The sequence below is a fragment of the Gelidibacter mesophilus DSM 14095 genome, from assembly GCF_000423005.1.
Lineage (GTDB): Bacteria > Bacteroidota > Bacteroidia > Flavobacteriales > Flavobacteriaceae > Gelidibacter > Gelidibacter mesophilus.
Window position 1 is genome coordinate 1 of sequence record NZ_AUHD01000015.1, and the last position, 57,671, is coordinate 57,671.

45 protein-coding genes (1 of these 45 running past the window's edge) are annotated in these 57,671 nt (G+C 38.3%); 34 read left to right on the forward strand and 11 right to left on the reverse strand.

The window, feature by feature from the left end:
* Together G525_RS0115210 and G525_RS21155 are read left to right on the forward strand one after the other, a co-directional pair.
* Window positions 1-319, forward strand: a 319-nt coding sequence (locus G525_RS0115210) for a transposase (RefSeq protein ID WP_027126103.1), incomplete at its 5' end; no start/stop codon positions are given.
* A gap of 33 nt (window positions 320-352) precedes the next feature.
* Window positions 353-1,384, forward strand: a complete 1,032-nt coding sequence (locus G525_RS21155; RefSeq protein WP_169514452.1) for a phage tail sheath family protein — start codon at window positions 353-355, stop codon at window positions 1,382-1,384.
* A 98-nt stretch (window positions 1,385-1,482) separates the two neighbouring features.
* Here the strand turns inward: G525_RS21155 and G525_RS22555 are convergent, their stop codons facing one another.
* Window positions 1,483-3,411 carry a CHRD domain-containing protein gene (locus G525_RS22555; RefSeq protein WP_211222940.1) on the reverse strand — a complete coding sequence of 643 codons (1,929 nt, stop codon included), beginning with the start codon at window positions 3,409-3,411 and terminating at the stop codon, window positions 1,483-1,485.
* A 335-nt stretch (window positions 3,412-3,746) separates the two neighbouring features.
* Between G525_RS22555 and G525_RS0115225 the strand changes: the two genes are divergently transcribed.
* The 4 genes from G525_RS0115225 (at window position 3,747) to G525_RS21175 (ending at window position 6,785) form a co-directional block, all read left to right on the forward strand.
* Complete coding sequence (locus tag G525_RS0115225; protein ID WP_027126928.1) at window positions 3,747-3,932, forward strand: hypothetical protein; 186 nt, start codon at window positions 3,747-3,749, stop codon at window positions 3,930-3,932.
* A 223-nt stretch (window positions 3,933-4,155) separates the two neighbouring features.
* On the forward strand, window positions 4,156-5,040 hold the full coding sequence (locus G525_RS22125) for a YqiA/YcfP family alpha/beta fold hydrolase (RefSeq protein WP_084647771.1): 885 nt from the start codon (window positions 4,156-4,158) through the stop codon (window positions 5,038-5,040).
* Between the two features lie 140 nt (window positions 5,041-5,180).
* On the forward strand, window positions 5,181-6,173 hold the full coding sequence (locus G525_RS21170) for a bile acid:sodium symporter family protein (protein ID WP_035479858.1): 993 nt from the start codon (window positions 5,181-5,183) through the stop codon (window positions 6,171-6,173).
* Window positions 6,174-6,404: 231 nt separating this feature from the next.
* Window positions 6,405-6,785, forward strand: a complete 381-nt coding sequence (locus G525_RS21175; RefSeq protein ID WP_051209965.1) for an outer membrane beta-barrel protein — start codon at window positions 6,405-6,407, stop codon at window positions 6,783-6,785.
* 177 nt (window positions 6,786-6,962) lie between these two features.
* On the opposite strand, the gene G525_RS0115250 is transcribed toward G525_RS21175, so the two are convergent.
* The gene (locus G525_RS0115250) at window positions 6,963-8,735 is read right to left on the reverse strand and encodes an ABC transporter ATP-binding protein (protein WP_027126929.1); all 1,773 of its coding nucleotides are present in this window, start codon (window positions 8,733-8,735) and stop codon (window positions 6,963-6,965) included.
* A gap of 378 nt (window positions 8,736-9,113) precedes the next feature.
* Here G525_RS0115250 and G525_RS0115255 point away from each other — a divergent pair, with 378 nt between their 5' ends.
* Complete coding sequence (locus G525_RS0115255; RefSeq protein ID WP_027126930.1) at window positions 9,114-10,076, forward strand: tRNA dihydrouridine synthase; 963 nt, start codon at window positions 9,114-9,116, stop codon at window positions 10,074-10,076.
* A gap of 59 nt (window positions 10,077-10,135) precedes the next feature.
* Here the strand turns inward: G525_RS0115255 and G525_RS0115260 are convergent, their stop codons facing one another.
* Window positions 10,136-11,230 (reverse strand): methyltransferase, encoded by a 1,095-nt coding sequence (locus G525_RS0115260; RefSeq protein ID WP_027126931.1) that lies wholly within the window; start codon window positions 11,228-11,230, stop codon window positions 10,136-10,138.
* 472 nt (window positions 11,231-11,702) lie between these two features.
* On the opposite strand from G525_RS0115260, the gene G525_RS0115265 reads away from it, so the two are divergent.
* The 3 genes from G525_RS0115265 (at window position 11,703) to G525_RS21880 (ending at window position 15,592) form a co-directional block, all read left to right on the forward strand.
* Window positions 11,703-13,187, forward strand: coding sequence for an FAD-dependent oxidoreductase (locus G525_RS0115265; protein WP_051209966.1), 1,485 nt, complete (start codon window positions 11,703-11,705; stop codon window positions 13,185-13,187).
* Window positions 13,188-13,405: 218 nt separating this feature from the next.
* Window positions 13,406-14,944 (forward strand): cytochrome c3 family protein, encoded by a 1,539-nt coding sequence (locus G525_RS21180; RefSeq protein ID WP_051209967.1) that lies wholly within the window; start codon window positions 13,406-13,408, stop codon window positions 14,942-14,944.
* Window positions 14,945-15,004: 60 nt separating this feature from the next.
* Entirely contained in the window at window positions 15,005-15,592 is a 588-nt protein-coding gene (locus G525_RS21880; RefSeq protein WP_051209968.1) for a tetratricopeptide repeat protein, read from the forward strand.
* 71 nt (window positions 15,593-15,663) lie between these two features.
* Here the strand turns inward: G525_RS21880 and G525_RS0115275 are convergent, their stop codons facing one another.
* Entirely contained in the window at window positions 15,664-16,305 is a 642-nt protein-coding gene (locus G525_RS0115275; protein WP_035479860.1) for a fasciclin domain-containing protein, read from the reverse strand.
* A gap of 205 nt (window positions 16,306-16,510) precedes the next feature.
* Between G525_RS0115275 and G525_RS0115280 the strand changes: the two genes are divergently transcribed.
* The 11 genes from G525_RS0115280 to G525_RS0115335 all read left to right on the forward strand — a co-directional run bounded on the left by G525_RS0115280 (window position 16,511) and on the right by G525_RS0115335 (window position 31,512).
* Window positions 16,511-21,601, forward strand: a complete 5,091-nt coding sequence (locus tag G525_RS0115280) for a translocation/assembly module TamB domain-containing protein (RefSeq protein WP_027126934.1) — start codon at window positions 16,511-16,513, stop codon at window positions 21,599-21,601.
* Between the two features lie 85 nt (window positions 21,602-21,686).
* A complete protein-coding gene (gene tamL, locus G525_RS0115285) occupies window positions 21,687-23,969 on the forward strand; it encodes a translocation and assembly module lipoprotein TamL (protein WP_027126935.1) in 2,283 nt (760 codons plus the stop codon).
* A gap of 89 nt (window positions 23,970-24,058) precedes the next feature.
* Complete coding sequence (locus G525_RS0115290) at window positions 24,059-24,538, forward strand: nucleoside deaminase (protein ID WP_027126936.1); 480 nt, start codon at window positions 24,059-24,061, stop codon at window positions 24,536-24,538.
* A gap of 112 nt (window positions 24,539-24,650) precedes the next feature.
* Entirely contained in the window at window positions 24,651-24,986 is a 336-nt protein-coding gene (locus tag G525_RS0115295; protein WP_027126937.1) for an arsenosugar biosynthesis-associated peroxidase-like protein, read from the forward strand.
* Window positions 24,987-25,107: 121 nt separating this feature from the next.
* Window positions 25,108-26,160, forward strand: coding sequence for an arsenosugar biosynthesis radical SAM (seleno)protein ArsS (gene arsS / locus G525_RS0115300; RefSeq protein ID WP_027126938.1), 1,053 nt, complete (start codon window positions 25,108-25,110; stop codon window positions 26,158-26,160).
* Window positions 26,161-26,286: 126 nt separating this feature from the next.
* Window positions 26,287-26,781, forward strand: a complete 495-nt coding sequence (locus tag G525_RS0115305; protein WP_027126939.1) for a rhodanese-like domain-containing protein — start codon at window positions 26,287-26,289, stop codon at window positions 26,779-26,781.
* A 260-nt stretch (window positions 26,782-27,041) separates the two neighbouring features.
* On the forward strand, window positions 27,042-27,716 hold the full coding sequence (locus G525_RS0115310) for a TIGR04282 family arsenosugar biosynthesis glycosyltransferase (RefSeq protein WP_027126940.1): 675 nt from the start codon (window positions 27,042-27,044) through the stop codon (window positions 27,714-27,716).
* A complete protein-coding gene (locus G525_RS0115315; protein WP_027126941.1) occupies window positions 27,713-28,525 on the forward strand; it encodes a purine-nucleoside phosphorylase in 813 nt (270 codons plus the stop codon). Before G525_RS0115310 ends, G525_RS0115315 begins: the two co-directional genes overlap by 4 nt.
* 382 nt (window positions 28,526-28,907) lie before the next feature.
* Complete coding sequence (locus G525_RS0115320) at window positions 28,908-29,795, forward strand: sterol desaturase family protein (RefSeq protein WP_027126942.1); 888 nt, start codon at window positions 28,908-28,910, stop codon at window positions 29,793-29,795.
* 40 nt (window positions 29,796-29,835) lie between these two features.
* Window positions 29,836-30,636 (forward strand): DUF547 domain-containing protein, encoded by an 801-nt coding sequence (locus tag G525_RS0115325; RefSeq protein WP_027126943.1) that lies wholly within the window; start codon window positions 29,836-29,838, stop codon window positions 30,634-30,636.
* A gap of 132 nt (window positions 30,637-30,768) precedes the next feature.
* Entirely contained in the window at window positions 30,769-31,512 is a 744-nt protein-coding gene (locus tag G525_RS0115335; protein WP_027126944.1) for a TIGR04283 family arsenosugar biosynthesis glycosyltransferase, read from the forward strand.
* Between the two features lie 6 nt (window positions 31,513-31,518).
* Here G525_RS0115335 and G525_RS0115340 read toward each other — a convergent pair whose 3' ends face one another.
* Both G525_RS0115340 and G525_RS0115345 read right to left on the reverse strand, forming a co-directional pair.
* Window positions 31,519-32,274, reverse strand: coding sequence for a metallophosphoesterase (locus tag G525_RS0115340; protein ID WP_211222941.1), 756 nt, complete (start codon window positions 32,272-32,274; stop codon window positions 31,519-31,521).
* Window positions 32,271-33,287 carry a glycoside hydrolase family 113 gene (locus tag G525_RS0115345; protein WP_245577807.1) on the reverse strand — a complete coding sequence of 339 codons (1,017 nt, stop codon included), beginning with the start codon at window positions 33,285-33,287 and terminating at the stop codon, window positions 32,271-32,273. Before G525_RS0115345 ends, G525_RS0115340 begins: the two co-directional genes overlap by 4 nt.
* Window positions 33,288-33,384: 97 nt before the next feature.
* On the opposite strand from G525_RS0115345, the gene G525_RS0115350 reads away from it, so the two are divergent.
* From G525_RS0115350 to G525_RS0115380, 6 genes are all read left to right on the forward strand, one after another.
* A complete protein-coding gene (locus G525_RS0115350) occupies window positions 33,385-34,683 on the forward strand; it encodes an NAD(P)/FAD-dependent oxidoreductase (protein ID WP_027126947.1) in 1,299 nt (432 codons plus the stop codon).
* A 58-nt stretch (window positions 34,684-34,741) separates the two neighbouring features.
* Entirely contained in the window at window positions 34,742-35,302 is a 561-nt protein-coding gene (locus G525_RS0115355) for a transposase (protein ID WP_027126948.1), read from the forward strand.
* A gap of 60 nt (window positions 35,303-35,362) precedes the next feature.
* Window positions 35,363-36,961: a 4Fe-4S binding protein gene (locus tag G525_RS0115360; protein ID WP_027126949.1), complete on the forward strand. Its 1,599-nt coding sequence runs from the start codon at window positions 35,363-35,365 to the stop codon at window positions 36,959-36,961.
* 244 nt (window positions 36,962-37,205) lie between these two features.
* A complete protein-coding gene (locus G525_RS0115365; RefSeq protein WP_027126950.1) occupies window positions 37,206-37,898 on the forward strand; it encodes a glycosyltransferase family 2 protein in 693 nt (230 codons plus the stop codon).
* Window positions 37,895-39,385 carry a cellulose synthase family protein gene (locus G525_RS0115370; RefSeq protein ID WP_027126951.1) on the forward strand — a complete coding sequence of 497 codons (1,491 nt, stop codon included), beginning with the start codon at window positions 37,895-37,897 and terminating at the stop codon, window positions 39,383-39,385. Before G525_RS0115365 ends, G525_RS0115370 begins: the two co-directional genes overlap by 4 nt.
* A gap of 285 nt (window positions 39,386-39,670) precedes the next feature.
* Entirely contained in the window at window positions 39,671-41,095 is a 1,425-nt protein-coding gene (locus G525_RS0115380) for an MptA/MptB family glycosyltransferase (protein ID WP_027126952.1), read from the forward strand.
* A 66-nt stretch (window positions 41,096-41,161) separates the two neighbouring features.
* Here the strand turns inward: G525_RS0115380 and G525_RS0115385 are convergent, their stop codons facing one another.
* Both G525_RS0115385 and G525_RS0115390 read right to left on the reverse strand, forming a co-directional pair.
* On the reverse strand, window positions 41,162-42,889 hold the full coding sequence (locus G525_RS0115385; RefSeq protein ID WP_027126953.1) for a thiamine pyrophosphate-binding protein: 1,728 nt from the start codon (window positions 42,887-42,889) through the stop codon (window positions 41,162-41,164).
* Window positions 42,890-42,903: 14 nt separating this feature from the next.
* Window positions 42,904-44,523, reverse strand: coding sequence for an FAD-binding protein (locus tag G525_RS0115390; protein WP_027126954.1), 1,620 nt, complete (start codon window positions 44,521-44,523; stop codon window positions 42,904-42,906).
* Between the two features lie 417 nt (window positions 44,524-44,940).
* Between G525_RS0115390 and G525_RS0115395 the strand changes: the two genes are divergently transcribed.
* From G525_RS0115395 to G525_RS0115415, 5 genes are all read left to right on the forward strand, one after another.
* Entirely contained in the window at window positions 44,941-45,843 is a 903-nt protein-coding gene (locus G525_RS0115395) for an EamA family transporter (RefSeq protein WP_027126955.1), read from the forward strand.
* 102 nt (window positions 45,844-45,945) lie between these two features.
* A complete protein-coding gene (locus G525_RS0115400; protein WP_051209969.1) occupies window positions 45,946-46,977 on the forward strand; it encodes a Fe(3+) ABC transporter substrate-binding protein in 1,032 nt (343 codons plus the stop codon).
* 53 nt (window positions 46,978-47,030) lie between these two features.
* On the forward strand, window positions 47,031-48,656 hold the full coding sequence (locus tag G525_RS0115405; protein WP_027126957.1) for an ABC transporter permease: 1,626 nt from the start codon (window positions 47,031-47,033) through the stop codon (window positions 48,654-48,656).
* A gap of 95 nt (window positions 48,657-48,751) precedes the next feature.
* Entirely contained in the window at window positions 48,752-49,849 is a 1,098-nt protein-coding gene (locus G525_RS21185) for an ABC transporter ATP-binding protein (protein ID WP_035479882.1), read from the forward strand.
* A 386-nt stretch (window positions 49,850-50,235) separates the two neighbouring features.
* Window positions 50,236-51,246 carry a DUF481 domain-containing protein gene (locus G525_RS0115415; RefSeq protein ID WP_027126958.1) on the forward strand — a complete coding sequence of 337 codons (1,011 nt, stop codon included), beginning with the start codon at window positions 50,236-50,238 and terminating at the stop codon, window positions 51,244-51,246.
* A 144-nt stretch (window positions 51,247-51,390) separates the two neighbouring features.
* Here G525_RS0115415 and G525_RS21190 read toward each other — a convergent pair whose 3' ends face one another.
* On the reverse strand, window positions 51,391-52,338 hold the full coding sequence (locus tag G525_RS21190; RefSeq protein WP_051209970.1) for a mechanosensitive ion channel family protein: 948 nt from the start codon (window positions 52,336-52,338) through the stop codon (window positions 51,391-51,393).
* Window positions 52,339-52,456: 118 nt separating this feature from the next.
* Window positions 52,457-52,858, reverse strand: a complete 402-nt coding sequence (locus G525_RS0115425) for a GNAT family N-acetyltransferase (RefSeq protein ID WP_027126959.1) — start codon at window positions 52,856-52,858, stop codon at window positions 52,457-52,459.
* Window positions 52,859-53,461: 603 nt separating this feature from the next.
* On the opposite strand from G525_RS0115425, the gene G525_RS0115435 reads away from it, so the two are divergent.
* On the forward strand, window positions 53,462-55,399 hold the full coding sequence (locus G525_RS0115435; RefSeq protein ID WP_027126960.1) for a M1 family metallopeptidase: 1,938 nt from the start codon (window positions 53,462-53,464) through the stop codon (window positions 55,397-55,399).
* A 149-nt stretch (window positions 55,400-55,548) separates the two neighbouring features.
* Window positions 55,549-56,961, forward strand: a complete 1,413-nt coding sequence (locus tag G525_RS0115440) for a Gfo/Idh/MocA family oxidoreductase (protein ID WP_035479867.1) — start codon at window positions 55,549-55,551, stop codon at window positions 56,959-56,961.
* A 106-nt stretch (window positions 56,962-57,067) separates the two neighbouring features.
* Here the strand turns inward: G525_RS0115440 and G525_RS0115445 are convergent, their stop codons facing one another.
* A protein-coding gene (locus G525_RS0115445; RefSeq protein WP_027126962.1) for a Gfo/Idh/MocA family protein crosses the window boundary here: on the reverse strand, window positions 57,068-57,671 show its 3' portion. Its footprint extends 542 nt past the window's final position; 604 of the gene's 1,146 nt are visible here — the last part of the coding sequence; its start codon lies off the right edge, out of view; the stop codon is at window positions 57,068-57,070.

Sequence of the window (57,671 nt, forward strand, 5' to 3'; positions counted from 1 at the left end):
CGACCATATAAGCCGGGAAGCCAATGTTACAACGGATAAATGGAGAGGTTACAGGCCCATTGCAAAAGCCTACAACATCAAACAAATAGAAAGTAACAAGGGATTAAATTTTAAAGCGCTCCATACAATGATACACCAGGTCAAATCTTGGATAAGAACAACCTATTCCTGGGTAAGTCCTGACAATCTAAACAGGTATTTTAATGAGTTTTGTTTTAGAATAAACCGCTCACAGAGCAAAGCCACAATATTCAACAATCTTATTGTGAAAATGGTGCAAAGAGACAAAATATATCAGACAGAATTAATAAGCAACTAACTACTGACCTCTAAAATAAGAAATAAAGACCTATTGGATGGTCTCGCATTGCTTAAAAATGAAGATCTACCTACTTTACTTCTTTTTCCAGATATTACCAGCCTTGAAAACACAAACGATCCGGCGGAAGTATATAAGGCAGCACTTGCGCAATGTGCCGACAGAAACGACCGTTTCCTGATCTGTGATGTCAAAGAATCGAACGGTGATATTACAGAATCGGTAGAAAATTTCCGATTCTCAATGGGAACCGAAAACCTCAAATATGGTGCTGCCTACTTTCCGTCCTTGCAAACGACACTTACTTACTACTATTCTGAAGAGAATATTCACGTAAAACTAAATAATAAAACAATGGTTTTGAGACATCCAGAAGCCCTAATTTCAGCCAACCCAAATAAAGCTGAGACCTCATTATATCACGCTGGGAATGGAAGATATAGAACGCAATATCAAGACATAAAACAGTTGATACATGCCAAACATCTCGCATTACCAACCAGTGCTGCCGTCGCAGGTGTTTTTGCCAAGATAGATGCCACTAGAGGTGTCTGGAAAGTCCCGGCCAATGTGTCCTTGAACAAGGTAACAGTACCAACAATGGAAATCGACAATAATGCACAAAACCATCTTAATGTTGATAGCTCTGGCAAATCCATTAATGCGATTCGAAGCTTTAAGGGAAAAGACGTCATGGTGTGGGGTGCCCGCACTTTGGCAGGCAATGATAACGAATGGCGATATATTCCGATGACACGATTGGCTATGACCATAGAAACCTCTGTAAAGAATGCTTTAGAGCGTTATGAAAACGCTCCAAACGATCCCGAGACTTGGAACAAGGTGAAGGCAATGACCACAAATTACCTCACTACCCTTTGGCGAGCGGGCGCGTTGAATGGTACTAATCCAGAAGAAGCCTATTTCGTAAAGGTCGGGGTGAATGAAACCATGACCGAACAGGATGTAAATAAGGGAGAGATGATTGTAGAAATAGGAATCGCTGCCTTAAAACCAGCAGAATTCTCTGTACTACGGATCTCTCAAAACATGAACCACAATTAATTAGAATGGATGGCGCCTTATTATAATTAAAACGTCGGAATTAAAAAAAAGACTGCCTTATAATAAGACAGCCTTTCAGCAAAAACAACGAACCAAAATTAGTTTGAGCCGATATTTCCTTGCGCCAACAACGTTCCTAAATCCGTAGCGCTTTTATGGACGTTGATATATCCATTGTAAGTTAAAACATCATCGTATCCAAAGACACTATCATCATCTTGTTTAGCAATGTTAGTCATTGACATGCCGCTATTTCCATCTACCGGATTAAGGCTTACCGTAATAGCACCAGGATTATTGATATCTCCAGTATGGATATGCGATGGATGACTGTTACCGTTCATCGTTCCTTTCACATCAATGATCAATAATGCTTCCCCATTCATTCTTTTATAAAAAGTAGCTTCACCATCAACACCTGAATTAGCTACAGTTGCTAAAGTGTAGACCTTTTTATCTCCAGTTAATTCATTTTGTCCAATATCTCCTTGAGCAATTAAGGTTCCTAAATCGGTCGCACTTTTGTGGATATTGATATAGCCATCAAACTCTAATAGTTGATCATAAGTAATTGCTGTCCCATCGTCTAACATCCCAACTTGCGTCATACTGATTCCGGTTGTACCATTTAAAGGCATAAAAGTTACTGCAATGTCTCCACCTTCTGCTGCTGTATTCATATGGATATGTCCTGGGTGCTCACCATTTGCAGGTGTTCCTTCCAACATCACTTCAATCAAGGTTGTTCCATTGACACGTTTAGTAAATTTGGCATCTCCCATAATTGCAGGGTTAGATTTGCTGCCCAAAGTATAAGTTTTAGATGTATTGGTCAATTCATTCTGTCCGATATCGCCTTGCGCAACTAAAGTCCCAAGGTCATCTGCACTTTTATGAAAATTGATATACCCATTAAAATCCAATAGTTCTTCATAAGTAATGGCTGTACCATCACCCAACATCGCTACTTGGGTTTTACTCATTCCCGTAGCGCCATCCAAAGGCGTAAACGTGATGGCAATATCTCCACCTTCAGCCGCAGTATTCATATGAATATGTCCTGGGTGTTCATCACCTGCTGAAGTACCTTCCAACATCACTTCTACCAAGGTAGTCCCATTTACACGTTTTGTGAATGTAGCATCCCCCATAATAGCCGGATTAGATTTACTGCCTAAAGCATAAGTTTTTGAAGCATTGGTCAATTCATTTTGTCCGATATCGCCTTGAGCTATTAAAATTCCAAGTTCGTCAGCACTTTTGTGAATATTGACATAACCGTTATAATCCAATAGTTCTTCATAGGTGATTTCTGAACCATCGTCTAACATTGCTACTTGGGTTTTACTAACCCCAGTGCCGCCATCTAAAGGTGTAAATGTAACTGCAATGTCTCCACCTTCTGCCGCCGTATTCATATGAATATGACCTGGGTGCATGTTACCAGCAGTGGTACCATTCAACATCACTTCTATCAAGGTTGTTCCGTTGACACGTTTGGTGAATTTGGCATCTCCCATATTACTTGGGTTTGATTGGCTGGCTAAAGCATAAGTTTTAGAAGTCTCGGTCAATTCATTTTGTCCAATATCGCCTTGCGCAATCAAGGTACCAAGGTCGTCGGCACTTTTATGCACATTCACATAGCCATTAAAATCCAAAAGCTCTTCGTAGCTAATTGGCGTGCCATCATCTTTTTTATTAAATGTAGTAGAACTCATACCTGATGCGCCATTTATTGGCTCTAAGCTAATGGCAATCGCACCACCTTCTGCTGCTGTATTAATATGGATGTGGGCTGGATGCATTCCCGACGTAGTTCCATTTAAATCTACTTTTACTGTGGTCGTGTTATTTGTGTTTTTAGAAAAGGTCACCATTCCTGAAATTGAAGGATTGGAAACCGACATTAAAGAATAGGTTTTACTATCACCCGTTTCTTGGATCATATCACCGTCGTCGTCGTTACTACAACTCGTGAAAATTAAAAAGGTTACTAATAATGAAGCTAAAATTTTGGTTTTCATGTTTCTTGGTTTTTTGTTAAACAATTTTGCTTTGAATTCTACTTACGAGTTTTTAAAGAGGTCGGTTTTAAAAATTCGGGGTTTTTGTATAAATCATTCACAAAAACATTTAAAACTATCTGATTAACAGGTTTTTAAAAACAAAAAAAAAACTTGATATTTTCATTAAAAAGCCTTTTTTAGATTCATTTCGTGACATTTTACCTCAACCAAAATTCTTATTTTTAAAATTTCAGCTTTTTAATGCCACTTATAATGATCAACAATGTGCATCTATAATTATTAAGACTACTATTATTTTCAGTAAATTAGAACCATTAACAAAATAGAAAGCAATGAGTTTTATAAAAAAAATTGGATTTTCTAACTTCTTTATGCTTGTACTCTGTGCGCTGATCATTGTGGTTGCCGAGTATTTATTTTTGAAAGGCTATCATATGCATGCCATTTTTATAGGCTTATGGGCACCAACGCTTTTAGGAATTGTCATCTTTATAAAACAAATTAAAAATGGACGCTAACGCTATCGTATTTTGGTTTTCTGGATTTGTTGCCGTGTGCGTAGTGATATGGGCTGTTATTGTTATTAGGGCGTATGATAAAGTTGATCGAGACAACAAGTAAAATCGTCTATAAAAACATCCAATTCATCCTTTAAATTAATATGCATCCGCGGAGCATTTAAATGTCCATCTCAACAAACTTTATCACAAAATCAAACTATTCAAAATAATTTATAAACCTATGACCATTCTATATATTCATGGCCTTAATGGCAGCTTGAGCCCAGAAAAACGAGCCATTTTAGAACGCTACGGTGCTATTGAATCGCCAAAAATCGATTATGAAAACAATTCAGATAGTATTATTTGGCTGTATAACCAATTCAAGGATGGCAATATTGATGTCATTATGGGGAGCAGCATGGGTGGTTTTGCGGGGTATCATCTCGCTAAGTTACTTCAATTGCCTGCATTGCTGTTTAACCCTGCGTTGGCGGAGAGAAGTGTGAACCAAAATATCCCTGACATTCCAAAAACCAATAACAGCAAGATACATATTGTATTAGGTTCAAAAGATCATGTTGTAGACCCTAAAGGAACGCTTCATTTTATAGGTGAGTTATTAAGACAGGAACAGGATTACAACATCAGTATCAGACATGATTTAGAACATCGTATTCCTCTAAATGTTTTTGAAAAGGAAGTCATTCTGTATTTAGAGCAATTGTCAATAGGTAATCTAAAAACAAAAAAGAGACTCTTTCTAGATGATATTAGAACCGTTGCCATGGTTTATGACCAAACCTTTGCTTCTGAATTCGATATTGTAAGAAGTTACGACGACTTTGTTGCCTATATCAAAAAAAACGGTATTCCGGAATTCATCAGTTTTGATAATGACTTAGGGCTTGACGATAACGGTAACGTAGCGCCAGATGGTTTAGCGGCTGCCAAATGGCTGGTCTATGAATCAGGATTTGATTTACAATCTTTGCAGTTTAGAGTCCATTCGGCAAATCCTGTAGCTGCGGAACAAATACGCGGACTTTTGTGGAATTATATACGATTTTTGAATAAGCAAAATCCTAATAGAAATCTTAGAATTCCAACCCAATTAAAGCATTGAATCAAATAAAGATCTCTGCATTTGGCATTGATGCCAGAAGTCCTTTTTCACATAACTACTTCTCTTAGTCAAATGTTCCTAAATTTATATAGCAATGACACCGATGCTTCCTATATTTGTAAGGAAATTAGATATCTCCTATGCTCAATAAACTACGAATAGATACGTTTGTCATTGCTATTGTCATCAGTATTATCCTTGCTTATTTTTTCCCTCAACTTGGTGCATCTGACAGTCCGGTTCCAATGAGCTTAATCAGTAGTTTAGGGATTTCGTTTATTTTCTTTTTCTATGGATTGAGCTTAAGTTCTGAAGCGATTAGAAACGGTCTTAAAAACTGGAAACTCCACGTCTCCGTACAAGCCTCAACTTTTGTCCTGTTCCCATTGCTAATTTTGCCCTTTTTCCCTTTAATAGAAGATACGTCTTATGAATTACTTTGGTTGGCATTTTTGTTCATGGCCGCTTTACCCTCAACGGTTTCCTCCTCAGTAGTGATGGTTTCTATGGCCAAAGGCAATTTACCGGGAGCCATCTTTAATGCCAGTATTTCTGGAATTATCGGTATTGTCCTGACGCCGCTTTGGATGTTGCCTTTTGTAAAACAGACGGATGTAGCTTTCGACTTCTCCTCAATTTATCTGCAGTTAATTACCGAGATTGTCATTCCGCTGGTTTTGGGATTATTTTTAAGACGATTCTTTGGAACTTGGGCACAAAAAAATAAACGCACCCTGAATAAGTTCGATAAGTTTATCATTCTACTAATTATTTATAAAAGTTTTGTCCAATCTTTTGAAGACGACATTTTTAGCAGTGTCAGCCTTCTTGAGATGATAGCCATGGTAGTCTTAGTTTTAATTTTATTTTTCGTGGTATATTCCCTCACGGGCTGGATCGGAAAACTCTTAAAATTCAATCATGCCGACCAGATCACCAATCAATTTTGTGGCACTAAAAAGTCATTGGTTCACGGTACGGTTTTTTCCGAAGCTTTATTTGGGCAAACGAATATTGTTGGCATCATGCTCTTACCACTGATGTTTTATCATGCGCTTCAGATTCTGATTATTAGTGTGATTGCTACAAAGAAGGGAAAAGAGATGGGTGATAGTGGGAATAGTGATCAGTAATAAATAAAAAGTCATGTCAAATCCTACAGGAGCGGGCCCATCCGTCTTCCGTCTTTAAATGACAACTGCCTTTATGAAACTTCTCCCCTATTCTGGTATTCTAAACCGTTTGAGCAAAAATATTAAACCCATAAGCCAACAGTCCGACGAAATGGAGTCGTTTTAATACGTTCAATCGACTTTTAGTCTTTTCTTCCTCCTCGAAGTGCGCCAATCCCAAGGCGCTATAGGATGAGCATCCTGCCAGAGTCCGACTTTTGCTTTATCGTTCCGGCACTCGCCAAATACAAATTAGATAATCACATCTATTTTGAGGCCGGACCACAATTTGGGTTGATGCACAAAGCTTGGGTGGAGTACAATTCTGATGTGGATGGAAAGGATGCACGAATTCGTCAGTACAATAAAGATATGATCAACAAACTTGACGTTGGCGCAGTTGGCGGATTAGGCTACCAATTCATGAACGGGAAAGGCATCAGCATCGGAGTCAAGTATTACTATGGTTTTGTAAATGTCTATAAAGATAAATCCGGCACTAAAAACAACTCTTGGTTTTTAAAGGCAAATATCCCCATTGGCGCTGGCAAGAAAGAAACAGCTGCAAATTGAGCTATCAAGAGGAAATTAAGCTTAGTTACAAGAGCATTATTCTTGCAAAATAAAACGAGTTTCCATTACCACCTAAAATTTTGATTGACCCACACCATAGCTAAGATTGCGATGAGGATTGGTTAACCATATATTTCTTGCCCAATTGCTTCTAAAGAAACTACATATTTTTAGGACCTAAATCTTCGCTTGATACGTGTACAATTCAAAATAGCGACCTTCTTTTGCAATCAATTGATCATGGGTGCCACGCTCAACAATATGCCCAGCCTCAATGACCAAAATCTGGTCTGCTTTTCTAATGGTGCTTAAACGGTGCGCAATCACAATAGTGGTTCTGTCTTTAATTAATTCAGCCAAACTTTTTTGGATCAACGCCTCACTTTGGGTGTCCAAACTTGAGGTCGCTTCATCTAGAATAATGATCTTCGGATTCGCTAAAATAGCACGAGCTATAGCCAAACGTTGCCGTTGTCCCCCTGAAAGCTTGACGCCTCTCTCACCAATTAATGTATTTAACCCGTCATCAAATCTATCGGTAAATTCATTGACGTAAGCAGCTTTTATTGCATTTTGTACCTCCGCTTCCGTAGCATTTGGTCTTGGGAACATGATGTTTTCGCGAATAGTACCTTCAAATAAAAATTCGTCCTGTAAAACCACTCCCAAATATTGTCGGTAACTACTTAATTTAACTAACGATAAATCCTGATTATCAATAGTAACTTTGCCTGATTGCGGATTTAGGAATGTTGCTGAAAGTCCGGCAATCGTAGATTTTCCAGATCCTGAACTGCCCACTAAAGCAGTAACAGAACCTGCTGGTGCTTTAAAATTAATGTTGTGCAATATCTGCTTGCCTTCTTCATAGGAAAATGAAACATCATTAAACTCAATGTCACCTTTGATGCTGTTCAATTGAATGGTTCTGTCCTGATTATCTTCTTCAGCAGTCATACTCATAAGTTCCTCTGTTCTATCCAAACCTGCTAATGCCTCAGTTAATTGACTCCCTATATTACTCATTTGAACAATGGGAGCAATCATAAATCCAAGGATCAAGGTGAAAAATAAAAAATCACCAGTGGACATGTCGCCAATCATCATATAATAACCACCCATCCCCATGATTCCTGTGGTGGCAACGCCAATTAAAAAGGTGGAAGAGCTGGTCATTAAGGCGGTTGCCGTTAAACTCTTTTTGACATTCTGATATAAGCGTTCCACCCCTTTTTCAAACACAACATTTTCCTGCTCTTCGGCATTAAAAGCTTTAATAACCCGTACGCCCGCGAGTGTCTCCGTTAATCTTCCAGTTACTTCGGCATTAATTTTACCGCGTTTTCTAAAAATGGGACGGATATATTTAAAGGCTTTCAAGGCTATAAATCCAAATATGGACAATGGCACAAACACGAAAAGTGTCATCCAGGCATTTAATTTTATTAAAATAACCAAAGACACAATGGCCGTAAAAGAACCACCGACCAATTGCACCAAACCTGTACCTATAAGGTTTCTTACGCCTTCAACATCTGTCATGATTCTTGATACCAGTGCGCCCGACTTGGTGTTATCAAAAAAACGGATGGGCAATGACAATACTTTTTTCTGTACTTGAGATCGCAACTCACTGATGAGATATTGCGCTTGCACGCTCAGTATTCTCGTCAGTAAAAAGGAAGTTAGCGCCTGTACTGTAATGGCACTTATCACGATAGCAATTAAAGTATAAAGTTGAGACATATCCTTATTTGGCACCACATCGTCAAGTAATACTTTACTCTGCCAAGGCAACACCAAACCCGACAAACTTCTAAGAACGATGAGGATCAAACCAATAAAAACCAAATTCCGTCGCGGCCAAATGATTGTTTTAAAAGCTTGTACCATAGTGACATTTGGCTGTGATTTCTTCTTGTCTTTTGTGGTTTCTTTTAGATGCTGCATAAATCTTTATAAATAAAATAGATAGCAAAAATACGCATTAAAGCAGGGTTAAATGAAACATTCAACTAAAAGTATTAGCCCTAAAATACGCTCTTCGCTGGAATAGAAATTCGTCCTTGTAACTGCTATAATTAACATTTCAAAACTCACAGGCTCCAGAAACCTTTGAGGTCATTCATTAGTGCAGAGAATATAAAAACAAGTCGTGCATTCGTGCCAAAAAATCTCCAGCTGTCGCTCATTCCGCCAGTGTTCTTCAAATAAATTCCGAAAAGAAATAGCCGTGGTTAAAGTTGTCTTTCATAAGATGCAGTTAACTGCAATCAGTATATAAAAACTAGTAAGCAATGTTCTATCTTTGCCTCACTAAATAATACGATGGTTCCCACGCTCCTTTCATCCCCTTTACAGGGTTTTACAGATTTTAGATTTCGCAATGCCTTCAATCATTACTTTGGCGGGATTGACACCTTCTATTCACCATATATCAGATTGAATGGTAAGCTCAAGATTAAGCAATCCTATCAAAACGATATAGAACCAGAAAATAATACTGGCCTTGAGGTCATTCCGCAAATTATAACCAATGATCCTGACGAGTTTATCTATGTTGCCAAATACGTACAAAGTTTAGGCTATAAAGAACTGAATTGGAATTTAGGCTGCCCCTATCCTATGGTTGCCAAGTCTGGGATGGGTTCTGGCTTGATCTGCAATCCACCAAAAATCAATGAGATTTTGCATAGGGCTCACAACGAAACTGATATTTTGGTGTCCATGAAAATGAGGATGGGGTATGAGAACGCGGAAGAAATTTTGGAAGTTTTTCCTATTCTAGAGCACTATCCGCTTAAAAACATTGCAATTCATGCCAGAATAGGAAAGCAACTCTATAAAGGTCCCGTGGATTTAGATGCTTTTGAGAAATGTATGGGCAACACTACACATAAGTTGTATTACAACGGCGATATCACCAGTGTTTCCGCTTTTAAAGCTCTTGAAGAGCGCTTCCCTACTCTTGATCATTTTATGATTGGCCGTGGCTTAATTGCCGACCCTTTCTTACCCAATATGATCAAGAATAACACGACGGCATATCCTGAAAATAGATGGGCTATTTTTTCAGAATTCCACGATACCATTTATGCGCAGTATGATGCTTACTTATCTGGACCAACACCTATCAAGTTAAAAATGCTAGGGTTTTGGGAGTACTTTTCTCAAGCCACATCAAATCCACAAAAAACATATAAAGCGATAAAAAAAGCTACAAATCCTATAAAATACAAGCAAGCTGTTGCTAAAGTTTTAGAGACTGAAATGGCAATTGCACGTCGCTAGTCAAATCGTATTCCACAGTATTAAAAAAAAACTTAAATATCCATTATTAGGAACCTGAATCAATTTTCGCTCTGAAGTAAGGTGATTTTGTTGTGGATGAGGACCCAAAGCTCAACTTCTTCCGAGGCTCGCCAACGTTGGTCACGTTTTGTTTTTTCAGAAGCTCCTTTCACCTTTTTTTTATAACATTTTTCCAAAAGAAATCTGCCACCTTCGGCAAGTTCCTTTTCTATTGGGTGCCCCTTCGTCACATTTGTTATTTGTGCCAAATTAGAAAAAATAAGCACTAATTTTCCATTAGGCAAAAGACGTTGCTTTGCCGCTTCAAAAAAATCAGGAAATAGATTTTCGTTGTAATAGATGGCTTGATCCATGTTGTCTAAGAGATGAGATTCCGGCAGCCATGGTGGATTAAAAACAATGAGCTCAGTCTGTTTGTCAAACTTCCCAAAAAGAGATCCAATGTCCAATTCCAGCTTTCGAGACAATTTGGTAGCACCCATAAACTCATTTAATCCCACAACTGCGTTCGGATTTGTATCGGTACCAAATACTTTTTGAAAACCCTGTGCAATCATTTGAAAAGAAAGCACACCACTTCCCACGCCAACATCTATAGCTGTTTTTTTAGGCCCATTATAGCGTTTTAACCATTGGTCAAAAAGCTCCAAATGATCAAAACGTGTTGGGAAATAGGTGCCGTAATAGGGATGGATTTTATTTCGTAATAGCGGAATGGAAATCCCGTTTTTGTACCACTGCCAAGCGCTATTGAGTCCTTGTATTTGAGGAAAAGTCAGAAAGAAATCAGCAGTTTCTGGGTAGAGTTTTTCTAACCACCCAATGGCAGGTGCTTTTTTTACGTGCAATCTATGTGCTACAATTTCAATTAAAACAAGATTTGACATTTTGTGATATGCTCCCCGATACGCACGTTGTTCCTTAAAAGTGGTGTTGGGCAATTTATTATTAAGATGCCTTTTCAAGGCGCTCAACAGTAACAGACCGTCAATATAAAACCTTGTTATCAATACAGGCCCATTGGCTTCAAGGGTTTTAATATTAATTCCAATAGATGACGTACCATCAAACACGCCAGCATCATTAATAGAAACCATAGGTTTAGGTTTGTGGATTTGAATTTCTGTAATCATGTTCTAGTTTTGTGTTTGGATGAAAAGAGGAACAGTTTTTACAGATTCCACAGGCATTGATTATCGATAATAGAAAAAGGCTTAAAGAAGAAAGCCTTAAAAATCCGTGGAAGTTATGCAAAGTTGGGAATTAGAGCTAAAGTCAAAAAAGACTTTCCAAAGGTACTTTATTAAAACTCAATACACTATATTAAAACTTAATATATGATTAATACTGAAGCAATTATAAGAAAAGAAAGTTTCTGTAAGAACATAAACGTGAGTTTTTGCAACCGGCGATTGACCCATTTCTATAAATTACACGGACAAACGAAAAAAATAGGACATTAAATCTAGCTTTGTATCTTTGTCAAAATTAGAAATCATATGTGCTTCTGTTCAACAACTAACCACATCAAAAAACATAAAAGCCAGATTACTAGACTTAAATTGATTTATGAGGATGAATTTTTTCTTATAAAAGGACATCCAAATGAGTGAAAATAAGGACTCAGTGAAAGTGGAAGAAGAAACAGTTGCAAGTTGGACTATTTGTACCGATTGCCAAGGACAAGGTAAAAAACGGCGAAAACTTCGGAAGAAAGCCAAACGTCGTTACCAAAGAGCTTGTGAACAATTTGAAAAATCAAAGAGTGAAGAGACTCTTCCTGCTAAACCAACAGGCCACCTAGAGTTGTGCTCAACCTGCTCCGGATCTGGATTGGCCCCGACAACTAACCCTCCTATTGCCGATGAAGAAAACTACCCTCATATTGCCATTATTGGTGGTGGCATAGGAGGCGTGGCGCTGGCAGTGGCCTGTTTGCATCGTGGAATTCCTTTTACCCTTTTTGAACGTGATAACAATTTTGAGTCAAGATCTCAAGGCTATGGCCTCACGCTTCAGCAAGCTAGCAAAGCAATTGAAGGATTGGGAATTTTCAACTTGAAAGATGGAGTGACTTCAACCAGGCATGTGGTTCATACCACAGATGGAAAAGTGATTGGCGAATGGGGAATGCGCAAGTGGTTGCAGACAACAGATACAGAAAATTCTTCAAAACGGAGAAATGTCCACATTTCGCGACAGTCTTTGCGCTTAGCGCTGCTTGAGCAATTGGCAGGACATAATGAGATAAAGTGGGGCCATCAATTGGTGGATTATAAGGAATGTGAAAATAAACGTCTGGCCCTCAGTTTTCAAGTGGACGGAAAAATTGAGCATATTGAGACAGACCTTGTAGTTGGAGCCGATGGTATCCGCAGTTCAGTACGAAATTTAGCTATCACTGAAGACCGAATGCCTTTACGGTACCTAGGTTGTATTGTGATTTTGGGTATTTGTCCCTTGAAAGATCTTGAAGGTCTGGATAATTGCCCATTATTAGACTCAGCCACAGTATTTCAAACGGCCAATGGCAATGAACGAATTTACGTGATGCCATATACGTCAGACACGGTGATGTGGCAACTAAGCTTCCCCATACCAGAAAAAGAAGCAAAAGCCTTGAGTCTCCTAGGTCCTCAAGCACTTAAAAAAGAAGCTTGTAGAAGAACACCGTGGCACGACCCCATACCTCAAATTCTAACAGCAACTCAGGAAACTCAAGTTTCTGGCTATCCGGTTTACGATAGAGAATTGTTAGATACAGAATTGCTGGAAAAAATTGGGCAAGTTACTTTAATTGGTGATGCGGCCCACCCTATGAGTCCATTTAAAGGACAGGGTGCCAACCAGGCGCTATTGGATGCACTCGCATTAGCCCGCGAAATATCAAAAAGATGCAGACTCTCAACACAATGGAGAGACGCCGGATTAAGAAAAAGCGTATTGACTGAATTTGAATCCGAAATGCTAAAACGTAGTGCTTCCAAAGTAAAGGATTCAGCTGCCGCCGCACAGTTCCTTCATTCCGAAATTGCACTACATGAGAGAAATGAGCCCAGAGGCAGGTGTTTAAAGAGAAAAGAAGTATGACCATTGGCCCCACTCCTCTCGCTGAAAGTTGAATCTCCAGAATCAGTGTACTGAAAATGTAGCAGTTTCGAATGCCGAATAGAATTTTGCTGAAGGTGAAAGCAGACTTATACTGATGATAGCGAGATCATCAAATTCATTTTATTTTACTGCGCCACATCCAAACAGAATGGCAATAAAATTTTATCTTAGCCATATAAAAGCGATATCCTTTTTTAATGCGAACCATTGTTTATCTCCTATTTCTTGTTCTGATCTTTTCAGCTTGTAAAAACGACAGCGGAAAAGATTCTTACACTGATATTGCTGATTTCAAATCGGTCCATGAAGATGGCTATGTAGGCGATGTGCAATGCATGCAATGTCATAAAACGGCTTTTAAAGAATGGAAGAAATCTGACCATGATTTGGCGATGAAGATTGCAAATGATTCCACTGTTCTAGGCGATTTTAACGATTTGAGAACAACTTTAGATGGTGTTTCTTATTTTTTCTCCAAAAAGAACTCTAATTTTTCGGTTCATATTAAAGAAATTGATGGATCGGAGCAAGAATATATCATAAGCTACACCTTTGGTGTCCATCCATTGCAACAATATTTAATAGATTTTGAGAACGGCAAGAAACAGTTGTTGCGAGTCACTTGGGATGCCGTAGAAAAAAAATGGTACCACCAATATGCCGGTGATAAAATGGACCCACACGATTGGATGCATTGGACAGAAAGTTCCCAAAACTGGAACACCATGTATGCCGAATGCCACTCGACCAACTTAAAGAAAAACTACAACCATCAGGACGATTCTTTCAAAACCACCTACTCTTCCATAAATGTGAGCTGTGAAAGCTGTCACGGTCCTGGCGAAAAGCATGTGTTGTGGGCAACTAACAGCAATGAAGAAGATGGTGTGGCAAATGCCTACATTTTAAAGGGCAACTCGCAGTTTAACCAACTAAATATGTGTGCGGCCTGTCATTCCCGTCGTGCTAAGTTGACTGAGAACTATGCGCCTGGTCAATATTTTGAAGATCAGTATTTATTACAAGTTTTGGACACCGTCAATTACCACGGAGATGGCCAAATTAAAAATGAAGATTATGTATACGGTTCCTTTATACAAAGCAAGATGTTCCATAATGATGTCAAATGTACCGACTGCCACAATCCACACACCTTAAAACTCAAAATGCAAGGCAACAATCTATGTATGCAGTGTCATGAACCAAAGTATAACGAACCTTCACATCATTTTCATTCTGTAGATCCGAAGAGCTCACTGTGCATAAACTGCCACATGACGGGAGAAACTTATATGGGTATTGACTTTAGAAGAGACCATAGTTTTCGTGTGCCAAGACCAGACCAAAGCGTGGTTTATGGCACGCCAAATGCCTGCATTGGATGTCATATGGATAAAAGTGATACTTGGGCCGCAAATCAGGTGAAACAATGGTACGGCGAGAAAAGACAGGAACATTTTTCTGACGGCATGTTACTAAGCACAAAAAGCGGAATGACTCCAAACGAACGTAAAATGTTGGACGATTATATCAACAATTTAAAATATCCAGCCATTGCCCGTGCTACCGTAATTGACAATTTAAATATCACATCGACGGCGCAATTCTTACCAATATTAAATTCGTTAAAGGATCAATCACCATTGGTACGCTATAATGCGTTAATGAAATTTATGATTTTGAATCCTGCGGAACGCATCTCAATTGCCTCTGAACATATCAAAGATACCTCGTGAGTTGTCCGGATTGCCGCAGCCGAATTACTCAATGGCATTCCACAGGAACAACTGCAAAACTTGGATCAATATGCCTTGAGTATCGCGCAGGACGAATTAAGAACCATGCTTTACGCCAATGCCGATTTCTCTACAGGGAGATTGCGTTTGGGTGATTATTTATTCCAAAACAATGATATTCCCGGCGCTATCAAACAATATGAAACTGCCATAAAGATGGATAGTTTACTGTTGATTGTTTACTCCAATCTTGCCACTGCCTATAGTATGAATGGCGATACAGCGTCGGCCTTCAAAACACTCAACACACTTATTAAAAAGGATCCTAAATCTGGCCGAGCCTATTACCTAAGAGGGCTGCTAAATTTTGAAATCAAACAAGAGGCTTTAGGAATTTCAGACATGAACAAATCAATACAACTGGATCCTGCAAATACGCGAGCTAGTTATAATTTAGCCACCCTATATTATCAAAACAAGGAATGGAACAAAGCCGAAAGCGCCATTAAAGTTGCTCTAAAAACCGAACCTCAAAATGGCGATTATAGATATTTGCTCGCCTTGATTTATCAGGAACAGGGAAAAACCATTCAAAGTACGACGCTCATGCAGCAGTTGCAGAAAGAGCAAGCGCAAGGCAGGAGTTAAGTTTTTGATTTTAAAAACAAAAAAAGACCCAACATCACATTGGGTCTTCTAAAATTAAAATATATTGGTATTTATTTTTTAGACATCAATACGGTATCAATAATATAAATGATTCCATTTGAAGCTTCCACATTCCCTAAAATAACCTGTGCTTTCTTACCAGATCCGTCTTTGATCACATACTGATCGCCATTCATCATCGCCGTTAATTCTTCACCTTTTACAGTTTTAAAAGTATAAGATCCATTGGCACCTTTTATTGCGGCAGCCAATTTATCAGAGGTTATCACTCCAGGAACCACATGATAAGTTAACACTTCAGCCAACATTTCCTTATTCTCCGGCAACATTAATTCGTCACGTTTCTTTTGAGGCAATTTCTCAAAAGCTTGATTTGAAGGCGCGAACACTGTATAATTTCCAGGTTCAGATAACATAGCAGACAAATCAGCGGCTTGCAAAGCTCCCGCCAAAGTAGATAAATCCTTATTCATCATTGCTTGTCCCGCAATACTATTGGCTCTTGCCTGCTCTTTCATTTCAGCTTCTTTGGCCTGCGTTTCCATTTTAGCCTTTTCTGCAGCTTCCATTTCTACACGTTCCGTTTCTATTCTTAATTGTTCCTCCTTCTTTTTTCCGTCTTCACAAGAAGAGACAAAAACAAAGGCTGTTAAGGCAGCAGCAAACAAAATATTCGATTTCTTAAATGTCATAATTAAATTATTTATTGGTTTATAATTATATATACGTATGAAACGCGTTAAGGTAAGGGAATTGATACAACTTTAACATAAAACAGTCAAACCCATGAAAAGTTGTTAAATTTTCTTAATATTAAGGTTAGAGTTATTAATATTCGCATTTAGCGACGTTTGACGTCAGCTAATATGATAAATTTGCAACCCTAGATCATACTTATTGGAAGATAGCATAAACGATAATGAAAAGCCTGCAAAACGAAAGTATAGGGCGCTCAGAATAATTGGAAGAATTATACTAGGCATTCTCATATTCTTGTTTCTATTGGTTTTATTTATCAGAAGCCCTTGGGGACAAGGTATTATTGTTGACAAAGCAACGTCCTATGTTTCCAATAAGACCAATACCAAAGTTGAAATTGATCGTTTGTTCCTCACTTTTGATGGTAATCTTCAAGTTGAGGGTTTATTTCTGGAAGATACCAAAGGTGATACTTTAGTCTATTCAAAATCATTGGAAGCCGATGTTCCACTTTGGGCAATGATTCGAGGCGAAGGCGTTGGTGTGGATGCGTTGTACTGGGACGGTCTTCGCGCCAATATTATTCGTAAAGATTCTGTGACAGGCTATAACTTCCAATTTCTGATTGATGCTTTTGTCACGCAAGACCCTAAACCTGTCGCCACAGACACTACCGCACCTCCGCTCAATATTGTTTTAGGAAAACTTAATTTTAAGAACTTTGATATTGTATTTGATGATGCCGTAGCTGGAATTGATAGCCGATTCAAAATCGGCACCTTGAATGCCAAAATGGAAACTACGGATTTGGAACACATGAACTTCGAAGCCTCTGCTTTGGAACTTTCTGATGCCCGCATCAAATTCATCCAAAGCCCCGTCCCCATCATTCCTGAGGAAGATCCAGCGCCGCTACCTACCCTCTCCGTTGAAAATTTAACTTTGAGCAACGTGTTCGCAAATTACCAATCATATGGTGATCGCATTGCCGCAGAAGTTGATATTGAAGACTTATTCGCAAAAATTCCGAAAGTCGATTTGGTCAATAGCGATTTTGAAGTCGCTACTTTTCGTCTTAAAAACTCGTCCATACTCCTTAATACCGAGACTGAAACGAATGCCGTAACCCAAAAGGTAGTCGAAGTTACCCAAGATATCAAACAAGATATCCAATCATTTGAATGGCCAGAACTAAGACTTGCTATTGGTTCTGTTGATCTGGAAAATAATAAATTCAGTTATTTTGTCGCTTCCGCAGAAGCAAAAACAGGAAGCTTCAATCCGAATGCCATCGTTTTGAATGATTTGAATCTGCAAGCCCATACGATCCAATTAAAAGACAAAAAAGCCGAGCTTCATATTGACAACTCCACTTTTAAAGAGATTTCTGGATTTAATTTGAAAGAATTAAGTTTAAAATTTACTGCTGATGATAATACTTTAAAAGTAACTGACTTAAGAACTGCGCTTAATAACAATAGTTTAAGTGCCAGTATACGCCTGGATTATCCGAAGTTATCGGCGTTGATCGAGTCTCCTGAAAAATCAAAGATCGACCTTAATATTCCGACATTTAAAGTCGCTTTAAAAGACGTCTTCCTCATTCAACCTGAACTTAAAAAAAACCAATACCTCGATACCTTAAGCCAACATTTGTTCACAGGAAACACCAAGGCGAACGGCTATCTGTCTGATATCAAAATTGAGCGTTTGAATGCCAATTGGGCAAACACACGCCTATCTGCAAATGGCAAGATCCAGAACATCACAGATCCGGGGAATATTCAGTTCGACATTCCTAATTTTTCCGCCATTTCTACCCGTTCTGATATCGTTCAGTTTGTTGACGAAACAGAACTTGGTATGAATTTGCCTGAAGATGTGAAATTAGGTGGAACCTTGAAAGGAAACCCTAATGCTATTTATGCCAATGCAACTTTAACAACTACGCAAGGTTTCGCTTCTGTGGATGGACATTTCATAAATGGGAACACCTTAGAATTTGATGCTGATCTTTCAATCGAAGATTACAAATTGAATGAATTGCTCCAAAATGAGCAATTGGGTTCTTTAAGTCTAAACGTAAAAGCTACCGGAAAAGGGAAAACCATTAATGATCTTGACGCCCATGTAGAAGCCACAGTGTCCAGCTTTAAATATAATAATTATAATATCAAAGACCTAAACCTTATTGGGGATATTAAAAATGGACGTGGAAAGGTGACTTCAAAATATAAAGATCACAACTTAGATATGGACCTCTATGCCACTGTGGTTCTAGACTCCGTCTCACCCGAAGCTAACGTAGAGCTTAATATCATTGGTGCAGACCTGAATGCTTTAGGAATTATGCAGCAGGAAGTCAAAACGGGGATGAAAATTTATGCTGATTTTAAGGGAGATGCCACCAATTATGACGTGGCCGCCATTATTGACCAGGGCGTAGTGGTTTATGATAACAAAACCTACTTGATGGGAGACCTTAACGCCCTTGCGCATGTGAGGAAAGATACCACCTCAGTTTCAATTAAGAATAAATTGGTGGATATTTTGGTGCAATCCAACGCAGACCCCCAAACGTTTAGCAACTCCTTAAGACGTCATGTTTTAAGCTATTTCTATAGTGATGAACAAGTTCCGGATAGCATTACCAATCCGGTCAATTTAAAATTACGAGGCAAGATCATCCAAGCACCTATATTGAACGAGGTCTTTCTAGTTAATGTAAAAAAATTGGATACGGTTAAAATTGACGTCGATTACAACGAAAGAGCCCGAGAATTAAAAGCCAATATTACAGCGCCACATATCAATTATAGTGGTTATGAATTGGACAGTCTGGTATTTGCTATGGATACCGATAAAGAAAAATTTGATTTTGACCTTGGCTTCAACAGAATTAAAGCAGGACCATTTCATATCCAGAAAACAAAACTTACAGGAATTCAAGAGAATGGTGAACTCTTTTTGGCATTTACAGCATATCACAAAGAGGATATATTAACGCAGATTACGAGTAAAATTACAGGAGACAGAGAGCTTTTACGTTTTCATGTCAATCCAGATGATTTAATTTTAAATGCAACACCGTGGAATACACCTCAAAACAACGAAATCTTGATCAGTGACAAGAATATGGAATTCAATGACTTCATTTTCAGTCATGATAACCAATCTTTTGAGATTACTGATGACCTGTCTACCATTTCTGAGAAACATATTGCAGTTGATTTTAAAAATTTCAAAATAAGCGAATTCCTAAATTATCTAAATCCTGAGCAGCAATTGGCAGCGGGTAATATCAATGGCGATTTTGTTTTGGTTGAACCTTTTACAAACACTGGGATTATTGCAGATTTAGATATTTCAGATTTGAGTTTTATGCAGGTTGATCTGGGCACTATGAATTTGGATGCCAAATCGCTTGGAAGCAATAGCTATGATTTTAACATAGATATGAAAGATGGTGAGATTGACCTCGATTTAAATGGCGATTATGTGGCAGTTCCGGGCGGGGCCAACCTCGATTTGAATTTGGACATCAATAAATTCAACATGAACGCACTTACAGGGTTTTCTCAAGGGGAAATTACTGAAACAGACGGTAGCTTTTCGGGGAACTTTAAGTTGAACGGTACCCTTGACCAACCGAAATATGAAGGCTCCTTGAAATTCAATGATGCCGACTTTAAGATTAAGATGTTTAACACGGCATTCACCCTTGCCAATGAAACCCTAAACGTCAACAACACGGCGTTTTCAATGGATCATTTTACTATTACCGATGAAAACAATAACACGCTTGTGGCTTCTGGAAAGATAGGAACAGAATCCTTTATCAACCCCACTTTTGATTTACAGATAGTGGCCAATAATTTTCAAGTCCTCAATGCGACCAAAGAAGATAATGATTTTCTGTATGGAAAGGTAACTTTTGATGCGGATGCCAAAATTACCGGTGATTTACAGATTCCTAAAATTGATTTAAAAGCAACCGTAGGTTCAGCGACCGACGTTACTTATGTCTTACCATCTGCGAGCGTCAATGTTGAAGAACGTGATGGAGTTGTCGTTTTCGTCAATCGCGAAAACCCTGATGCCATCTTAACCAGAACCGAAGAAAAAACTGCCACTATTACTGGTTTTGACATGAATGCCTTGTTAAAGATTGGAAAAGATGCCGCAGTGACCATTGTTATTGATGAATCAACTGGCGACAACTTTAAAGTATCAGGTGAAGGTGATTTAAACTTCAACATGAAACCCAATGGAAACATTACTCTTTCTGGAGTTTACGAGGTTCAGAGCGGGCATTACGAATTAAATCTTTACAGTTTGGTGAACCGCAAATTCAACCTTGTTTCAGGCAGCCGCGTGACGTGGTCCGGAGATCCATTTGACGCGAAATTGGACGTTAAGGCACTCTACGAGGTCAAAACCTCTGCATCAGCCTTAATGGCCCCAACATCCTCCAACTTGGATGAATCTGCCAAAGGAAAATACCGACAAGTCCTTCCTTTCTATGTCTATCTCAATATAGATGGACAATTAATGGAGCCCCAAATTAATTTTAATTTGGACATGCCCAAAGATGAACAAGGCGCGGTTGGAGGTCAAGTGTACGGCAGAGTGCAACAACTCAATCAACAGGAAGATGAGCTGAACAGGCAAGTCTTCTCCTTATTGGTCTTAAACCGCTTTTATCCCGACCCTGGAAGTGATGGAAGCACGGGTGGGGTGGCTTCAATTGCCAGAGACAACTTAAATGACGCCGTCTCTGACCAACTCAATATGTTCTCTGATAAATTGTTCGGCAACTCTGGTTTTGAACTTAATTTTGGATTGGATAGTTATACCGATTATCAAGGAAGCACGCCGCAAGACAGAACCCAATTGGATATAGCAGCACAGAAAAAACTATTTAATGACCGATTGATTGTAAGTGTTGGTAGTGAAGTTGATGTTCAGGGCAGTAGTTCTACTGGTGAAGAAACACCAATTATTGGAAATGTCAGTATTGAATATATTTTAACTGAAAATGGCCGTTATAGACTGAAAGGGTTCCACAGGAATGAATATGAAAATGTCATTGACGGACAGATTATAATAAGTGGTATTGCATTGATCTTTACCCAAGAATTCAATAAGTTCGGTGAACTTTGGGATGCCATGGTAAAATCAACAACCAAAACTGAAAAAGAACAGAAGGCTAAGTTGAAGGCGGCTGAAGAAGCCCAGGAAGCCAAAGAAGAAGCCACTGATAACAGTATTGAAAAGAAACAAAATTAAAAAACAGGGTTCGGAATAAATGATTGCAGAAGCTGTTAGAACAGTTTTGAATAATCATTGAGCCCAAGAAACAAATAAAAACAACTTGAAATCCTATCTAAAATACATCTTAATTCTCCTTTTCATATTTGGAAGCTTTTATTCGTGCAGTATTGCAAAGTACATTCCCGAAAATGAGCGCTTATACACAGGTGCAGAATTGACCATTGTTTCGGACTCTATTATCAAAAATGAAGACGGCTTAAGAACTGAACTGGAATCTGTCATGCTCCCTGAGCCCAATTCAAAAATATTGGGCATGTATCTTGGCCTCCGCTATTATTATAAAAATCAAAAGGAACATCCTGGTTTCATCAACCGCTGGTTATATAAAAAGCTTGGAGAAAAACCTATCTATCAATCAGACGTTAAAACATTTGATGTTGAAGAGTTATTATTAAACCGACTTGAAAATCGAGGTTTTTTCTATAGCAGGGCCTCTTCACAATTTGAGGAGTCAGAAAAAAAAGCTTCGGTAAACTATACAGTAAAAGTGCCTGCACCTTATAAGATGGAAAGTTATCAATTGGACGCGATGCCCACTCCAATTTATGGAGAAATAAAGGAATTGGTCAAAGAATCTCCTTTTGAAAAAGGCATGCGTTTCGATTTGAACAGCATGAAATTGGAGCGTCTGCGCATTGACTCAAACCTCAAAAAAAAAGGCTATTATAATTTCAATGATAGTTTCTTAATTTTTGAAGCAGACACCAATAGATATGATAATAAAAGTTTCGATCTGTTCCTGAAATTAAAAAATGCAGTTCCTGAAAAATCCACGGTTCCGTATAAAATTGCCAAGGTCAATGTCTATCCAAATTATGAAACGGCCGATTCCCTAAACACAGAAACTATTCGGTATAATGAGAGAAATTTCATTCAAAAGGAGGTGTTTTTTAAACCAAAATATTTGGATCCTTTTATAAAATTGACAGAAGGTGAACGCTACAGTCCTGAAAAGTCACGTAATACTGCCAGAAGACTGTCAACTATTGGCGCCTACAAATATGTCAATATCCAGTATACGGAAGTTGACTCTCTGGCAACAGACAGTTTAGGACTATTGGAAGCCAATATTTATTTATCGCCACTCAACAAGCGCGCTTTTATGGCCGAGTTGCAAGTGGTCACTAAATCCAATAGTTTTACGGGGCCAGCATTGGCTCTAACCTACAGTAACCGGAATGTTTTTGGTGGTGGAGAAACGTTTAACACGACTGCTAAAATTGGATATGAAGCTCAGATTGGCGGTGGTAAAAAATCAGGGGATAGCAGTTTGGAACTTGGACTGAAAAATGAATTAATTTTTCCAAGAGTTATATTTCCGATTAAAATAAACGATGATTTTTTCGAATATTCCATCCCTAAAACAAAAACATCCTTGAGTATTGATTACCAAGACCGCAAGAAACTATACAGTCTGATTTCTGGAACGGCCCTATTTGGATACCTCTGGGACGCCAATAGATATGTGACCCATCAAATCAATCCAATTTCGGTAAGTTATACGGATCTTCGAAAAACAACACCGGAATTCGAAGAGATTTTAGATGAAAATCCATTTTTAAAGCGCAGTTTTGAACAGCAGTTTATTTCAGGTCTTATCTATACCTTTACCTATAATGAGATGATTGATAAACAAAAAACACATCAAAAATTTCTCAATTTTAATTTTGACATTGCAGGTAATCTTATTAGTTTATTTGGAAAAGAACAAACCCCTGGGGCTCCAAAAACCTTTTTTGGTCTAGAATATGCCCAATACGCCAAAGCGGATGTGGATATACGTTACCATTTCAATTTTTCAAAAGAACAAACCATTGCCGCACGTATTTTTGCAGGATACGGATTAGCTTATGGAAATTCCGACGTCATTCCTTTCGTGAAACAATATTATGCCGGTGGGCCGTATAGTGTTCGTGCTTTTAGAATTCGTTCTTTAGGTCCTGGAACCTATAATGCCGAAGACGACCCTATCAATACAAGTGAAAGTTTTTTCGATAAAACTGGAAACGTCAGATTGGAAGCCAACATAGAGTATCGGTTTCCTCTTATTTCTTTTCTAAAAGGCGCCGTTTTTGTAGATGCTGGAAATATCTGGAATACCAAAGAAAATCCGGTTTTTGGTGGTAAAGATAAATTCTCTAGCGATTTCTTGAGCGAATTGGGGATGGGTGCTGGTGTTGGACTTCGTGTCGACATCCAAAGCTTTGTGATCCGATTTGATTTAGCAGCGCCATTTCATGATCCCTCGCGTCCAAAAGGAGAACGCTATAATTTTGACGTGAGTAAGCCAATTTTGAATTTCGCCATTGGGTACCCGTTTTAACCGCCACCAAAATTTCCTATCTTAGCATGTTGGTTCCTCTTGTATGATATAAATAGAGGACATCGCTTATATTTTAAAATAAAACAAAAATGAACAAAGAAAATACCAATAAATTTATGCTCGAGGCTGTTACAGCAGCACTCAAAGGCATGGAAAATAATGAAGGTGGTCCTTTTGGATGTGTGATCGTAAAAGATGGAAAAATCGTGGGACGTGGTAACAATAAAGTCACTTCCAACAATGACCCGACCGCACATGCAGAAGTCATGGCTATTAGGGATGCCTGTAAAAATTTGAATACATTTCAGCTGGAAGGTTGCGAAATTTATACCTCATGCGAGCCATGTCCTATGTGTTTTGGTGCCATTTACTGGGCTAGACCAGATAAAGTATTTTATGGTTGTAGCCAACAAGATGCCGCTGAAATTGATTTTGATGACGCGTTCATCTATAAAGAAATTGAACTACCCTACGACCAGCGCAGCATCCCTTTTGAACAATTAGACCGAGATATCGCCTTGGAACCTTTCCAAAAATGGAGTAAAAAAGAGGACAAAACGGTCTACTAATTTCCTACACCCTATTTTTAATTTAAAAGTTGGAAGATGTAATTTAATTAATTTTCTTCGACTTAAAACTGTACCTCTACTTTAATCGTAGGTACAACTAATAACCATACTCATGCAGAAAACTTATTACGATCCCGCAGATTTGAAGAAATTTGGAAAAATTACGGAATGGAACGAAGAACTTGGCAACAAATTTTTCGATTATTATGCCAAGGTTTTTGAAGAAGGAAAACTTACCGCCCGTGAAAAATCGTTAATTGCCTTAGCAGTAGCACATACCGAGCAATGCCCGTATTGTATTGATGCCTATACGCAAGACGGCTTGCAACGGGGCATCACTAAAGAAGAAATGATGGAGGCCCTGCATGTGGGCGCTGCAATTAAAGGTGGCGCCACCTTGGTGCACGGTGTGCAGATGATGAATAAAGTGAATAAACTGGAGATGTGAACCGATAACAACTCTTGTACTATATGAGCACGGGGTGAATCGCGCAAAATAAAAAGCACAAAGTTGAAAGGTTTCGAAGTTTTAAACTTTGAACTTACAATTAAGAATTTAGAACTTACGAATGATTAAATCCTTACACCAAAGAAATAGCGAATTAGCGAAAAGCAATAGACAACTCGAAATCTTATCAAACGGTATTTTTCAAAATGGTGATTTGCCAAAATTCAAAGATAAGATTGCCGAAACGGGTCAATTTCCCTTAAAGGCTAAGAAACTAGAAATTCTTCAAATCAATGTTGGTTATATGTGCAACCAAGTGTGTGAACATTGCCACGTGGATGCCGGACCGGACCGTAAGGAAATCATGACGCGTGACACGATGAGACAATGCTTGGAAGTTATAAAAAACACAGGTGCTCATACTTTGGATTTGACGGGAGGGGCGCCTGAAATGAATCCAGATTTCAGATGGTTTGTTGAGGAAGCTGCTAAGGCTGGGATCAAGGATTTTATCGTACGCTCCAATCTTACCATAATTAGAGCTAATAAAAAATATTACGATCTACCCGATTTTTTCAAGAAGCACAATGTCCATGTCATCTCCTCTATGCCGCATTGGACCAAAGGAAAAACCGATAAGCAACGGGGCAATGGTGTCTTTGATAAATCTATTAAAGCTTTACAAGAATTGAATGCAGTGGGATACGGGATGCCGGATAGCGACTTGCGATTGGATTTAGTTTATAACCCGTCGGGTGCATTTCTACCCGGAAATCAAGCCAGTATGGAAAAAGACTTTAAAAAGGCCCTATTGGATGATTTCGATATCAATTTTCACAATTTATTTACCATCACTAATCTGCCTATCGCTCGATTTTTGGACTATTTGATCGCTTCTGAAAATTACGAGGATTATATGTATGCCCTGGTAGAGGCATACAATCCGGCTGCTGTGAAAAACGTGATGTGCACCAATACGCTTTCTATTTCTTGGGATGGTTTTTTATATGACTGCGATTTTAATCAAATGTTAGATCTTCCAGTCAATAGCAAAGTCAAACATATTTCCGAGTATAACGAAGAACTTTTGGAAGGAAGAACAATTATGATTTCGCAACATTGTTACGGCTGTACGGCTGGCGCAGGAAGCAGTTGTCAGGGCAGTGTGACTTAGATGGCAGTCTTCAGTTCATTGCAAATATTCATAATACGATATGGTCGCATTAAAATTAGGATTGTTTAATTCCAAAATCAACAGCTTTTGAATAGGTCCGATAAAAATTCAGAATGCTTTTTTAAAATGAACTCCATTTTCTTCGTCCTATTCCTGTGCGTGAATTTTCAAGTGAATGCACAAAATTCAATTGAAGATCTTCTAAAACAATATAACACCCACGAAATTCCATACATCTCGGTACACGAATTGGCCATGCCAAAAATCCAAGCCATAATCCTTGATGCTCGAGAACTTGAAGAGTATAACATAAGCCATATCGAAAATGCGGTTTTAGTGGGCTATAAAAATTTCAATCTTGAACAAACAACAAAGCATCTCACAGACAAAAAAAAGACCATAGTTGTGTATTGCTCCCTAGGTATTCGCTCAGAAAACATTGCCAAAAAGTTAAAAAAAGTCGGTTATACCAACGTGTATAATTTATATGGCGGTATTTTTGAATGGAAGAATAAAGATTTTAAAGTAATGGACTCTGAAGGGCATGAAACGGAAAACATCCATGCCTTTTCCGAAACTTGGAGCAAATGGCTATTAAAAGGCCAGAAAGTTTATCAATAAAAACAGTTGACAACAGGCAATCATGGTCACACAGTTAACGAAAAGAAGTAATGAAATGCGAAGTATTGATAAAAGACTTTTCGGATGAAGGTATTATCTATGCTACAGATTGATCGCTAAATTCATTTTCAACTCTATTTCTCTTCCTTTTCGCTCATTTTTTCCGAACTTTGCACGCAAGCCCACAGATCATAAAATTTCGGGCCTGCCCGCACGCAATGAGGCGGGAACTTAAACCCTTAAATCTCGAACTTTCCAGCATGGCCTTACTTTCCAAAAAAGAGACGGATGGCGACAACGACATGGCCACTGATTTCCATTTCCCCACCTCCAAAAAAGCACTGATCATCTTCACCCGCAATCCTGAATTAGGAAAATGCAAAACCCGTTTGGCAAAAACGATTGGTGATGAAAACGCATTGGAGGTCTATAAATTTCTTTTAAATCACACCGCTTCTATTGCAAAAGAGGTCAAAGCTGATCGCTATCTTTTCTATTCTGAAAAAATAATTAGAGAAGATCTTTGGGAGCCTGGTGTTTTCAGAAAAAAATTGCAAAAAGGTGACGATTTGGGCCAACGGATGCAAAATGCATTCGCCGAATTATTTGAAATGGGCTATGAAAAAATCGCCATTATCGGTAGTGATCTTTTAGACCTGAATGCCGAATTAGTGAACGATGCTTTTACTAATCTTGATTTCAACGATGTGGTCATCGGTCCAGCAATGGATGGTGGCTACTACCTATTAGGCATGAAAAACCTATATCACCAACCATTTGAAAATAAAGATTGGGGCACTTCTAATGTTCTAAACGACACCTTGAAAGATTTCCAGAACACCAAGCTCCATTTATTAAAAGAGTTGAATGATATCGATACCTTTGAAGACATGCAACATTATGAACAGTTAAAAAAATATCACAAAATAAAATGATAAAATTCATCACTGAAACCACAGAATATCTACAAAATAAAGGTTTTGACAACCCAGAAATAGGCATCATCCTCGGCACTGGATTGGGCCAATTGATTAATGATGTTGACATCCTTCATGAAGTCAGTTATAACCGCATTCCTAATTTTCCAACCGCAACGGTAGAGTTTCATAAAGGCAAACTCATTTACGGTATTTTAGAAGACAAAAAAGTGATCATTATGCAAGGGCGTTTCCATATTTATGAAGGCTACTCGCTTCAAGATGTCACCTACCCTGTTCGTGTGATGGAGAAATTGGGCATCCATACGCTTTTGGTTTCTAACGCATCAGGCGCCATCAACCTCAATTTCAAAAAAGGAGAATTGATGCTGATTGATGATCACATTAATTTACAAGGCAGTTCGCCATTGGCCTTTAAAGGTGTCGAACATTTGGGCGAACGTTTTACGGACATGAGTGCACCCTATAATTCGGACATAAATTCAAAATTCCTAGCCATCGCAAAAAACAAAAATATAATGCTTCATAAAGGTGTTTACGCTTCTGTTGTTGGTCCGCAGTTGGAAACAAGATCTGAATATCGCATGCTAAAAATACTTGGTGCTGATGCCGTTGGGATGAGCACGGTACCTGAGGTTATTGTTGCCAATCATTTGAATTTAAAAGCTGCAGCAGTGTCCGTTTTGACGGATGAATGCGATCCAGACAATTTAAAACCTGTCGATATTTCAGAAATTATTGCCATGGCGGAAAAAGCGGAACCTAATATGATTGTTTTGTTTAGGGAATTGATAAAATCATTATAGCCGTTTTTGGGCGTTACCCTTCCCGATCCATCGGGAGGGTCAGGCTTTAGGCTATATCTTTTGCAATAAGTAAAAGGATGCCGCCTCAATCCTTAACGCAACCCCGTTAATAGGTAAAGATCTTGGACATTAAAATTACAACTAGCAAAATGGGCTGTTACTGAATAGTACTTACATTTAAATTCAATTCAACAACGTGACAGTATTCCAAGCAGAAATTTCAATCTAGGCGAGCTGATCTTTATAATTTAAGGCAGCGCCCAATGCGTAAGCAATTATTAAAAATACGACTATATAATATATTTTAAAGGGTTTACTTTTTAGACGAAAGTTGTTTTTAACGTTTAAATTATGAGATTCCTGCCTGCGCAGGAATTTAGTTATGGAAAAATACATCGACATCATTTTAAAATCCTATTCCGGATACTGGAATTATCTCAAGTATGAGCTAATGGATGTTTATCATTGGGACAACTATTTTTACGGATTAATTGGGATTTCCTTAGCCGTTTGGTTATTGGAAATTATGTTTCCATGGCGAAAAAATCAATCTATTTTCAGAAAGGACTTTTGGTTGGACACTTTTTATATGTTCTTCAATTTTTTCTTGTTGAATTTAATTGTTCTCATTGCCTTATCAAATACGGCCGCAGAATTTTTTAATGATATCCTCGGTCTTGCAGGTTGGCATGTAGACAGTTTACAAGTGTTTAGTGTGAGTGAACTACCAAAATGGTTAGGCTTGCTCATCTTCTTTTTAATCATTGACTTTGTGCAGTGGACCACTCATATTTTATTGCACCGCGTACCTTGGCTTTGGAATTTCCATAAAGTGCATCATAGCGTGAAAGAAATGGGGTTTGCCGCACACTTGCGCTACCATTGGATGGAGCCTGTGGTCTATAATTCGTTATTATATATCCCTGTGGCCATCATTGGCGGCTTTAATGTTCAGGATGTTTCCATTGTGTACTTTTTTTCCATTGTAATTGGGCATTTAAACCATGCCAATTTAGGTTGGGATTACGGTCCGTTTAAATACATTTTCAACAATCCAAAGATGCATATTTGGCATCATGTCAAAGAATTGCCTGAACATAAAAAGTACGGCATGAACTACGGACTGACACTCAGCATCTGGGATTATATTTTTAACACCCATCATTTGCCACATGATGGCAGAGATATTGAACTTGGATTTCACGACGAAGACGATTTTCCAAAAACATTTGTCCAACAGACTATTTACCCCTTAAAAACTAAAAAATGATTTTTTTCGTAGATACTGTAGAGCACCAAAAATCAACATCATGACAACGCTTACAAAATTTACATTTCTGGCGATAATGGCCATCACTTTGAACAGCTGCAATCTCATGGCAGCAGCAGGAATTGGTAGCAGCGGCCAACCTACAAAAAAAGTTGGCGAGCAATTAACGTCTTCCTCTGAAAATTCCGTTGTCAATATAGATCATAGTGCCTGGGATAAAATGCTAAAGAAATATGTTAATGATGCTGGCTTTGTAGATTATAAAGGTTTTACATCAGAACAAGCCCATCTTCAAGGGTATTTGACCATGCTTTCTAAAATGGAACCAAATGAAGATTGGAGCGTTCAAGAACTATTGGCCTATTATATCAATTTATACAATGCTGCAACGGTGGAATTGATTTTAGAAAATTATCCCATAAAAAGCATCAAGGACATTAAAGGTGCCTGGTCGAAAGATTTTGTTAAAATTGGAGATAAAGAAATATCCCTCGGAGCCATAGAACATGGTGTTTTGCGAAAAATGAATGAACCTAGAATTCATTTTGCCATTAATTGTGCGTCCTATTCCTGTCCCAAATTGATGAATGAAGCTTTCACCGCCTCAAAAATCAATGAACAATTAGATAAAGCAACTAAAGAATTTATCAACGGTGATAAAAATGAGATTTCTGCCAACCATCCGAAACTGTCTAAAATCTTCGATTTTTATACTGGCGATTTCAAAGTTGATGGCAAAAAGGATGTGATTGCCTATATCAATCAATACAGTAAAATCAAAATTAATCCGAATTCGCGATATACTTTTAAAGCGTATGATTGGAATTTGAACGCGCAGTAAAAGAGGATGTCAAATTCCTTTCACCTTGTTGGTACATTGGTTTCAAAAAGATGCACAAAAAAAAGCGGATTTTTACGAAGGTTCAACCAAACTAATTAAGCAATTGCTCTTAATTTCTCGCTATAAAACGATATGATCAGCATTGTAATTCCTATCCTCAACGAAGCCAACAACATCATTAAGTTGATCCAACATTTATTGGACACTTCAACTGCCGATCATGTTGTTGAGATTATCATTGTGGATGGCGGAAGTACGGATGGCTCTCAAGAAATGGTTGAGACTTTTATTTTAAATCGAACCGCGGCAAAACCTCAACCTAACTTTTCAAAGAAACTTAAAACGACAGAAGTCTTATTTCTAAATTCAGAAAAAGGTCGTGCTAAACAAATGAATGCTGGTGCAAAAATCGTCAAAGGCAACCTTCTTTATTTTCTACACGCTGATTCATTTCCTCCCAAATATTTTGATCAGTACATAGTTAGGGAGGTAGAAAAAGGAAATGCCGCTGGTTGCTTTCGCATGCAATTTGACAGTACACATTGGTGGCTGCAATTAGCTGGTTGGCTGACCCAATTCCAATGGCGCGCCTGTAGAGGTGGCGATCAAAGCCAGTTTATTACGAAAAAGTTATTTGAGGACATTGGCGGTTTTGATGAAAACTATATCATTTACGAAGATAATATGTTGATCAACGAACTCTTCGCCAGAAAACAATTTGTCGTGATCAATAAAAAACTAAAAACCTCAGCACGATTATATCAGAAACATGGGATTTGGAAAGTCCAATACCACTTTTGGATCATCTATATCAAAAAATGGGTGGGATCAGATTGTCGTGCATTACATCATTATTATAAAAAGCATCTGGGTTAAAACAAGCTATTTCCCCAATATTTGATTTAAAGAACGTTCGTTTCTTCCTTTTTCATTTGGATACAATTCCATGAGATTATCACTTTGGAAAAATTCCTTTGAATTAATGTCCATTGCGGTCAATTTCCCATAAAACGCGGCACCAGTATCTACATTCCAAACATTAATGGCCTGCATGGGCAATTCGGAATTGAAATTAAGGGTTGGCGTATGTCCAATATAGATCTCATGGTAATGTCTGAGACGTTCAGGAAACCACTCAGAGTTTTCATCCACCTTTTTATCAAGGAACAAAGCGCGTTCCCACAAGGTTCGATCAAAATAAAAAGTGCTATCGAGATTTTCATGTTCCACACCTCGCTTGGACGTAAATCCCGCATGCACAAATAAACGGTTCATCTCATCCAAATGATATAACTTCATCTGCTCAAAAAATTTTAAATGTGCTTTTTTTTCCTCATTGGAAATACCTCCATAACTTTCAATGGCACCTTGGCCTCCATGATCTAACCAAATTTTATCAGGTTTACCGGTTTTCAACCATTTCTCACACCACACATCATGATTTCCCTTTATAAAAACACAGTCCTTCAGTTGCATCAACACCCTCAAATATTGGATAACTTGTGCTGATTCGCTCCACCCATCCACATAATCTCCCATAAAAATCAACCGGTCGCCATTAGTGACTTTTGCCCGATCCATTAATTGTTTCAGACCTTTTAATCCGCCGTGTATATCTCCTATAACCAATGTTCTCATAATGCATATTTCTTATAAAACGTTCGGATAACCTTTTCCGCAGGTTTATTCTGAGGTGTAAATCGGTTATCGTCCTTGCCACCTGCGGCGTCATGTCTATGAAACCATTTCCATACAAATCCGCCAGCAAACCATTCCTCATGCCAAAATTCTTCAAATAATGCTTGGGTCAAAACGGACTGTGCTTCAAGATTGACCTGCTTATCCACCCGATCAACCGTCCACGGTGCTCTACCCGCAAAATCAATACTTCGATACCCAAATTCAGTAAATAAAATGGGTTTATTGTGTTTGACAGCATAGGCTTTAATTCCAGATTTGTGTTTTTGCCACCCTTCTTTCGCATCCTCCAAAGTTGGTGACTGTTTTGAATCCACTGGAAAATAGGCATCAATTCCAATGAAATCGAGCGCATCCCAAAATGGCGTGCGTTCATATTCATTCCAATTGGCTGCGTAGGTCAATTTGCCTTTGTATATTTCACGAATCTCCACAATCAAGAGCTTCCAATAGGTAGGTCTTTCACCAATAAAATTCTCCAGTTCTGTGCCAATACAAAAGATTTCAACTTTTGCTTCTTGAGCAACTTTTGCATAGGTAAGTATAAAATCGGAATAAGAGTTTTCTAAAATCTTCCAATCGTCTTCATGGTCCATTTTAATAAAACCCGTAAACTCTCCGCGCCAGACCCAAATTTGTGGTTTCAACATGACCTTGACATGGTTTTTATGTAAGATTTCGACGTATTGCTTCACCCCTTTTTCGGTTTCACCAAACCATTGTCTATCGGTATTAAAGGTAATTTCCGGATGCGCCAGCTCCTTAATAAACCCAAAAGGCATCACCGAGGCATAATTAGCACCGAGATTGACGACGGGATCAATATGTTTCTGATCAATGCTATCTCTTGAAGCAACATAACTGACGCCATTTATTTTTTCTGGTTTCTCAATGGTTGCACTACATGACAGCATGCAACAAAGGGATACAAAACATAAAAACCGAAAAATCATTCTCATACCATTTAATTATTCCTAAATTTAAACAAACTGAAATTAAAATATTAAGTTTTACAAAAAACCTACGACAAACCACTTCTAAGGGCTCAAAATGGAACATATCGTTATCATCGGAAATGGTATTGCTGGCGTTACTGCGGCAAGACATATTCGAAAACTATCCAATCATAAAATCACCATAATTTCTTCTGAAACCGAATATTTTTTCTCACGCACTGCCCTCATGTATATTTATATGGGCCATATGAAATATGAGCACACCAAACCTTATGAGGACTGGTTTTGGAAAAAAAACAGGATCGATCTAAAATTCGGATATGTCAAAAATATTGAAACAGATCATAAGACCTTGTTTTTTGAAGATGGCGACACGCTGCAATATGATAAACTAATAATTTCTACAGGTAGTAAATCCAATAAATTTAGCTGGAAAGGTCAAGATTTAGAAGGCGTTTTAGGATTGTACAGCAAACAGGATGTCGATCAATTAGAAGTATTAGCCCCCAATAAAGAGGTTTGCAAGCACGCAGTGATTGTTGGTGGTGGTTTGATTGGGATTGAATTGGCTGAAATGTTGCACACCCGAAAAATTCCGGTTACTTTTTTGGTACGTGAAACCCACTTTTGGGACAACATGTTGCCAGCAGGAGATGCGGCCATGATTTCTCGACATATTAGGAGCCATGGAATTGATTTGCGTTTAAATGCAAATCTTAAAGAAATTCAATCGGATGAGCACGGACGCGTGAATGCCGTTGTGGTTGAAGAAACTGGTGATATTATCACATGTAATTTGGTCGGATTGACACCTGGCGTTTCCCCAAATATTGATATGGTCAAAACAACGGCTATCGAAGTGGACAAAGGTGTTTTGGTCAATCGGTTTTTGGAAACCAATATAGAGAACGTTTATGCTATTGGCGATTGCGCTCAACAACGCGAACCCATTGGCCAGAGAAAAGCCATTGAGGCGGTTTGGTACACCGGTAGAATGATGGGTGAAACTGTTGCTCAGACCATTTGTGGCAATAAAATGAAATATAATCCTGGACACTGGTTCAATTCTGCTAAGTTTTTTGATATCGAATATCAAACCTATGGTTGGGTTTTTTCAAAGCCAGCAGAAGGCAATGCACATTTTCATTGGAAACATGAAGATGACAACAAATGCATTACCATAGAATATGAGAAGGATTCCAATCAGTTTTTAGGCATTAACACCTTTGGTATCCGAATGAAGCATGAGGTTTTTGACCGATGGTTGACCGAAAAACGTTCAGCAGATTATGTGATGGAACATTTGAAAGAAGCCAATTTCGATCCTGAATTTTATAAAACTTTTGAACCAGAGATTTTGAACAGCTATTCTGAACAATTTAAAATGGCCTAATCATCAGACCTCACAGGTTTTGGAAACCTGTGAGGTCTCTGCACAACTTAAATGAAAAATGAACGACGAACCACTCATAGAAGGCAATTACTATCATATCTATAATTGTGGAAACAATAAAGAGAATATTTTTCTTGAAGAAAGAAATTATGAATATTTTTTAATTTTATTAAAGAAACACGTTCTACCATGTTCAGATATTTTAAGTTTTTGTTTGATGCAAAACCATTTCCATTTATTAGTTTATATAAAAGAAAATCTTGAATCAAAGGTAATTTCACAATGCTATTCAAATTTATTTAATGCTTACGCTAAAGCTATTAACAAGACTTATAATCGAACTGGAAGTTTATTTAGAGATAGATTTTCAAGAATTAAAATTACCAATGAAGGTTATTTAAGGTCTTTAATTATTTACATAAATACAAATCCGTCACATCATCAATTTGTCGATGATTTTAAAACCTATAAATATTCTTCCTATAAATCGACCATGTCAAGACAACCTACTTTATTGAATAGGGATTTTGTGCTTAATTTATTTGATAATAGGGAAAATTTTCAATTTGCACACAACACCAAACAATTAAGAATCAAAGAAGAATTACTTTTAGAATGATAAGAATAAGACCTCACAGGTTTTGGAAACCTGTGAGGTCTGATAAATAAAAAATCAATCATGAGCAATAAATCAAACCCCAGCATGTCTCTTGCCAAACCCGATTCGCAAGCACTTTCCAAAACACAAAAAATTGGAACTGCCATTGGCGTAATTGGGCTTTTCATCATGATATTGGCTTTTTTCAATGTCGATTTCCCTAATAAAACCTTGTTTCTATCCTTATCGTTAGGCATGATCACTGTGGGGACCATCATATTTTCCAACAACGCCTATTTAACAAAACAAGCCGGGATTAAAAATGATGGCGTGTGGTTTAAATCCATTGCATCAAGAGGGTTGTGGGGATGGATATTGGGCATTGTACTTACGCTTTTTTATATCGTTCTTTATTTTAAAGCCGAATGGCTCGGATTGGCTGCCAAAGGTGAAGCAAACAGCGGATTGGTTGCGTTATTTGATCCTTTAAGCCGTTTGTTGAATGGCGGACCAGCGAGCCAATGGTTCGTTTATGGAACACTCTATACGGTTGCTATTTTGGTTTTTGGCTATAAATTCATGTTGAAATACCGCGGCAATAGATATGAGCAGTTAAGAACCGTATCTGTGATGTTCTTTCAATTGGCATTCGCTTTTTTGATTCCCGAGTTTATGGCACGATTGAATTCAGAAACCTTTAGCCTTCCCTATTATGATTTAAAGAATATTTGGCCACTTAACTATTATAATTTCGATAAATACCGTGTGGATTCGATGATTGAAGCAGGAGATATCGGATTGGCATTTCTAATTTTTGGTGTTGTTTCGATATTCGTTATCACACCAATTTTGACTTACAAATATGGGAAACGGTGGTACTGCTCATGGGTTTGTGGTTGTGGCGGACTTGCAGAAACTGCAGGAGATCCTTTCAGACATTTGAGTGACAAAACACAAGTAGCTTGGAAAATAGAACGTTGGGTAGTGCACAGTGTTGTTGTTTTTGTAACCCTAATGACTACCGCGGTGATTTATTCCTATTTAGGTAACGACTCTAGTAAATATTGGTTAACAAAAGATGTTTTTCTACTTGGCGTAGCCAGTTTACTAACAATCGTATTGGCATTGGTCATGATTTTCAAACGCAAAGAATTGGCAAAGGATGCACAATATGGCGCGATTGGTTATTTCGTCATCATCATGGTTCTCATTGGCATGCATTATTTTAGCGGGACCAAAGATGTCTTTTTAATAAAGGCGTATACACTTCAATCCTCATACGGGTTTTTAATCGGTGCGATTTTCTCAGGTGTGATAGGCGTCGGCTTTTATCCTATTTTCGGGAATCGGGTGTGGTGCCGTTTTGGTTGTCCAATGGCTGCTGTTTTAGGATTCCAACAGCGTCTATTTTCGAAATTTAGAATTACCACTAACGGCGGCCAATGTATTTCTTGTGGCAATTGTTCTACCTATTGTGAAATGGGAATTGATGTACGTGCCTATGCTCAAAAAGGTGAAAACATCGTCCGAAGCAGTTGTGTAGGTTGTGGTATCTGTGCGGCGGTTTGCCCTAGAGGCGTTCTGAAATTAGAAAATGATTCTATGAACGGACGGATTAACAGCAATGAAATTCTTTTGGGGAATGATGTGGATTTAATGGATTTGTTGAATCAGAAATAGTGTTCAGTCAGCAGCCCGCCCCTACCGATAAGGAACGTTCGGGGCGGGTCTTAAGTCTTCCTGCCTCCGCAAAAACCACGGACGGGCAGGCAGTCATCAGTTAGCAAATCACTTAGTAAAACTTAGATAAATGCTCTGTGTTACTCTGTGAAAAACTATGCGTTACTATGTGAAACCTTTGTCAAGCCCGCGTAACCAATTACAGAAAACTATTCTTACTTTTGCGCCAACTTTAAAATTTCAAATGCCCAATATCAAAGTCATTATTCCCGCATATAACGAAGCAGATTCCATTGCGCTTGTCATCAATGAAATTCCCTCAATTGTTAATGAAGTAATTGTTGTCAATAATAATTCCACCGACAAAACCGCTGAAGTTGCCCAAAATGCTGGGGCTACCGTTTTATTAGAATCGCAAATGGGTTATGGCTATGCTTGTCTAAAAGGCATGGACTATATTTCAAAGTTATCTGAAAAACCGGAAATCATTGTTTTTATGGATGGGGATTATAGTGATTATCCCGAAGAACTGATCCAAATAGTCGCTCCAATACTTGAAGATAACATCGATTTTGTTGTGGGTTCAAGAGTGAAACGTTTACAGGAAAAAGGGTCCATGACCCCGCAACAGCATTTTGGAAACTGGTTGGCTACTTTTTTAATGCGCATCATGTTTGGCGCAAAATTTACCGATCTTGGTCCATTTCGGGCCATTAAATATAAAAAACTCCTCGACCTGAAGATGCAGGACAAAACTTATGGCTGGACCGTTGAAATGCAATTAAAAGCGCTAAAACAAAAATTAACCTATGTAGAAGTTCCTGTAAAATATAAAAAAAGAATTGGGGTCTCTAAAGTATCAGGAACCATAAAAGGTACTATCTTTGCGGGCGTTAAAATCCTAGGTTGGATTTTTAAATATAGTTTTAAAAAATGATTCTAGAATACTTAATAATAGTTGTTTACACCATTGCTCTCGTACTTATTCTTCTATATGCGCTGGCACAACTAAATCTATTAATTAATTATTTAGCCGCTAAAAAGAAAGTAGACAAATCTGTAGTTTTTGATTTTTCAAAGCCAGAAGAAATCCCTTTTGTAACCATTCAGCTTCCTGTCTATAATGAAATGTATGTGATGGAACGGCTGTTGGACAATATTGCTTTATTAGACTATCCAAAGGATAAATTGGAAATTCAAGTCCTTGACGATTCTACGGATGAAACCGTTATTACTACCGCCGAACATGTTGCGAAATTAAAAGCAACAGGTTTAGATATCCAACATATCAGAAGAACGGACCGCAGCGGGTATAAAGCAGGTGCCTTAAAAGAAGGTTTAAAGATTGCTAAAGGTGAGTTTATTGCCATTTTTGATGCCGATTTTCTACCACAACCAAATTGGTTAAATCAGACCATCCCGTATTTTAAAGATGACGAAATTGGCGTGGTGCAAACCCGTTGGGGCCATATCAATAGAAATTATTCCATCCTAACAAAAATTCAAGCGTTTGCTTTAGATGCACATTTCACCTTAGAGCAAGTAGGCAGAAACAGCAAAGGCCATTTTATGAATTTCAACGGTACCGCTGGAGTTTGGCGTAAAACATGTATTATCGATGCCGGAAACTGGGAAGGAGATACCCTTACAGAGGATTTGGATTTAAGTTACAGAGCACAACTTAAAAACTGGAAATTCAAATATTTGGAAGACGTGGAAACTCCTGCCGAATTACCTGTGGTAATCAGTGCGGCACGTTCGCAACAATTCCGATGGAACAAAGGTGGCGCTGAGAATTTCAGAAAGATGATGTGGCGTGTTCTAAAATCCAAGAATATTTCGTTAAAAACCAAACTTCATGGTTTGTTGCACCTCTTGAACAGTACCATGTTTTTAAACGTATTTTTGGTGGCTGTTTTGAGTATTCCAATGCTCTATATTAAAAACGAATATGCACATTTAAGGTTCTATTTTTACTTTATGAGCTTTTTCGTCATGAGCACGATCATCTTTTTTGTTTGTTATTGGTTAATGTACAAAGAGATTTATGGCAATGGGTTCAAGAACTTTTTTAATTATGTCTTCTTGTTTTTTACGTTTTTCTCCATTGCGATGGGCTTTTCCCTTCACAACTCCATTGCGGTTATTGAAGGCCATATAGGAAAGCGCAGTGAGTTTATCAGAACGCCAAAATTCAACATCAGCACTTTAAAAGACACATGGAAAGGCAATAAGTATTTGCGCAAGAAAGTATCCATGAACGTCATTTTTGAAGGTGCCTTGATGCTCTATTTCGGATTTGGATTATACAGTGCCTTTGTTGTTGGCGACCAAGGTGGCGATTTTGGATTGTTCCCTTTCCATCTCATGCTTTTTGTAGGATTTGGCTTTGTGTTCTTTAAATCATTGACCTCTAAAGTATAGCCTATAGTTATTTGGGCGTTCCCTTTCGGCAAACTTACACTATAGATATTCATCCTAATCACAGCTAGCCTCAGGTCGCGCTATCCACTATATCTTTTTACACCTGTGGCTTCCTTATCGGTCAGCCACTTGCGCAAAAAGGATGCCGTTGCTATCGCTAACGCAAATAAGTCCAACAACAAAATTTTGGCCAAGCATTAATATTAAGCCTTAAAAACAACTTATCTTGCAACGTCAACTAATTCCAATTCTTCCTAAATGAAGACGGACTTTTTATAGCGATTAATGTTCCATCCAACAGTTCTAAAAACAAATAAAGCACCTGTTTTTTTTGCACTTGCAAGTGCTCTACTTTATGCGGTATTCGCGTATGATCTGGTAAGAACGGATGTTTTCAAACTCCTCGTATTATATACCTTTCTCTTTGTTTTATTCTACCAACTGGTAAAAAAACATTCAGGCAATTTTAAACTGTTGGCGTTTTTTGCAATTATTTTGAGAGTGGTTTTTCTATTTGCAACCCCTAACCTCTCACAAGATTTCTACCGCTTTATTTGGGACGGACGCATGATATTAGAAGGTTTCAATCCGTATCTTTTTACTCCAGAATCATTTATTAATAACGTTCAGTTTCCTGTCGCACAAGCCCAAGAACTCTATCAAGGCATGGGCGAACTTAATGGAAGCCACTTTACAAATTACCCGCCAGTAAAGCAATTTATTTTTATGATTGCTGCACTTTTCTCAGGGAAAAGCATTCTGGGCTCTGCCATCGTTTTTAGAATGTTTATCATCGCTGCAGATATAGGAACGCTCTATATTGGCAAAAAGCTTTTAGAACGCTTAAAGCTGCCGGTCCACACTATATTTTGGTACATTCTCAATCCTTTTATCATCATTGAATTGACGGGAAGCTTGCATTTCGAAGGAATTATGATTTTCTTTCTGTTACTGAGCTTATATCTATTACATCAGGGAAAATGGAAAATTGCGGCACTGATCTTTGCATTATCGGTTTCTGTCAAATTGATTCCATTATTATTTTTACCGCTCTTTTTTCGATATTTCACCAAGAAGGATAACCCATTAAACCTCAAGGATGAACTAAATGATAAGTCTTACTCAACACCACTCAACCTCACAAAACTGATAGGTTTTTATAGCATCATTGGTATCACAGTTCTGATTTTATTCCTTCCATTTTATTCTTCAGAATTTGTACATAATTATTCAGAAACAGTGGGACTTTGGTTCAGCACTTTCGAATTTAATGCAAGCCTTTATTATGTGGCAAGAGAAGTTGGCTATAGATTGACAGGTTATAATGAAATTGCTATAATTGGCAAATTCATTCCAATGTTCACAGTTTTAGCTGTTTTAATGTTAACCTTCCTCAGAAAAAATAACACTACAAAACAGCTCATCATAAGCATGCTTTTTGCAGCAAGCATCTATTATTTTATTTCAACCACTATTCATCCTTGGTATCTGGCAACACTTTTAATCTTGTCCGTATTTACCAACTACAAATTTCCTTTGGTATGGTCGTTCATGATTGTTTTGAGTTATTTGGCCTATACCAACACCCAGAACACAGAAAACCTTTGGACCATTGGTTTGGAGTATTTGGTGGTATATGCCGTCTTTATTTGGGAAGTATTCATAAAAAAAGACCTTATCAAAGCAGAGAATCCTCATAAAGTCTATTAATAAGAAGAAAGCGAGAATGCACCATTCCTGCATTGAGAACTATAAAAAAATCTACATAAGAATTGTTTACCCCAAAATCTTTCTTTTTACGGCCCTACCAATAAATCGAACTTTATCGGAAAATGGGAAATTCCCTAAAACTGTTTTCACAACACCTTGTGTAAATCGGGTTCGTTTTTTATAATCGATATGCACATCCACCAAGACCGTTTTGTTCAATTTAGCCGCTTCAAGGGCAGCACTAATAACGTCGTCAATCTGCGCATCATTTTCTATAACTAAATAATCGGCGCCAACAGCATGTGCAATACCATCAATGTTGAAATCGCCCAATACTGTAGAGGTCTTTCTATTATAAGGAATTTCTTGACCTTGAGATATTTGGGAAAGCTCGCCATCATGAAAAACGAAAATTGCAATTCCCAATTGATTCCTTTTTGCGGTCATCAACTCAAGTGCGGTCATCAAAAAAGCGCCATCACCAACAATTCCCACGACTTGTTTGTTAGGATTGGCAAATTTAGCACCTATGGCCGCTGGCACACAATAGCCCATACAATTGAAGTCGGTGGGACTAATTAAATGTTTGCTTTTAAGATTTTGAAATAATTCTACCGTCAAAAAGGTGTGATTGCCATCGTCCAAAACAGTTATGGCATCATCGTCAAGATGTTCTCTTAAACTCTTGAAAAAATGATAAGGATTTACCCGATCGAATTTAAAATCAGACCATTCCTTATAATAAGCTTCCTTATCTTTTGCAATAGCAATAATTAATTTAGGATTGGTTTTTTCTATATTCTTGTTTATCAATTCTGCTACTAAACTTTCTAAAACAAGTTTCGCATCGCCTTGAATGGCCAGTTTACTCTTATAGTTTTTATCAAAAACATTTTCATCGATATCGATGTGGATCAGATTTTCAGGAACTTTTGCTCCAAAACTTCCGGTTGGGATTTCTGCGAATCGCGTACCTACGGCAATTAAACAATCCACATCCTTAAAAGCATTTTCTGAAGCGGGGACAGATGCCGGGCCAAAACCCATTCCTGTAAATAATTCATGATCGCCTGGAAAAACGCTAAACCCCTGTAAGGTTGTTGATACCGGAGCATGGAGTCGCTCGGCAATTTGCACGCTAATTGCCGTCGCCTCTTTTGCGCCCCATCCTAAAAACATGCCTATTTTCTTAGATTCAGAAATGATCCGAATAGCTTCCTCCAATTGAGAACTTGTTACTGTCGGTTTAATTTCAGGTTTTTCATACGATAGGATTTCTGAAACCTCACCTTTAAACATCTGAATATTCGTGGGTATTTCGATAAAAACAGGACCAGGATTTCCAGAAATGGCGATAGTATAAGCCTCAAAAACACTGGTCATAATGTCCTCATGCTTTTTTATATGATAGGTCTTTTTGGTAATGCCGCTCAATACCGAATGCATATCCCATTCGTGAAGCTGATAGCTTTTATCGACATCCGTACGAATTCCTCCAGAGATGACAAGCATAGGAATCCCGTCTAAAAAAGCTTCACCAATCCCGCTTAAGGCATGTGTTACTCCAGCCGCTGGTACAATGACCATGGTGCCAATAGTATCTGAAGTGCGACTGACGGCATCGGCCATAAAGGCACCGCCACCTTCATGAGTGACCAATATAGGTTTGATTTTTGAGGACTTATTTAACTCATCATAAATTTCAGTGTTATGCACTCCCGGAATACCAAATGTATGCGATATCGGTAATTGCTCCAATGCCTTGACCAGTAACCATGCGCCTGTTTTCTTCATAATAAATTATAATTTTAAAGTTTTATTCCTGCTATATGTGCTCCGGCAACTCTACCTGTTAAGATACACGATCCTAAAAAAGTGCCTTCCAATGATCTTGAACCATGGATGCCTCCACCACCAAATCCGGCAGATTCTCCCACGGCGTATAATCCTGAGATAATATCGCCATCCTTATCCATCACTTGCGAGTTGAGATTGGTAGGAATGCCTCCCAAGCTTTTTCTACTTAATATATATTGTTTAACTGCAATCAATGGTCCTGCTTTTGGATCTAAAATCTTTTGGAATTTTGAAGTCCTGATCTTATCTCCGCGATATAATCTAAAATTCACCAATCGGCGTAATTGCTCATCGTTAAAATATTTTTTACCGCGATCAATTTCGTCGTCATAAGCTTTCAAATCCCTTTTTAGAATCTCGAAGTCCACGATATTATTTTTGTCTTGCTGATTCATTTTTTGAACCAAATCATCGAGCGTGTCGGCTATTACAAAATGATCAGATTCTTCAATAAGTCTATTCACTAAGGATTTATTTCCGAAGAGAACATCTTTTATCAGTCTGAATTTATTCCGATTTCTAAATGCCGTCATATACTCAGAACCCGAAACAGCCAATTCTTTAATGGCGATTTTCCAGTTCATAATACTCCATGAATACTGTTCCTTGGTGTTTAGGATATGTTCAACAAAATAAGACGTATCGGTATAAGCCACAAGTGGTGGCGTAAAGCGTTTCCCGGTAGCATCCACCCAAATTGCCGATCGTGGCGGCACTAAACTCAAGCCATCGCGATACTTTCCTTCTTCGGGATGTGGCGTGGGAATTCCAGCAGCGTAATGCCATTGTTTATCTAAATGCGTTGAAGGAATTCCTTTGTGGTCCAAATCCAAATGTATGGTACCATCCGCATAATTGTGAGAGCCATTTAATAAATGATCAGGAGGGGTGTGGAATTTGGAAGGCCAATGGTTCTTTACCAATTTTAAATCACCACCCATAATTCCTCCGGAGGCAATAATGATGTTTTCAGAAGTAATGCTTAATCTCTCATTAGTGATTTCATCAATAACCTCAACACCTTTTGCCTTTTGATTAGCGATCATAATAGCATCTACCTTATGTTGAAACTTTATTTCGAGATGTTCTTTATTTGGATGATTCAATAAGTAGCTGGTAACTTTGTGGGTTAAGTCATAGCCAGTACCCCAAGTAATATGCCATCTGGGCACCGAATTTCCTTTGACATCCATCCCACGTTCTGGCCAATTGACCACTGGAAGAAAGTCGACTTTTTTAGCAACAAGCCAATCATAAATAACAGAAATTGAATGTTCCGAATAAAACTTGGCCCATTGGGCGCCTAAACTAGTGGTTTCATTAAAATTGCCGTAACGCATCCAATCCTCATAAAGCAAGGTGGTAGAATCTTGGATACCCGCCTTCTTTTGCTGAGGCGTACCAGAAAATAAAATACCTCCAAAAGATTTCTTTGCCAATCCCCCAAGATTTTCTTCAACATCCCTTTCAATAATCAGTACTTTTTTATTATTGTCCAAGAGTTCAATGGCTGCAGAAATTCCCGCCAATCCACCTCCAATAATGACATTTTCGTAATTTAAAACATTCATAAATTATGCTATAAAAGCGTCAGATATAATTTTACTTTCCATTTTACCGCCCAACGCCTTACCGCAAGCATGCGTAATGCCCTATTTTAATAGACATAAAATTCCTATTTTCTAAAAAAATGTAAATCAGATTTATTTGAGAAATTATTCAAATGTAAGCGGTGGTTGTTGGAATGTTACTAATCAAACACTAAACTAAGCATTTTCATATGAGATTTGCATCAAATTTAGATAAAAATAGCCTGTTTTTCTTAATTCGTTACAGTTAACCAAAGCAGGCCAGTAACCACATTTTAAAATGAATCAGATTTGATGTCCATAAAATCATGAGGGAATGATTAACTGATTGTTTAAATTTGCCAGCGCTCTTCTTACCATAGAGCTAAATAGCCCATTAATCAAAATAATTTTTAAACCATGAATGCACATCTAAAAGGTGTTTTATTTGTCGCTATAGGCGCAGCTAGTTACGGGGTTTTGGCAACTTTTGTAAAATATGCCAATAATAGTGGATTTGGTACCGCTGGTTTGGCATTTTCTCAATACTTGTTTGGGGCTTTGTTACTGACTGTTCTTGCTCTTTTCTTTTCAAAAAAATCGAAGACTATTGAAATAGAAGGTGTCTCATTGAATGCCAAAGTAAAATTAATGTTGTTTGGAACCTTCTTAGGCCTCACCAGCAGTTTTTATTATTTATCCATCCAATACGTGCCAGTTTCCGTTGGGATTATTCTGTTAATGCAGACCATTTGGATGGGTGTCGTATTGGAGTTCTTCACGGCCCGCGCCTTAGTCAATAAAACAAAAATAATTGGAGCGATTGTCGCCATTGTGGGCACCATGTTAGCCGCAAAGGTTTTTGAAAATGACATTGAACTTAACTTAAAAGGGATTGGTTTTGGCCTGTTGGCGGCACTATGCTTTACAGGAACCATGTACGCCACGAGCAGAGTTGCCTTACACCTGCCCAACATCATACGGACTCAGTATTTGGTATATGGCGGACTCATTTCAATAATCCTATTTTGGAATCTTCAAATTCTACAAGAATTTAATTGGAACGTCTTTATCACTTGGGGAATCTTCCTAGGATTTTTCGGTACGATCCTTCCGCCACTTTTATTTAACAAAGGCTTTCCAATCATCGGCACGGGTCTAGGAAGCATTATTGCGGCGTTAGAAATACCAATTTCAGTGTTCAGTGCCTATTTGGTTTTAAACGAAGCTATCAGCTTTTTACAATGGGTGGGCATCATCATTATCTTACTTGCCGTGATTATGATAAATTCTCGAAAAAATCAGAAGCCAATAAAAGCCTGACTTTCAAGCCTAATAACTGAGGTGAAATTGATAGTATTGTTTCTTGTTTGTATTAAGTCTAAATAAGATTACCTTTGCAAATCAAAACAAAACACTATCTATATGAGTACTACTTTAAAACTCGGATTTCTAATATGCCTTACGACCTTATTCGTGGCATGTGGTGATTCTACAACCCCTAAACAAGAAGTTAACGTCTATACCCACAGACATTATAAGGCCGATGACGAGCTTTTTACCAAATTTACTGAGGAGACCGGTATAAAGGTGAATATTGTAAACGCCAGTGCCGATGAACTGATCCAACGCCTCGAAACAGAAGGCGAAGACTCCAATGCAGATATCTTGATAACCGTAGATGCGGGCAGACTTTACCGTGCACAATCAAAAGATTTGTTGCAGCCTGTTACATCTGAAATACTCGAGGCTAATATTGCGCCAGAGTTTAGAGAAAAAGAAGGCTACTGGTACGGCATGACTTACAGAGCACGAATTATTGCCTACGCTAAGGACAGAGTAAACCCTGAGGATATTAAGACTTACGAAGATTTGACAGATCCAAAGTGGAAGGGCAAAATTGTCATCCGTTCTTCTGAAAATGTTTATAACCAATCGTTGTTGGCCTCTATAATCTTGGCCGATGGTGAAGAAAAAGCAAAGGAATGGGCTGAAGGCGTTGTAGCTAATATGGCAAGAAACCCAAAGGGCAGTGATCGTGATCAAGTTAAAGCCGTAGCTTCTGGTGAAGCTGACATTGCTGTAGTCAACACCTATTATATTGGATTGTTGATTAACGATGAAAATGAAGAAGAGCGCAAGGCAGGAGAAAGTGTTGGTATTATTTTCCCGAACCAAGATGGAAGAGGGACGCACGTTAATGTCAGCGGCATTGGTGTGACTAAATATGCACCAAACAAGGAAAATGCTATCAAGCTTATGGAATTTCTTTCAGAAGAAGAGGCACAGCAAACCTTGGCAAACTTAAACTACGAATACCCAATCAATTCCAAAGCCACTAAAGCTGCGATCTTAAAAAGTTGGGGCGATTTTAAAGCCGACGATGTTGAACTTTATAAGCTTGGAGAAAATAATAGCAAAGCTGTTATGGTTTTTGATGAGGCTGGTTGGAAATAACAGGTATTAAAATCTTTAATCTTCATCAACAAGGTTAAAACTAGCAGAATTAAATGGCAAAAAGAACCACCTATTGGTGGAATAAGTGGACGGGCGGTGCAATTATAATATTACTTTTGGTATTGACCCCCGTGTTCACTATTCTGATCAAGCTCTTCGACAAACCCGGGGAGCATTGGGGCCATATTGCATCCAATTTACTACTCTCCTATTTCGCCAATTCATTTCTTTTGTTGCTAGGGGTCGGCACATTTACTTTTTTAATTGGTGTGAGCATGGCGTGGCTGGTATCAGTATATGAGTTTCCGGGTCGTAAGTATTTTGAGTGGCTTTTAATTCTTCCTCTTGCATTTCCATCTTATATGATGGCCTACAGTTATGTGGGAATTTTGGAATATACCGGACCGGTACAGGCTTTCTTCCGTAATAACTTTGACATCTCTTTTAAAGGTCCCATCATCGATATTATGAATATGCCCGGGGCTATATTTATACTTTCCATTAGCTTATTTCCTTACGTGTATGTCATCTGTAGGGCCTCATTTATGCGGCAATCCGGCGCAATGCAAGAAGCAGCATTTCTTTTGGGCAGCAATCGGATGCGGATGTTCACTAAGATAGCATTACCTATGGCAAGACCAGCCGTAGCTGGTGGAATTGCTTTAGTAGGGATGGAAGTTTTAAATGATTACGGCACGGTGAAATACTTTGGAGTGGACACTTTTACGTCGGGAATTTTCAGAGCTTGGTTTTCTTTTGGAGATATTAACACGGCCATCTATCTCTCAGCAATTTTGACCGTGATTGTTTTAGTGTTGATCTGGCTGGAAACGGTTCAGAGAGGAGGCCGTAATTGGAACGCTGGAAGCCAAAGTTCAAAACCTGCAATTAGAATCAGACCCAAACATAAAAGCACACGCCAGCTATATACAGCACTTTGTTTGATTGTTTTACTGATCAGTTTTATATTTCCATTATTGCAACTGTTTTATTGGGTCTCCCTCACCTGGCACAATGTGGTAGATTCTGAATTTGGGGTTTTAATTTTTAACAGTTTCTCCCTAGCGATTGGTTCTGCTGTGGCTATTGCCGTAATATCCATATTTTTATTGTATGCCATAAGATTAAGCCCTTTACGTTGGACCAAACATATTGCACGAACCGCTTCTTTGGGCTATGCCATCCCTGGTGCGGTTATTGCTGTAGGGGTAATGATTCCGATGATGGGTTTGGATAGAACTATTAATTGGGCAGTTTCAAACCATGTAGGGATGATTTTGTCAGGAACATTGTTTATCTTAGTGGTGGCGTATGTTGTTCGGTTTATGGCGGTTGGCTATAATGCTATTGATGCAGGGTTTCAAAAAACAGGCGCCTCAGTCAATGAGGTGGCACGCTCATTAGGTGCGTCACCTTTAAGAACTTTGTGGAAGATAGACCTGCCTTTGATAAAGAACAGTATAGCAGGAGCGGTATTATTGGCCTTTGTTGATATTTTAAAGGAACTTCCATTAACCTTGATTTTGAGACCTTTCAACTTCCATACGTTGGCCACTAAAGCTTTTGATATGGCAACCAACGAAATGATAGCAGAATCAGCAAACGCCTCTCTGGTGGTGGTTTTAACTGGAGTTATCCCAATTATAGTGTTGAATAATATGATCAGTAGAAAGAAATGAAAACGGTGTAGAAAGATCAATAGCTTTTGATTTAAGTCCTTCTGAAAACAAAATGTTATCCGTATGGCTGCAAAAGCAGAAAAAAAAGAATGACCATGGTGATTATTGAATTGAATAATATTAGTAAACAATATAGGAATGCTGATACCTACGCGGTGGACGGTGTTTCTTTTTCTTTGGATAAAGGCGAAATATTAGCACTTGTTGGCGAAAGCGGTTCTGGAAAAACCACCCTATTGCGCTTAATTGCAGGATTGGAACATCCTAAGTCAGGAACTATTGAGCTCGGCGGAGAACTGATTGTGAGCGGCCGGAAATCCTTGCCCGCAAACAAGCGAAAAACGGGGATGGTATTCCAAGATTATGCCTTATTCCCGCATCTCACCATTTTTGAAAATGTCGCTTTTGGATTAAAAGGTCTCAATAAAAAAGATACCGCACAACGCGTACTTGAAACTATAAAACTAACCGGCCTAAAAGAGGACGTTAAAAAATATCCACACCAACTTTCTGGGGGGCAACAACAAAGGGTGGCTTTGGCTAGGGCACTTGCGCCGCGACCTCATCTCTTGTTGATGGACGAACCTTTCAGTAATTTGGACACCATCTTACGCGACCAAGTGCGTGAAGAGGTGCGTCAGATTATCAAAGCCATGGGGATTACCGCTATTTTGGTAACGCATGATACCAAAGATGCTTTTTCTACCGCAGATAAGATTGCAGTAATGCTCAAAGGAAAATTATTGCAACTCGACACCCCTGATAGTTTGTACAATAATCCGAACTCCTCTTATGTTGCGGAATTATTCGGGAAGTCAAACAATCTTGAAGCAACGGTTACTTCTGGAGGATTTAAAACCCCTTTCGGATTTGTTTCTGGACAGAAAGATTGTCCATTATCCACAAATCGGGATAAAGTGAACTTGTTTTTCAGAGCAGAGGAAACCGATTTTTGTAATGCTGAAGAGCCACATCTTTGTGGCATGGTAGAGCAATGTATGTACTTAGGAGATCATATGCAGTTAAAGGTATGTTGTAACCGATGTAACAAATGCGCAAATGACTGCAAAGGAGAACTTGTACAAGACACCAAGAGTATCTTGCTAAAATCCTCGATACAAACCTGGAAACCTGGAGATATTGTTCGCTTTAAACTTAAAAACTTCAAAGTTAAAGAAACTGATACCGAGTAATATCAAAAGCATTTTAATCCAATATTTTTAAAATGGAGGTCAGAAAACATCACTAGCATTTTTAGCTCTCAAACACTTCAAATAAAGGGGCAACTGGCCACTGAGCCATCGTCTTTCTTGGAATGAAATAGGTGGACAATTATAAAACCACAACCCCATACAGCCTCATTTTTAATTATTTACAGCTGCTCCAGAACTTCTAAAAGTGTTAAAGAAGTCATTTAAGGCAATTTTTATTATTTTTGTTAAATTCTTGATGTCTTTTTTGATAAAAGGCTCAACCAGACCAAAATTATCGGTAATTTATATGGAAACTAACAGTCATCATGGACTTTCATATGTCAATTGATCATTTAAGAATTCAACTGTAACTAATTAACGCCTATATGAATTTAAGACTCATAGTATTCTGCATTAGCCTCATGGTTTCCATGAGTGCATTTTCTCAAAATGACACCATCGTACTGACCAATGGTGATCGGTTGATAGGAGAGATAAAAAAAATGGATCGTAGTGTTTTAAGTATAGAAACGCCCTACAGTGATAGTGATTTTAAAGTAAAGTGGAAAAAAGTAAAATCAATAAAAAGCACTGAAAACTTTTTAGTAACGGCATCAGATGGAACACGCTATAAAATTGAGGGCATTGACACCAATAACGAAGATAATGCGCTTATTTTAAAGGATGATAACGGTTTGGTTGGCATTATAGATATTGTATTCATTAAACCGGTTAAAGATGATTTTGTCTCGCGGTTAAACGCGTCAATCTCGGTGGGATTCAATTTATCAAAGGCTAGCAACTTAAGTCAATTGTCTGTTGCAAGCACGCTAGGTTATACCTCAGATTTCTACAGTATAAAAACCACATTTAATTCCGTTAGAAGTAATCAGGACAACGTTGAGGAAATTCAGCGCACCTTTGGTGAACTTTCTTTTAATTATTTTTTGAAACGCGATAATTTTTTAATTTTCCAATCGGAATATCTATCCAATAGTGAGCAGCAATTGAAGTTAAGAATGACCAACAAACTTGGTTTTGGAAAATACTTTATCCATAATAACCGGATGTATTTTGGTGGCACATTAGGTGTAGCCTATAACAGTGAAAATTACAATGCTTCAGAAGATGATAGAAAGAGTGGCGAGGTTTACGCATCGTTAGAAGTCAATTTATTTGATTTTAATGATTTGAGTCTAGTATCAGGAATCACAACCTATCCAAGTTTAACTGAGAAAAAACGAATCAGAACTGACTTTAATTTAGATCTGAAATACGATTTACCTCTTGATTTATTCGTAAAACTCTCATTTAACTATAACTACGACAACAAGCCTATTGAAGGCGCATCTTATGATGATTATGTTGTCATAACGACTGTGGGCTGGGAACTTTAAGAAACACTTAAACTTATGGTATGCGAAGATAATACTTAGACCCATAGACCAATTATTCAAACTTCGCACACCGCTCATTAGAGCATGTGAGTACCAATCCTATCTCTTAATTTGCTTTTCAAAATGTTGATACCAACCTTGATTCTATTCCGCACTTTGATTACTCTTACGCTTTTCGTTGGGGGCGCCATTGGCATCAGATAACATGGTTTGTTTTGGCAATACCTCATTCAGTTTTTCACCACCTTTGATTCCAAAATCCAAGGTCCGGATTGGGAATGGAATCATGATGTCTTCCTTGTCAAATGCTTTTTTTATGGCAATAATAGCTTCACTCTGACTTTTCAAAAACTCCAATTGACTTTTAAATTCTACCCAGATCATAATTCTAAAATCAATGGAACTCCCACCAAAAGCTAAATAGACCAGGTCAATACTTTTATCTGTATTAATATTAGGCGTATTTTTTACCGATGCTATGGCAATGTCTCTTACCCTTTCTAAATCTTCACCGTAGGAGACCCCCACATTGAGATCTATTCTTTTATAAATATTTTCAGAATCGTTGATCAATGGATTTTGAAATAGCATTTTGTTGGGGATAATGACTTCCTGCCCTTGAAAGGACGTAATTTCTGTGGTACGGATTCCAATATGTTTTATGACCCCGCTATGGCCTTCACAATGGATGACTTGCCCTATCTTAAACGGACGTTTTACGGCCATGAAGAAACCGGCTATGAAATTGGTCGCAATATCTTGAAATGCAAAACCTAATGCCAAACCAATAATACCAGCACCGGCAAGTAATGAGGAAACTGCTTTGTCTAAGTTTAATAAGCTTAATGCGACAAACGCCCCAATTGCAATAATAAGTACGTAGACTACTTTTGAAACAATAGAGGTAAGTGATCTATTCTTTAATGTTCTATCCAGCAGTTTTGTGATCAGATTTCGAATTAATCGACCAATAAAGACAAAAGCAATAAGCACAACAATGGCCAGTACAAAATTGGGCAACATTTTGACCAATTGCTCAGACCATCCGATTAGTTTTTCAATAATGAGATCATAATATTTTTTAATTTCCATAATGTTTTGATTGTGCCATGAAAATAATATAAACTTTAGGGTTTTTGGCGGTTTTTCTGCGTTTTTTTAAGCAGATTCGTTCAAAACCACTGTCAAGGACCAATTAAACTCTTTACGTTTATTCGTTCCGACGAATGAGAAATCCGTTGTCAATGTTCTCAAAACCAATTTTCGGATAGTAAGTCATCGCCATTGGTGCAGAGAGCAAAACCAACGCAGTCTCTTTTCCAATTTCCTTTTTTGTCATTTCTATTAATTGTTTTCCAACACCTACTTTTTGATATTCTTTTTTCACTGCTAAATCCGATAAATAACAAACGTAACAGAAATCAGTTAGTGAACGTGAAATGCCAACCAATTTATTTTCCGACCATGCTGTAATTATCAAATTAGAGTTTGCGTACATTTTGGTTATTCGTTCATGATTAGTGGTCGGTCTTTTTATTCCTGAACTATGATAAACTTCTATGATTTCTGATATTTTTGGAACTTTCCCGATTTTATATTCAATATTTTTCATTCTAAGTGGATTGGTTTTTTTATGAGAGGACCGAGTTTCTCGATCTATATTTTTTGTTGAGCATGGTATTAAACGCTACTTTTTAAATAAATGCACAATGAAGATCATTCCTGAGTCTGATTCCAAAGGCGCATATTCTTTGAATAAAAATTATAACAAAAACGCCAAGCAAGTTATCAAAAAATATTTTTCAACCTTATATAATCACTATGATCACCCAAAATAATTATAAACACTATGAGCTCAGCAATACGAGCGCTGTCATTTGATATTCACCCAAGTGAAGGATTAAAGTAACTATTCAGATAACACATTTTCAAAAGTTTGAGATTGGCAAGTTTTTGTGTTCCGCTGACCCGCCCCGCCCATCGTTCGGACAGGTTTCGCTGATATTGTCAGCTATTATAACCGCATGACTTAAACAGATCTAAAAACACCATTCCTAACTATTTTCTCTAGGTAAGTTAATTTCTTCATATCCTGAGCAAAATGGAAACCTCGAGTTTTCAAAACCTGTCTAACAATTTGCCCTTAGAGGAGATGATTTAACATCATTTTCACATCTCATTTGTTACCTTCGCATTACTATAAAATTTTTATATAATGATGTATTTGAACAGCAGATTCTGCATTTTTCTTTTTCTCTCATGCTTTTCGTTTTCAATCCTTGCCCAAGAAGCCAATTATGGCAATCAACATTTGTTTGATGAGTTTCCTGCTTCTCGCCAAGGCAACAGCTACAGGACCAGTTCTGGTAAACCGGGTCCGGAATATTGGCAAAATTCCGCCGATTACAATTTGGAAGTTACCTTGGACCAAAAAAACCATGTTGTTTCTGGAAATATCACCATCCACTATACCAATAATAGCCCTGAAACCTTAGATTTTATTTGGATCTATTTGGAACAAAATCGTTTTACGGAAACCTCTCGAGGAACATTAACCACTCCAGTTGTTGGAAATCGTTATAATGGTGATGTAGAAGGTGGTTTTGAACTGTCCAACGTTTCGGCAAAAACAGAAACGGGCACCTCCTCAAAGCATATCATTACTGATACCAGAATGCAGCTTTTTCTTGATAAACCACTAGCCGCTAAAGGTGGAAAAGCGACCATTAAAATGAATTTCAAATTCAAAGTCCCTGTTGAAGGCATGGACCGCATGGGAAGACTCGAAACTGAAGGCGGAACCGTTTATGCTATTGCACAATGGTATCCGCGAGTGGCCGTGTTTGATGATGTGGTAGGATGGAATACTGAGCCTTATTTGGGAGCAGGCGAATTCTATTGTGAATATGGAAATTTTGACGTAAAAATAACTGCAGCAGCAGATCAAACGGTGGTGTGTTCGGGAATCTTACAAAACCCAAAAGAAGTACTTACCAAAACACAACAAGAGCGTTTTGCTCAAGCGGAAAAAAGTGACCAAACGGTTTATATCATCAAACCAGAGGAGGTTGGGAAACCAATGGCGCAGACAAAATCAAGCGGCACACTGACTTGGCATTATAAAATGGAAAATACGCGCGACGTGGCCTGGGCTTCGTCAAAAGCATTTATTTGGGATGCTGCACGAATGAATTTAGGAGAAGGCAAAACAGGCTTGGCGCAATCGGTGTATCCAAAAGAAAGTGACGGCAAGGGCGCTTGGTCCCGATCTACTGAATACACAAAAAAATCAGTTGAGTTCTATTCAACCACCTATTATCCCTATCCGTATCACAACGCCATCAACGTGGCTGCCAGTGTAGGCGGAATGGAATATCCAGGGGTAAGCTTTTGTGATTATCAAAGCGTAGGCTCAGATTTATGGGGCGTGACCGATCATGAATTTGGCCATAACTGGTTTCCTATGATTGTTGGTAGTAATGAACGACGTTACCCATGGATGGACGAAGGCTTTAATACTTTTATCAACCATTACAGTACGCTTGCTTTCAACGATGGTGAATACCCATCCTCTGTAGGCAATCCGCGCAACTTGGTTCGGTATCTTACTTTTGAAAATCGTGAAGGCATCAATACCTCTCCGGAAGTAGCTAACGAAAGAAATTTAGGTTATACCGCCTATTACAAACCTGCAGCGGGACTTATTATACTACGCGAATACATTTTAGGACCTGAACGTTTTGATAATGCCTTTAAAAGCTACATCCAGCATTGGGCCTATAAACATCCGCAGCCCAACGACTTTTTTAATCATATGGAAAATGTTGCAGGAGAAGATTTGTCCTACTTTTGGAAAGGTTGGTTTTATGGCAATGGCAATATCGATATGGGCATCTCATCGGTAAAACCACATCAGGGCAATTACCTTATTACTGTTGAAAATAATGGAGAGATTCCAATGCCTGTTATGCTGGAGGTTATCTATACAGATAACACGACGGAACACGTATCTCTACCAGTAGAAATCTGGCAAAGAGGAAATAGTTGGAGCCATCTTCTAAAAACTAAAAAAGAAGTGAAACGGATTGTTCTGGATCCAAATAAATTATTACCCGACGTCAATATATTAAACGACACTTGGAATAAGTTGTAATTTAAACTAAAGTAAAATGCCTCTAAAAAAGAATTTAGAGGCATTTTACTTTAGGCCCGTTTTTATTTGAGACCAATAAGCCCCCCTTTGGCGAACTAAATAAATATAGATATCTTTAAAGGTTTAAGTCAACCATAACACCAAACATCATGAGTACAACAAATAACAGAAGAAGTTTTTTAAAGTTAAGCGGGCTTGCAGGTCTCGGCATTGCCACCGGTGGCTTAGTGAGCTTTGATGCAGCTTCCAAAATTGAAATACCGCCTAATTCTGGAGCTCCACGCTTCAATATGAGTGGCTATGCGGCTCCCAAAATAGAAACCGTCAAAATCGGATTTATAGGCTTGGGTATGCGTGGTCCCGGCGCCGTAAAACGGATGAGTTATATTCAAGGCGTAGAAATAAAGGCTTTATGTGACTTGAGACCGAAACAGGCCGAAAGTGCTAAGAAAATGTTGGAAGGCACCGCACACGACCCCAAAGTTTATAGTGGTAGTGAGACTGCATGGAAAAACATGATTGATACTGAAGATTTAGATCTGGTCTATATTTGCACACCATGGGATTTGCATGTACCAATGGCCGTTTATGCCATGAATGCTGGCAGGCATGTAGGCGTTGAAGTGCCGGCAGCCAAAACCATTGATGAATGCTGGGAGCTCGTTGAAACATCTGAAAAAACCAAGGTGCACTGTATGATGCTCGAAAATTGCTGTTATGATTTCTTTGAATTACTGACCTTAAATATGGCACGTCAAGGCTATTTTGGAGATATCATTCATGGTGAAGGGGCTTACATTCACGATCTTGTAGATTTAAACTTTAATAAAAATGGCTACGAGAACATGTGGCGTTTAAAAGAAAATATTGGGCGTGATGGGAATCTTTATGCCACCCATGGTTTAGGGCCTATCTGTCAAATTATGAATGTGAACCGCGGCGATCAGATGGATTATCTGACATCACTTTCCAGCGCCGACTTCAATATGGGAAAAAAAGCTAAAATTCTCGCCGCAAAAGATGATTTCTACACCCCTTTTGAAAATGCGAATTACAGAGGGAATATGAATACCACCATAATCAAAACAAAGAATGGAAGGAGCATGATGATGCAACATGATGTGAGTTCGCCACGTCCATATTCCAGAATACATTTGATCAGTGGTTCTGAAGGTATGGCCAGAAAATACCCTACAGCTCAAATCGCCAAAGGCCATTCGTGGATAAGTGACGCAGAGTTTAAAGAAATTGAAGCCAAATACACTCCTGAAATCGTGACTAAAGTTGGCGATTTGGCCAAAAGAGTTGGCGGTCACGGCGGCATGGATTTTATGATGGATTGGCGCCTGATTGATTGTCTCCGGAATGGACTTCCTTTAGATCAGGAGGTTTATGATGCTGCTTTATGGAGTGCTATTACGCCGTTGAGTGAAAAATCTGTGGCTAATCGCTCAGCTTCTGTTGATGTACCCGACTTTACACGCGGCAATTGGAAATCAAATGCCCCAGTAGATATCAGTTTAACCGGCGGTGGCACGACCAACGTGCTTTTAGGGGACTAGTCAAGATTAAAAACTAAACGTTCTATATAAAACAGTAAAAGAGGCAATTTCATGAGTTATGAAATCAGCCTCCTTTTTTTATATAACTCATTGATCACTTCAAATCCTAATCCAAGCTCACCCACGCCGCATTTTGCTGATCACTATTAACAGCAGCATGAATAAACTTCACGCCCCTCATTCCATCTGAAACAGTTGGATAATCTGGTGTTTCGATGCTCGAATCTATAATAAGCGCATTTAAATGTGTGGCAAAGTTTTTATAAACATTCGCAAAGGCCTCCAAATAACCTTCCGGATGTCCGGCAGGAATTCGAGACGCCGCTAAAGACAACGGGGAAAGATCATTTCCATTGGGAGTATAAATCGTTTTTGGTCGGTCGATCCATCTTGTAATGAGTTCATTTGGAGTTTCCTGATGCCACTCTATACTGCCTTTTTCACCGTAAACTCTAATACAGAAATTATTCTCCTCTCCTAATGCAATTTGGGAAAAAGACATAGTACCTTTGGCACCATTTTCTAAGCGCAACAAGATATTGCCATCATCATCCAAAATTCTACCCTTGCCAAATTTTCCTAAATCGGCAGCCAGTTCCTTAACTTTTAGTCCTGAAATGTATTCTACTAAATTATGGGCATGGGTTCCAATATCGCCTAAGGCACCACCTACGCCAGACTTTGAAGGATCTACCCGCCAAGAAGCCTGT

What these genes read in the sequence shown, in the direction of transcription:
- G525_RS0115395 (WP_027126955.1), top strand. Translation starts at nt 44,941, where the DNA reads ATGAATGCACATCTAAAAGGTGTTTTATTTGTCGCTATAGGCGCAGCT.
- G525_RS21170 (WP_035479858.1), top strand. Translation starts at nt 5,181, where the DNA reads ATGCTCAATAAACTACGAATAGATACGTTTGTCATTGCTATTGTCATC.
- G525_RS0115295 (WP_027126937.1), top strand. Translation starts at nt 24,651, where the DNA reads ATGCAGAAAACTTATTACGATCCCGCAGATTTGAAGAAATTTGGAAAA.
- G525_RS0115275 (WP_035479860.1), bottom strand. Translation starts at nt 16,305, where the DNA reads ATGACATTTAAGAAATCGAATATTTTGTTTGCTGCTGCCTTAACAGCC.
- G525_RS0115440 (WP_035479867.1), top strand. Translation starts at nt 55,549, where the DNA reads ATGAGTACAACAAATAACAGAAGAAGTTTTTTAAAGTTAAGCGGGCTT.
- G525_RS0115255 (WP_027126930.1), top strand. Translation starts at nt 9,114, where the DNA reads ATGGTTCCCACGCTCCTTTCATCCCCTTTACAGGGTTTTACAGATTTT.
- G525_RS0115250 (WP_027126929.1), bottom strand. Translation starts at nt 8,735, where the DNA reads ATGCAGCATCTAAAAGAAACCACAAAAGACAAGAAGAAATCACAGCCA.
- G525_RS0115365 (WP_027126950.1), top strand. Translation starts at nt 37,206, where the DNA reads ATGCCCAATATCAAAGTCATTATTCCCGCATATAACGAAGCAGATTCC.
- G525_RS21190 (WP_051209970.1), bottom strand. Translation starts at nt 52,338, where the DNA reads ATGGAAATTAAAAAATATTATGATCTCATTATTGAAAAACTAATCGGA.
- G525_RS0115340 (WP_211222941.1), bottom strand. Translation starts at nt 32,274, where the DNA reads ATGAGAACATTGGTTATAGGAGATATACACGGCGGATTAAAAGGTCTG.
- G525_RS0115290 (WP_027126936.1), top strand. Translation starts at nt 24,059, where the DNA reads ATGAACAAAGAAAATACCAATAAATTTATGCTCGAGGCTGTTACAGCA.
- G525_RS0115315 (WP_027126941.1), top strand. Translation starts at nt 27,713, where the DNA reads ATGATAAAATTCATCACTGAAACCACAGAATATCTACAAAATAAAGGT.
- G525_RS21175 (WP_051209965.1), top strand. Translation starts at nt 6,405, where the DNA reads ATGAGCATCCTGCCAGAGTCCGACTTTTGCTTTATCGTTCCGGCACTC.
- G525_RS0115310 (WP_027126940.1), top strand. Translation starts at nt 27,042, where the DNA reads ATGGCCTTACTTTCCAAAAAAGAGACGGATGGCGACAACGACATGGCC.
- G525_RS0115435 (WP_027126960.1), top strand. Translation starts at nt 53,462, where the DNA reads ATGATGTATTTGAACAGCAGATTCTGCATTTTTCTTTTTCTCTCATGC.
- G525_RS0115405 (WP_027126957.1), top strand. Translation starts at nt 47,031, where the DNA reads ATGGCAAAAAGAACCACCTATTGGTGGAATAAGTGGACGGGCGGTGCA.
- G525_RS0115320 (WP_027126942.1), top strand. Translation starts at nt 28,908, where the DNA reads ATGGAAAAATACATCGACATCATTTTAAAATCCTATTCCGGATACTGG.
- G525_RS0115335 (WP_027126944.1), top strand. Translation starts at nt 30,769, where the DNA reads ATGATCAGCATTGTAATTCCTATCCTCAACGAAGCCAACAACATCATT.
- G525_RS0115360 (WP_027126949.1), top strand. Translation starts at nt 35,363, where the DNA reads ATGAGCAATAAATCAAACCCCAGCATGTCTCTTGCCAAACCCGATTCG.
- G525_RS22555 (WP_211222940.1), bottom strand. Translation starts at nt 3,411, where the DNA reads ATGAAAACCAAAATTTTAGCTTCATTATTAGTAACCTTTTTAATTTTC.
- G525_RS0115305 (WP_027126939.1), top strand. Translation starts at nt 26,287, where the DNA reads ATGAACTCCATTTTCTTCGTCCTATTCCTGTGCGTGAATTTTCAAGTG.
- G525_RS0115225 (WP_027126928.1), top strand. Translation starts at nt 3,747, where the DNA reads ATGAGTTTTATAAAAAAAATTGGATTTTCTAACTTCTTTATGCTTGTA.
- G525_RS0115415 (WP_027126958.1), top strand. Translation starts at nt 50,236, where the DNA reads ATGAATTTAAGACTCATAGTATTCTGCATTAGCCTCATGGTTTCCATG.
- G525_RS0115425 (WP_027126959.1), bottom strand. Translation starts at nt 52,858, where the DNA reads ATGAAAAATATTGAATATAAAATCGGGAAAGTTCCAAAAATATCAGAA.
- G525_RS0115380 (WP_027126952.1), top strand. Translation starts at nt 39,671, where the DNA reads ATGTTCCATCCAACAGTTCTAAAAACAAATAAAGCACCTGTTTTTTTT.
- G525_RS0115325 (WP_027126943.1), top strand. Translation starts at nt 29,836, where the DNA reads ATGACAACGCTTACAAAATTTACATTTCTGGCGATAATGGCCATCACT.
- G525_RS0115390 (WP_027126954.1), bottom strand. Translation starts at nt 44,523, where the DNA reads ATGAATGTTTTAAATTACGAAAATGTCATTATTGGAGGTGGATTGGCG.
- G525_RS0115385 (WP_027126953.1), bottom strand. Translation starts at nt 42,889, where the DNA reads ATGAAGAAAACAGGCGCATGGTTACTGGTCAAGGCATTGGAGCAATTA.
- G525_RS0115350 (WP_027126947.1), top strand. Translation starts at nt 33,385, where the DNA reads ATGGAACATATCGTTATCATCGGAAATGGTATTGCTGGCGTTACTGCG.
- G525_RS21185 (WP_035479882.1), top strand. Translation starts at nt 48,752, where the DNA reads ATGGTGATTATTGAATTGAATAATATTAGTAAACAATATAGGAATGCT.
- G525_RS0115400 (WP_051209969.1), top strand. Translation starts at nt 45,946, where the DNA reads ATGAGTACTACTTTAAAACTCGGATTTCTAATATGCCTTACGACCTTA.
- G525_RS22125 (WP_084647771.1), top strand. Translation starts at nt 4,156, where the DNA reads ATGACCATTCTATATATTCATGGCCTTAATGGCAGCTTGAGCCCAGAA.
- G525_RS0115260 (WP_027126931.1), bottom strand. Translation starts at nt 11,230, where the DNA reads ATGATTACAGAAATTCAAATCCACAAACCTAAACCTATGGTTTCTATT.
- G525_RS0115265 (WP_051209966.1), top strand. Translation starts at nt 11,703, where the DNA reads ATGAGTGAAAATAAGGACTCAGTGAAAGTGGAAGAAGAAACAGTTGCA.
- G525_RS0115355 (WP_027126948.1), top strand. Translation starts at nt 34,742, where the DNA reads ATGAACGACGAACCACTCATAGAAGGCAATTACTATCATATCTATAAT.
- G525_RS0115370 (WP_027126951.1), top strand. Translation starts at nt 37,895, where the DNA reads ATGATTCTAGAATACTTAATAATAGTTGTTTACACCATTGCTCTCGTA.
- arsS (WP_027126938.1), top strand. Translation starts at nt 25,108, where the DNA reads ATGATTAAATCCTTACACCAAAGAAATAGCGAATTAGCGAAAAGCAAT.
- G525_RS0115345 (WP_245577807.1), bottom strand. Translation starts at nt 33,287, where the DNA reads ATGATTTTTCGGTTTTTATGTTTTGTATCCCTTTGTTGCATGCTGTCA.
- G525_RS21180 (WP_051209967.1), top strand. Translation starts at nt 13,406, where the DNA reads ATGCGAACCATTGTTTATCTCCTATTTCTTGTTCTGATCTTTTCAGCT.